This is a genomic window from uncultured Brachyspira sp. (genome assembly GCF_934747485.1).
Classification (GTDB): Bacteria; Spirochaetota; Brachyspiria; order Brachyspirales; family Brachyspiraceae; genus Brachyspira.
In genome coordinates, this window is record NZ_CAKVGN010000011.1 from 1 (window position 1) to 55,393 (window position 55,393).

Below are 55,393 nucleotides of genomic sequence, written 5' to 3' on the forward strand. Positions count from 1 at the left end.
GAAGAAGACACTGACAATTTAGATGAGTTAGACAGTGTATTAGATGATGACAACAAAGAAACTGATGCTAAAGAAGAAGACACTGACAATTTAGATGAGTTAGACAGTGTATTAGATGATGACAACAAAGAAACTGATGCTAAAGAAGATGATAATTTAATGGTTGGCAATGTTGCCGGAAATGTACGAATAGTTGAAGAAGAAAATACATTGCCTTCTCCTGATTCTGCTGATAATTTACCTGAATCAAAATATGAAGATGTTGATAAAAATATCAATGATGATGAAGTTATAGACAATATAAAAAGATTATCCCCTATTACAAGACATCATGTTTTAGATGCTATATTAAATGAAAAACTCTCTAGAAACTCTATGCAAAAGTTGCTAAAGGCTTTAGAGAAGGGTGAATCTAATGAATATATAACAGATTTCATTAATAATGAATTAGGTTTAAGCATTTCAGATTCTAGAGGCGGATTATTAGATATTATACCTATTCCTAACTCATTAAAAGAATATGCAAAAATAATAAGAATTGCAGCAATATTTTTAGTTTTATTTGTTGGAATAGTATTATTTTCATATCAATTCATATATAAGCCTGTTTTAGCTAATAGATATTTCAAAACTGGATTAGAAAATATTTATAGCAGCCAATTTGATGAAGCAGAGAGAAATTTTGCTAAGGGAGATAGATTAACTCCTAAAAAAGTAAAATGGTATAATAAGTATGCAAAGGAATATACAGACAGATTTGCATTCAGTTATGCTTTAAAAAAGTTAGAAACATCTGTAGACATTAACCCTAGAAATATTGATGCTAGACTTTTATTCGGCTACTATTATAGAACTAAGGGAGAAAAAGAATTATCAAAAGAAGATTATGACAGCGGAGAAGATTTATATAATAATTTAATGTCTTATACTGACAAGGAAAAAGATTTAAAAAGAATATATGATGACCTTGGTGTTCTTATGATAAGCAGAGCAAAAACTTTAGTAGAGCCTAATTATTATGATAATGCTTATGAAAATTATAGAGAAATGATAAATAGGTTTGGAGACAATGTTATACCAAGAAAGAGAGTAATGCTTATAAAAATATATCAAGACAATTATCAAGATGTTAAAGATTTGCAAAACCATATAAACAGATTAAAAAGCGGATATATAGATGATGAGGTTTATCCTAAATTAGCTAAATATTTATTAGATAAAGATGATTTTTATGGTGCTAGAAAATTATTTGAAAAATTGTTATCAAAATATACAAATAATTTAGAATCTATTGTTGGATATGCAGATTATGAGGCTCGATTAAAGCATTATGACAGAGCTAAAGAAATATTGATAAACTCAGCATTGCCTATATATAGTTCTAATCCTTATAATGTTGGAGAGGAATATGTATATAATATGCTTGGACAAATATATTATAATTTAAAAGAATATGGAAGTGCTATTAATAATTTTAAGTTGGCTTTAGAAAAAAACAGCTTATATCCTGATGCTAATTTAAATTTAGCTAACTTGTATTTCTATCAGGATAATGATTATAAAAAAGCAAAAGAGCATTATAAAATAGCATATGATAACTTGGCTCCAGATTTAAGAAGCGACCAATTGCTTTATAATTTATCTTGGATACATTATTTGGATGAAGAATATGATTTAGCTTTTCAGGGCTTTAATGATTTATTCTACAAGAACCCTGATAACAGTATTGTATCATATGCTTTAGGTAATTCTCTTCTTCATTTGGACAGAGCAAATTTGGCTAATGGTTTTTATAGAAATGCTTTGAATAAGGCTTTAGAAACTAGGAAAGACAAATTTGAAATGCGTACAGAGAAGGATTTTATGTTTATTAGCTATTTAGCTAGTTTACATAACAACATAGGAGTATCTTATGCTTATAATTCTGTTGTAAGCAACCAAATAGAAAATGAACAGATGGCTTTCAAAAACTTTGTAATTGCTAGTGAATATTTTGACCAGTTGAGAACATCTAATATAGATTTGGATATGGCTGAAAAAAGAACTGTTACTATAGATAATCAAAATATTGGTGCTTCAAAATATAATATGATGGCTATACAAAGCAAGAGAAATTTAAAAAACAATGTTATCATAGATGATTATATACCAAAGACTATGTTTAATTTAAACTAAAACTCTATAAAATAATAATAATAAAGCCTATGATATTTTTAGCTATCATAGGCTTTTATAATGCATTTTTTTATTTATATATTTAAATTATTTTCTATACTGTCTGCCCTACTTATAATGTAATATCATCAATTTTTTTAAGTTCTAAATCTGTTAAATTATTTTTATTTATTATTTTTAAATTTTCTATTATTTGACTAGGTTTTGAAGCTCCTATTAGAACGCTTGTAATATCTTCATCTTTTAATACCCATCTTAAAGCCATCTGTGCCAAAGTCTCTCCCCTCTCTTTAGCTAAATCATTAAGCTCTTTTATCTGTCTTAATCTATCTCTTGTAATAGCATCTTTTTTTAAATATCTTCCGTCTGCTGCTATTCTGCTGTCATTAGGTATACCGTCAATATATTTATCTGTAAGCAAACCCTGAGCAAGCGGACTATAAGCTATTATGCCTTTTGATAATTTTTGAGATTTTAATTTAAGTCCATTATTTTCTATAGTTCTGTCAAATATAGAATATCTGTTTTGATTAATTATAAAAGGTACATTAGCATAAGTTAATATTTTAGAAGCTCTTTCCATAGTAGCTCCATCATAATTAGAAAGCCCTACATATAAAGCTTTACCGCTCTTTACTATTCTAGTTAATGCCTCCATAGTCTCTTCAAGAGGAGTTTCACTGTCCATTCTATGATGATAAAATATATCTACATACTCAAGATTCAATCTTTTTAAGCTTTGATTTATACTCGCTATTAAATATTTTTTGCTTCCCCAATTTCCATAAGGTCCGTCCCACATATCATATCCGGCTTTAGTGCTTATAATAATTTCATCTCTATATTTATTAAAACCATCATTTAAAATTTTACCCATATTAATTTCAGCAGCACCATATGGAGGACCATAATTATTAGCCAAATCAAAATGTGTTATGCCATTATCAAAAGCGGTATTTATAATATCTTTCATATTATTATAATCACAATTCTCACCAAAATTATGCCATAAACCAAGAGATATTATAGGCAGCTTCAAACCGCTTCTTCCGCATCTGTTAAAAATCATATTATCATATCTATTCATAATTTAATAACTCCTCCTATATTATTTTAATATATTTTAAAAAATTGTAAATTAAAATTAATTAATAACATATTTTCACTATTTTACCGAAAATGTAAATGCTATCTTTTACAATAATAACTATTTTATGATTTATATATAATAATATTTGGAGGTTAGAAAAAATGTTCAAGAAGGCGATGATTTTTATTATTATTGTATTTGCTATTGGATGTAAAACCGTAGAAACTACAATAGATAATAATGCTGAAACTAAAAAAGAAGAAAATAAAAATATAGATGATAACGCAGAAGAAACAGCAAAAAAAAATGAATCTAAAATAGAAGTATTAGAATATGGGGCTGATTCTGAAATAAAAGCTATAGATATAAACGGCAAAAAATATTATGTATTAAATGCTGATGATATAGAAAATATGACAGAAGATGAAATAAAAAACTCATCATTAGTAGCACCTTTAAAAATCACAGAAGAAACTATAAAAGGCAATGACGGTATAGTAATAAAATATTATGATGTTCAAATATTTTTAGGAAAGAAAAATAGATTTGGAGCTACAAAGGTAGGACTATTTGAGCCTCAATATAGAGCTTGGACTGTAGGAGAAGATAAAAAAAGAAATAATGATATAGAATTAAAATTAAGTAATTCTACAGTAAGTATTACAATAAAAAGAGGAAGTATATCGCTTAGGTATTATTAATAGTTTTATAGAAATTCATTAATTATTATTTTTATGAAAATATTATAAAAGTAGGCAATTATACAACAATAGTTCATATTTTTATAACTTATTACCAAATATATTGACTATGAATAAAATACTTGCATAAAATCAATTTAATTAATATAATAAAAAAAATGTTTTTAATGTTTAGAGGTTAATGTGTTCAAGAAGTTATCGCAAATAGTAAATAATGCTTTCAGAGAAAATAGTTTAGTTTTTAAATTTTTAATCCCTTATATAACTTGTATTATACTAATATGTATAGGTATATATTTTATTTATGCTCCGCAATATAGAACTACATATATGACAAATAGCGAATATAATACAGAGCAATTAAAAAAAATATTAGAAAATAATGTAGAAAACTTAATAGTTGAAATCAATGTACTTTCTGCATATTTAGAAAGAGAAGATAATATTGATAAGGCATTGGAAGTATTTAAAAATGTATTAAAAAACAACAATTATTTAGTTAATATATTTTATTCTGATGTTATACCATATAACGAAGGCGGTTTTTTTATAAATGCTAATAATGAACCATTAGGAAATTATAACCCTACATCAGACCAATGGTTTAAAGATGTTATGACATATAATAAAATTATAACTGCTACACCATATATGAAAAATAATAAAATGTTAGCATCTTTTGCTAAGGCAGTGTATAAAAATAATAGAGTGTATGGTGTTTTATGGTTTGATATAGATTTTGAAAAGTTTATACAAGCTACAATAAATGAAAATAAAAAATATGGATATAATATTTCTATAATTAACGATGCAGGACTATTTTTATTCAATTCCAATAAAAATAACATATTAAAAAATAATATATTTTCAGACCCAAACTTTACAGAAAATAAAAACAACATATTAAATAATAATAATTTTACATTTATTAATAGAAAATTCACACATATATCATCAAAAATAAAAGATACAAATTGGATATTTGTGGCAGATATATCTAAAAGAGAATTGAATGCAATGTTTTATAAGCTTTACATATTGATTGCAGTAGTATTTATAATTCTTATAGGAATAGAAGCAGCACTCGTAATTGTAATAGCTAAACCGTTATCTACTACATTAAACAATACTGTAAAAATAATAGAAACTATGTCGGATTGTAACTTTAATATAGAATTCAATGAAAAAGAACTCAGTAAAAAAGATCAAGCTGGTGAATTAGTAAGGGCATTAAATAAAATGCAAAAAACTTTAGGCAAAATAATATATAATCTAACTAATTCTATAAATGAAATTAATAATTCAGTTAATTCTATAACAACTGCTAGTGTTAATTTATCTGACAGAGCTAATTCACAGGCAAGTGCCTTAGAAGAGTTAGCAAGCTCAATACAATCTGTATCAGATTCATTAAAAGAAACAGCCAACAATGCTAGTAATGCTAAAAGAATGAGTGAAGAGGTATTTGAGTCTACAAAAAGAGGTGTTGATGCTGTAGAAGATACTTCGCATAATATGGAAGATATAGCAGAATCTAGTAAAAAGGTTTCTGATATAACTAAAATAATAGAATCTATAGCTTTACAGACAAATATATTAGCTTTGAATGCCTCTGTAGAGGCTGCACGTGCCGGAGAACAAGGCAAGGGTTTTGCAGTTGTTGCTAATGAGGTTAGAAGCTTGGCTAATAATGTAGCTAATGCTGCTAAAGATATATCTGATATAATTAATGATACCGTAAGAAAGATTGAACTTGGAAGCACTTCGGTAAAAGCTTCATCGTATATATTAAACCAAATAGAAAAGTCTGTTAATGAGGTGTCAAATCTGCTTGTAGGTATATCTAATGCTATTACAAATGAAGAAGAAAGCATATCACAAATAAACTCTGCTGTTGCAGAGCTTAACAATATAACTCAAGAAACTTCGGCTATAGCTGAACAGGGAGCTATAAACAGCAGCAATGCTTTGGATAAGGCTCAAAATATTGTTGTAGAAGTTTCGCAATTTAAATTTTGATTTAAATTAAAATTTTATTAATTTAAATTGTAAAAGAGGAAATATGGTACTCACTTTGCTTTTTTCATTGGTAGGCGGTTTTGGGCTTTTTATGTATGGACTTAAAGTGTTTTCTGACGGTCTTCAGGAAAGCACTGAAAATACATTAAAAGAGATACTTCATAAAGTTACTCAAAACAAAATATTGGGAATAGCTCTTGGTTTTTCAATTACTGCTATAGTACAGTCAAGCAGTGCTGTTACTGTAATGGCTGTTAGTTTTGTTAATGCAAACATATTAACTTTATCTCAGGCTATAAATATTATATTAGGTGCTAATATTGGTACTACTGTTACTGGTTGGATAATTTCATTAGATATAGATATTTTAGCATTACCTTCTTTGGGTATAGGAGCTATCATAGTAATATTTGCAAGCCAAAGCAGAAAAATAAAATTCTTCGGCGAAATATTAATGGGCTTTGGTATGATATTCTATGGGCTTATTTTAATGAAAATGGCTTTTGAGGGTGTAAGAGATTCTGAGAATTTCAAAAACTTATTTTTAATGGCAAATGCATACACTCTTCAAGGAAGATTTTTCTGCGTAGTAATAGGTACTGTAGTAACTGCAATAATACAATCAAGCAGTGCTGCTTTAGGTGTTACAATATCGCTTGCTACTGTCGGCTTGATTGACTACCCTACTGCTGTAGCTTTAATACTTGGTCAGAATATTGGTACTACTATAACTGCTGTACTTGCTACAATAGGGGCTTCTATTAATGCTAAAAGAGCTGCTTTGGTGCATTGTTTATTTAATATATTCGGTGTAATTTATATGTTCTTCTTATTCCCATACTATCTTAAACTTGTTGAGTTTATAGTTGGTTTTATGATATCAGGAGGACCAGATTTAGTAGTTGATAATAATTATGTTAATATATCTTTCTATATTGCTGCAGCTCACACTATTTTTAATATAGTAAACGTTATAGTATTTTTCTTCCTTACTGATAAATTAGAATATATTGTATGCTTAATGATTAAAGATAAAGACGGAGAAAAACATATTAGCTTATTATCTGACAGACTTTTGCATATGCCTATTTCTGCTGAGATAGAAGTGAGAAAAGAAGTTGCCTACATGGGAGAAATTGCTCAAAAAATGCTATCAAGAATAGAGCAGTTATTTGACAGCCCAAGCGAAAAACTTCTTAATAAAATTCGCGACCATGAAAAGATGCTTGATAATACGGATAATGAAATACATACATTTTTGCTTAAACTTCTTGGAAAAAGCACACTCAACTCTGCAGATATAGCATCATTAATTAATATCAGTACATACTATGAAAATTTAGGCGACAACTTAAAAGATTTAGGTAAAGCTATTATTAAAGGGAATGAGAAAAAAACTTTATTTAATGAAATACAGAAAAAAGATATTCTTCAAATGCTTCATAACAATAAAGAGTTTATAGATTATTTATCAACTCTTATACTTAATAATTATTCTATAAACAGAGAAAAAACTTATGAAGAAGCTATGGAAAGATACCATAAAATAAAAGGGTTTTATTATGAAGCAAGACAAAGGCATTATGATAATGTTGATAAATCTTTAATACCAGCATTGAATGCCCATTTATATGGAGATGTGCTTGTTTATTTTAACCGCTCTATTTCAAACTTGGTTAATATAGTAGAGGCCATTACAGGAAAAGATAAGTAATATAATTTTTATTTAAAAGGGCAATCTATATAATGGTCATTAATAATACCTATAGCTTCTAAATAGCTGTATATTATAATGCTGCCTACAAACTTAAAGCCTCTTTTTATTAAATCTTTGCTTACAGTTTTTGAAAGTTCATTTTCTGAAGGAAGTGCATCATCATAATTTAATTTATTATATACAATTTCATTATTTGTAAAATGCCATATATATTTATCGAAGCTTCCAAACTCTTTTTGAACTTCCATAAATTTGTTTGCATTTATTATCATGGCATCTATTTTTCTTTTGTTTCTAATAATAGCTTTATTTTCTAAAAGCGATGCAATTTTTTTTTCATTGTAATTAGCTATTTTTTTATAATCAAAATTATCAAAAGCTTCTCTCATAGCCTCTCTTTTATTTAAAACGCATCTCCAACTTAAACCAGCCTGCATGTTCTCAAGTATAAGCATTTCAAATAATTTTTTCTCATCATGACAAACCTTACACCATTCATCATTATGATATTTTATTTCTATATCAGTTTTTGCCCATTTACATATTTTTTTCATTTTATAACCCAGTTTGTATAACACTAAAAATTTAATTTTTATCTTTTATTGATTTCGGGGACTAGTCCCCAACCCCCTACTTCTTTTGCGACCGAAGGAAGTCCTTCAGGGCGACCGAAGGAAGTGCCTACGGTATTGCCACAAAGAAGCAAAAAGGCTGCATTTTTTAACTAAAATTTTGGTATTATCTTATATTCAAAATATATTCTATTAACACATAATAAAATTTTTATATCAAAAAAATTATAATTTATTTATATTTATAAAAAACTAAAAATTATAAAAACCTACCTCTTTCACTTATTCTATATTTATATCACATTCATAATAATCTGTTTTTATATTATAATCACCATTATCTAACTTTAATTCATAACTATCTTTATCACCCCAAATATTAATTATCTCCTCTTTATTTTTATGTATTATGCAGTATTTTTTTATATCTCTAATATTTAAATAATATTCGTTTTCGTATTTACTTATCTCTATATTCTTATAAATATAACTTTTTTCAGCATTCTCCTCTCCCCTACTCAAAAGCGGAGTTAATACGGAAAAATAATTAAAGCTGTCAATTATTCCATTTTTTATTTTAATAGAAGCCTTATTAATAGATTTCTCAAACATATCAGAGTCTTCTATATTCTCCATTACAAATAAATCAAACCTCAAACTATTAACTCTATTTTGAATATTAATATCATTTTCAAGTAAAGATAAAAATTCTTTTGACACCTCTAAGCCGCTTACATATCTTATAATCTCTTCTTCATATTTTTGAACATTATCATTAATCATAACTTAAAACTCTCCTTTAATTGAGTTTTTATCTTCTTTATAATCTTTGTAACAGCATTAACAGTAATATCAAAAAGTTTAGATAAAAAGTCATAACTAACAGTAACTTTAATAGACTGCAATTTTTTTATTCTCTGTTGTTTTTTGCTAGCTAAATGTATAGTAAAAATTCCTTTCCTATTGTTTTCTGCTATCTGTAAATTGATGCTCGCTATAGAATCTTGAAGCTTTATTATATCATTATATTTATGTATGTAAGTAGCTCTTGCTTTTTCAATAATAGAATATGCCTCTTCATAAGAAATATTAAAATAATTCATTAATGGCTTTGATACAAGATTTATAAACAATTCTAAATTATGCATAAAAAATGTTAGAGAATCTCTCGCATTAAAAACACTCTCTATATAATTAAACATCTTCAAACTAATATTTTCTATATCATCAGTATTATCAACATAATCGCTTAGAGAATAACTTTTTGTGTCATATAACACATCATGCAAAGTATAAGCCTCTCTATTACAAAGCGGAGCATCTATAGAAACTTCTTCTATATTATTATGTTTTTCTTTTCTCTTTTTATAGTCCACATAATTTAAATAACTATTTCTTAATGTATAAGTAAACCAAGTGATAAACTTAACTTCAGTCTCATTATATTTTAGTATAATGTTTTCTATTCTCTCCATATAGTAGCAATAAAAATCTAAAGCACTTTCATGATTAATTCCAAATGCTTTTCTTGGATAATTATAAATATACCTCGATAAATGTTCATTAATCTCTTTTAAAGTAATTACACTCTTAGTAGCTTTATAAATAGATATACTCTTTTTTATATACTCATCATCAATAAGAAACATTTTTTTATTCAATCCTCAGCCTCAAGTAAAATATTATAAAACTTCTCTCTCATTTTTTCATCTTCTATATTAGATTCTTTTATAGTTTTATCAGCCCATTTTCTATGTTCTTCTGTTATATTTTTTTTTATATAGTTATTTTTAATATTATTATTTTCAAAACCATTATTAACATCATCTATTCTTGTAACAAGATTATAAACCACAATATTAGTTTCGTTTTTTATATTATTGAATATTTTTATTTTATTCATAATAATCTCATTAGCCCATACACTGTCTATAACATTAACAGTTAAAATACCATTTCTAAAAAAAGAAGGATAACATATCTTAGATAAAACATCACCCATAATTATATTCCACTTATTGGCAATTTTTAAATATGAATATAAATTAGTATTTCTTTTATTTGAATATTCATTTAATATATCTATAATCTCTTTCATAAATATTATTGATTTGTAGTATTTATTGTATTATTAGTATTATTAACTATATTAGTTGAATATGAATTATCAGCAGCTTGATTTGTATTTTCTATAGGCTCTATTGAGTTAACCTCTGTATCTTCATTATGATTGATTTCAACAGTATTTACAACTTTTATATCTTCGTTTGTATATCCTAAATAATTTTTAACTCTGTTTATAGATTCAGCCACATTTCTATAAGTTTTATCTATACTGTAAACATCTTCATAAATCTTTAAAGCAGATATATAATTTTTATCTCTTTCATAAGTAGCAGCCAAATTAATCATATATACAACATTATTTGTGCTATATATATTAGCCTTTAAGAAAGCAGCCTCAGCTAATTTATAATCTTCAGTATAAAGATATAATAGCCCTAAAAAATTATTCATATAAGCATCATCAGGATTTAATAAAAGAGAATGCCTTATAGGTTCAATAGCCTCATTAGTTTTACCCAATTTATATAAAGCATACCCCTTTTGAAAATAAAGCTTATGAGAAAATCTATTAACTATAATACCATCTCTCGCCACTCTAAGCATATTAGTATAATCTTTCATATACATATATGAATTGGCAAGCATCTCATAATATTCTATTTTTAGTATTGGCGTAGTTTTAATCTCTTCTTCTAATAACTCAGAAGCTTTTTTATAATTTTTAGCTTGATAGAATATATACGCATTATTAATATTAGAAGCATCATAGGTAAAACTTAAGCTAAAAAAAAGTAAAAAGAAAATAAATATTTTAATTTTCATCTTTTCTAAAACTTTGCAATCTAAAATCATTAATCATCGCAGAAGCATAAGCTATAGTAGCATTATAAATATCTTCTTTACTTTTTCCTTTAAAGAAAGAATATACCCTCGGAGATTGAGAACTAAGAGATTCAGGCAATATAATATTATTATCAAAACTATTTTTTAAAACCATCATTTTTATAGCATTCATTTTATCAATGAAAGAATGTAGTAAAAAACCAGCCTCTTTTAATATAAATTGTTCAAATCTGCTTGAGTTATCACCTTTATCTAAAGCATATACATAATCGCTAAACATTTCTGGAATGCGTCTTTCTCCTATAGGAGTAACAAATCTCTGAAATTTATTGTCATAATCTTTCAAAGCAGTCTCTACTATATAATCGCTAGCAGGACCGCTTGAAAAATATCTTACAACAGAAAAACATTCATATAATTCTCTAAAAGCACCATATAAATGCTGAAGTTCATAATCAGCCTTATCATGCAATTTAGCTTCCGGATATTTTTCTACGGCATTTCTAAATTTCTCTATCATGTTATCAACTTTTTTCATGAAAGAGTTTTCTTTTGCTTTTTCCTCTTCAGCTTTCTTTCTTTGAGCCTCTTCTTCTTTTTGCATCAAAGTTGTTTTAATATCTTCTAATATTTTAAGTTCTAATAATAAAAAACTAGATAAATCCTGTCTATTTTCTAAAGCCTCTCTATATCTATTATTAAAAGAATCAACATTATATATTCTAGAACCATACCTTTCAGCACCCTCAGCATAATCTTTTCTAATTTTTGCTAAAGTTGCATTAATTTCTTTATCGCTTAAACCAGGCATACCAAGTCCCCTAAAATTTAATTATGAATAACTCATATATTATACTATATTATAAAAAATAAATAAACAAAAAAAGAAATTATTTTTCTATCATAATATTGAGTATTTCAACATCAGTAGCTTTCATACCTTCTTTAGCCATTCTTCCTATGCTGTCAATAGTAGCTTCCACATCATCTTTTACAAGTCCGTCTCCAGACTTAAACACCTTTCCATCTCTCGCCATATTAAAAGCAAGGATTCCGCAATCAATAGCCTCAGCAATCTTGGAAGCACAAGAAGATTTAGCTCCATCACAAACCATTCCGCCTATAGTAGCTAAAGCATTGATTATAGTATCGGTTATTTCTTTGTATGTAGCATCATGCAAATAAGCTATTCCAGAAGCAGCACCAGTAGCAGCACATACAACCCCGCAGAATGCTGATAGTTTGCCTATATGTTTCTTCTGTAAAATCGCTATTAAGTTTGATAAAACTAAAGCCCTATATAATTTCTCTTCAGATACTTTTAAATGTGAAGCATATTCTATGACAGGAATAGAAGCCGTAATACCCTGATTGCCGCTTCCGGAATTTGTAACTACAGGCATAGCACATCCGCCCATACGAGCATCAGAGCCTGCAGAAGCATAAGCTTTTGCTTTGTTTCTTATATCATTTTCTCCATAATGCTTTAATAATGTCTTTCCAACAGAAGCACCATATTCATTTTTCATACCTTCTTTGGATATAGCTGTATTCATATTAATTTGTCTTGATATTATATCTTTTATGTCTTCTATTTTTACCTCATTAGCAAAAGTATATATATCTTTAACAGTGAGAGATTCTCTATCTGTATTAGAATCTGAAGAAGAATTATCATCAGATTTAAAAATTTCTTTACCATCTTTAATTATTTTTGTAATATTAGTGTGTCCGTTTCTTATTTCAACTATAGCATTAGATTTTTTATTTTTAGCTTCAATAATAATATATAAGTTTTCAACGTTCTCTATAAGCTCACATTTACAAAAATCTGTTTTAAGCAATATCTTTGTATTATCAATATCCTCTTGTTTAATACTGCTTAATACCTCAAGATTTTTACTAGCATCTCCTCCAACTATTCCTAAAACAGCCGCAACGTCTATTCCTTTTAATCCATTAGAATTAGGAACTGTAACTCCTTTAACATTCTTAATAATATTTCCGCTGCATTTCACTACAACCGATTCCGGCATATCTCCCAAAACCTCTCTAACCTTAGCCCCTGCAAATGCTATAGCTATAGGCTCAGTACATCCCAAAGCAGGAACCAACTCCTCTTTTAAAATATTAATATAATTCTCATATAGATTTTTATCCATTTTTTTTATTCCCCCATCTTTTATACAACTTAAAGTATATATACTTTTATATTAAAATCAATATGTTATTTATTTTATTAAATCATATCAATAATTACAAATTTAGCTAAATAATATTACTGTTTGTAGTTATTAATTACAAAAAATGTGATTTTGTATTTACTTGTTGTGATTTTTGTATATATTAGTAATTATAAGTATTTTTTAATATTTTAAGGAGTAAAAATGGAAAAAAAATTTAAACTTGGATTGGTGCCTAGGTTAATTATTGGAATTTTGCTTGGTATATTTTTTGGACAGCAATTTATGCCGGAAGCAATATCAAGAATTATAGTAACTGCATCTGGTATATTTAGCTCTTATTTAAAATTTGTAATACCTTTGATGATAGTTTCTTATGTATCTATGGGTATAGCTGATTTAAAAGAAGGGTCTGGCTTCTTACTGCTTATAACTTGTATATTAGCTTATGGCTCTACATTAATTGCTGGGTCTGCATCTTTTTTAGTAGCTTACAATTTATTTCCTAGCTTTATGAGTGCTGATGATATTCAAAGAATTGCTGATGCTGCTGGTAATTCTGTTACTCCTTACTTATCTATAACTGTAACACCTTTATTAGATACTTTAGCTGCTGTTTTATTTGCATTTATAATAGGTCTTGGAATATCCACTATGAGAGGCAAAGAAATAGGCGAATATTTATACAATGTATTTAAAGAATTATCTACTATTATTGATAAAGTATTAAGAGTATCTATAATTCCTTTACTTCCTCTTTATATTTGCGGTACTTTTGTTGATATGACAAGGTCTGGAAAAACTTTTGTAATATTAGGAATATTATGGAAAGTATTCTTAGTAGTTATTATTATGCATTTAATATATCTTCTAATAGCTTTTTTAGTATCAGGCTCTATAGGAAAGAAAAATCCTTTTATGCTTATGAAAAACCAAATTGCAGGATATGCAACTGCTTTGGGAACTCAATCATCTGCAGCTACTATACCTGTCAATTTACAATGTGCCGAAAAAGATGGAATATCTGAACAAATAAGAAATTTCGTAGTGCCTCTTTGTGCTAATATCCATATGGCAGGCTCTATGATAACAATTACAGCATGTGCTACAGCAGTATGTTTAATGAATCAGATTCCTATAACTTACAGCACAATACTTCCATTTATTGCTATGCTTGGTATTGCTATGATAGCTTCTCCAGGTGCTCCCGGAGGTTCTATCATGACAGCTTTACCATTCCTTTATATGGTTGGTCTTGGAGGTCCTGATAGTCCTTTAAGTGCTATAATGGTTGCTTTATACATCACTCAAGACTCATTCGGTACTGCTTGCAATGTATCTGGTGATAATGCTTTGGGTGTTATAGTTGATACAATATATAAAAAGAAAATTGTAAAAGCTTAAACTTAACAATTAAAAAATTATAGCCGTCTATTATTTTTAGGCGGCTTTTTTATTATCTTACTTAATTAATATATTTAATCTTCTTTAAAATCATATATAGAAGTTACTCCAAGAACCTTAGCCACCATATATGATATTATGGCCACTATCATAAGAGCAACAAAATTTGAAACAGAACTTGATATTTCTAATATTAATATGCATACCATTATAGGTGTTCTTGTAATACCAGACATCATTGAAGTAATACCCAACACTATAAACAAATCTCCATACATAGCATATTCCGGAAAATAATGCACCAAAAAAATATCATACAAAGAACCTATAGAAGAACCAAGTATAAAGGTAGGAAAGAATACCCCCCCAACAGCTCCAGATGTAGAACATACCGATGTATAAAAAAGCTTAACAAATATAAGTATAAATAACATATATATAGGAAACTTATCCATTACTATACTTCCTATAAGCAAATCTCCGCTTCCCAACACATAAGGAAAAAACATTATCATAATACCCGCAGTTATAAAAGCAGGCACAGGACGAAGTATATCATTTTTTATATTCTGGTAAAATTTGCTAAATGTATTCATGAGTATATTTTGAAAAGAAGCAAGAAGTCCGCATATTAACCCCAAAGGAAGCAATGATATATAATGTCTTACTTCAAGTATCCTCGGTAAGTTAAAATTAAGTATCATAGATTGCCCTAAAATATGCTCTATTACAAGTATAGAAAATATTGAAGAGAGTGCTATACAAACAAAAACTATATGATTTTTATTTTCTTTAAGCTCTTCAAAAGAGAAAGCAATTCCTGTAAATGGTGCACTAAAAGTGGCAGTCATACCTGCACAAGCACCAGCTATAATAAGATATCTTCTATATTTGGATATATGAGTGTAAAAATGTTTATGATAAAAAAGCCCAACAAGCGTTCCTATATGCATAGAAGGACCAGCTCTTCCGAGTGAAAGTCCGCTTGCAAAAGATATCATACTTCCAAAAAGTTTTAGTATTATTTCAACAACAATATTTTTAGGTTCATTAAGCGATAAGTAATAATTTATTTGAGGGACTCCCGCACCTCTTATTTGCGGATAATGTCTTAATATAAGCCCTATAAGAGAGCCGAGAGAAATTAAAACTATAAACATTATTATAGTATAATACCATTTACTAAGAATAAAATTTGAAACATAAAAAATATTAATACTTAGTCTGTATAATATCATTCTATAAAAAGACACTATAAACCCAACTGTAGCACCTATAAACGATGAGAGTACATATAGTTTTATATATTTCGATTCAAAATTCAGTTTCATTTTATTATTTTTTTGATATTTTTATTTCATATCTTATTTTTTATTTAGAATTAAACTTTTTTAAACTCTTATAGAAAGAAAATTAAACATTGAACCTAAAAGTTACAACATCTCCCTCTTGCATAAGATACTGTTTACCCTCAAGTCTAATAGCACCAGCCTCTTTAGCCTTAACAAAACTTCCAAGCTCCAAAAGTTTATCACAGTTAATAACCTCAGCACTAATGAATCCCCTCTCAAAATCGCTGTGTATAACTCCCGCAGCCTCTGGAGCATAAGCACCTTCTCTCACAGTCCAAGCTCTTGTTTCATCTTCTCCGGAAGTAAGGAATGTTAAAAGCTTTAACAATTTATGTCCTGCTTTAGTTAATCTCTCTACTCCAGACTCTTTAACTCCCAAATCTGCTAAATAGCTTAATCTCTCCTCTTCGTCCAAATCCTGTAAATCTGCCTCTATTTTGGCACTAAAAGGTATAAGCTCTATATTTCTCTCTTTGGCATAATTTTGAAGTGTTACATAATGAGAATTTTTTTCTGGGTTAGCTAATTCATTTTCTGATAAATTAGCCCCTATCATCATGCTCTTTGATGTTAATAAAAATAATGGTTTTAATATATCTTTTTCTGCATCGGTTAAATCTAAACTAAATATTGGTTTAAAATTGTTTAACTCTGGAAGTATTTTTTCAAGTAATGCAATCTCTTCTTCTACTGCTTTTGCTTTGCTTCCTTTAGCAACCTTTTTTTGTCTCTCCATTCTTGCATTAAGCGTTTCAATATCTGCAAGCATAAGCTCTGTTAATATTATGTCTAAATCTCTTAATGGATCAACTTCTCCTATATGAGTAATGTTTCCGTCTTCAAATACACGCACAACATGAAGAACTGCATTTACTTCTCTAATATGTGAAAGGAATTTGTTTCCAAGCCCCTCCCCTTTAGAAGCTCCCTTTACAAGTCCGGCAATATCTACAAATGTAGTAGTATTATAAACTTTCTTTTTTGATTTAAAAAGATTTGCTAATTTATCTACTCTTTCATCTTTTATTATAGCGGTAGCTTCGTTTTTATCTATAGTACAAAATGGATAATTAGCTGCCTCTGCATGAGCATTTGTTAGTGCATTAAAAAGTGTTGATTTTCCTACATTTGGAAGTCCTACTATTCCTATAGATAAAGCCATATTCTTATTTCCTTAAATTAATATTTAAATAAAATTAAAAAACTGAATTATTTTCTATAGTATTATATATTAAAAAATATTAATAACAAGCATATAAAAGATTATAATTGTAGTAATTTTATAAAATTTATATTGTTTATATTATATAAGATGTTTTATATATACTGAAAATTTTTAAATTTATTAAAATTATTTTTTGTCTATTTGCGGGGACTAGCCCCCGCACCCCCAGTTCTTTTGTAGCCACAAAGAACCAAAAAGGCTGCATTTTTTAAGCAAAATATAAGTATTATATTTATATATATCCTAAGATATGAAGTTAAATATTTGCACTTTTTGCAACTTTGACGAAGTCCGCAAAGCGAAGGCAGGAAAAAGTTGAATAAAACAAACATTAATATAAAAAAATTATTTGTTTAAATTAAAATATTTGCAGGGCTTTGCCCCGCACCCCACTTCTTTTATTGATATAAAAGAAGCAAAAGAACTATATTTTATGAAGTCCATGCAAAATGAATTATAAAAAGCTGATAATATATATATAAAATGTAGAAATTTATAAAACATAATTAATTTCAATATTTTACAAAACTTTTATATAATAAAAAATCAACGATACATCTATAATTTATTATAAAATTCATCTTATAAAATGTTTATTTATTAAAATAAAGGTATATAATTATGAAATGTTGATATTAAATTAAGGGCAAATATATGATATACAATATGTGGTATGGAGTGTTAGACTCTAAAGAAGTAAAGAAAAATAAACCTCTTTTCGCTAAAAGATTAAACAAAAATCTTGTATTTTGGAGAGATGAAAACAATAATATATGTTGTATAGAAGATAAATGCTGCCATAGGGGTGCTTCATTATCATCTGGAAAAGTATGCGGAAATAATGTAGCCTGCCCTTTTCATGGTTTTCAATTTAACAAAAACGGAAAAGTTGTAATGATTCCTGCTAATGGAAAAAACACCAAAGTTGACGAAAGATTTTTTGTTGAAAGCTATGAGGTAAGAGAGCTTTATGGTTTAATATGGTTATGGTATGGAGATAAAGATAAAATTAATGATAAAATAATGTTTCCAGATGATTTGAAAGATAAAAAATTTTCTTACTCCACAATAAGAGATGAGTGGCATAATCATTATACAAGATGCATAGAAAATCAGCTTGATGTAGTTCATGTAGCCTTTGTTCATTACAATACAATAGGCAAATGAAATAAAACTGTAGTTAATGGACCGTTAGTAGAATTAGATGAAGATAATAATATATTAAAGTTTTATGTAAATAATGTAATTGATAATGGACAAAAAGCTTTAAGTGCTTCTGAAATGAAAAAAGAATATTTTAAATATTTTTTATATTTTTATTTTCCTAACACTTGGCAAAATTATATATTTGAAAAGATGAGAGTATTTGCCTCATTTGCACCTGTTGATGATGAAAATACTGTTGTATATATTAGATTTTATCAAAAAGTTGTAAATATACCAATAATAAAAAATATAGTAAATTTTATAGGCAACAAATTCTCTGCCTATGTATTAAAACAAGATAAAGATGTAGTAAAAACTCAAAGCTCTAAAGAATCATATTTAGGCATGAAAGAAGAAAAACTAATAGCAGGCGATATGCCTATAATAATTTATAGAAGCCATAGAGATAAACTAAAAAAAGAAATATAACACTATTTATATTCACATAAAGAAAGGAGGGAATATCCCTCCTTTAATTTATCATTATATATGATATTTATTTATATTTAGGAAGCCAACTTCCATGCTCTTTTATAAGGTCATCGCATAATGCAACTATATCATCTATAGACAATTCAGAAGCTGTATGAGGGTCAAGCATAGCAGCATGATATATATGCTCTAATTTTTTAGTTACATGAGCTTCTATTGTAATAAGCTGAACGTTTATATTAGTCATATTCATAGCAGCTAACTGAACAGGCAGCTTACCAACATAAGTGGGCTGCACTCCATTGGCATCAACTAAACAAGGCACTTCTACGCAAGCATCTCTGTCTAAATTTTCTATAACTCCATTATTGATTATATTGCCTCCAATTTTATAAGGCTCATTAGTCAATATTGCATTCATTATAAAAGAACCATATTCTTTTGAACGTTTATGATTTAAAAACTCTCCGTCTAAAAGATTCTGACTGTCTCTCTTCCAATCTTCAATCTGTTTAATACATCTCCTTGGATATTCATCTAAAGGTATATTAAATCTATCAATCAACTCAGGATATTTGCTCTTTATAAAGAAAGGATTATATTCTGCATTATGTTCGCTTGATTCTGTACAGTAGTATCCAAGTTTTTTGATATACTCAAATCTCACCATATCCTTATGCTTTTCAGTTTTTTCAGCCACTCTTTTTTTAATTTCAGGATATAAGTCATTTCCGTTTTTATCTCTTATATCAAGCAGCCAAGCCATATGGTTTATTCCAGCAATAAAATCTTTTCTGCCTTCTAATTTATCTTCCATGCCAAGACCTTCCAATAAATCTTTTGAGCATACTTGAACACTATGGCATAAACCTACAGTTTTTACTCCAGTATACCTTAGCATAAAACCAGTAATCATAGCCATAGGATTAACATAGTTCAAAAGCCAAGCATTAGGAGCATATTCTTCTATATCTCTTGCTATATCTTCAAAAACAGGCAATGTTCTTAAAGTTCTAAATATTCCGCCTATTCCAAGAGTATCAGCAATAGTTTGTCTAAGACCATATTTTTTAGGTATTTCAAAATCGGTAATAGTACAAGGGTCATATCCTCCAACCTGTATAGCTGTAACTATAAAATCAGCATTCTTTATGGCATCTTTTCTTTTTTCAACTCCGCAGTATGAAGTAATTTTAGCCCTTCCATTATTTATTTTTTTGTTCATAGCATCAAGCATATCGCCTGATTCTTTTAATCTAACAGCATCTATGTCATACAAAGCTATTTCGCTATCCCATAAACTCTCTGTAAGCATACAGTCGCCTAAAACATTTTTTGCAAATATTGTACTTCCAGCACCAATAAATGTTATCTTTGCCATTTTAATTTTCCTTTAATAAAATATTTATTATATATTAAAAAATATCCAACAATTTATTAATTATTGAAAATAATAATATTATTGCTGTATATTCTATATTTTTATTTTATATTAATTTTCCTGTTGTACAACAGCTTGAGCTTCATAATCTTTCAACTGTTTATCTAAAGTATTAGCTGCTTCTTCAGGAGTAGCTCTTTCATATATAACGCTTTGTATAGCATCTATTATATAATTTTGAGGTATATCCCAGTTTATAAACTCTAATACTTTTCCTGTATCTAAATTGTCAGAGAAAGCTTGTCCGAATTCAGTTTCACTTTTGATGTCGCTTCTTATAGAAGGAGCAGAAGAATATTTAACTTCTAATTCTATAAAAGGCTTATCTACGAACATTTTTACAGCATTATAAACATTCTGCCTTTTCTCCTCAGCACTATATGGATTTATAACATAACCTTTAACTTCCATATAAGTACCGCTTGGCTGACCAGCAACAGGTACAGGTATAGGAGCAACGCCTAAATTAGATATAATAGTTCCTCTGGCAGGGTCTTCAGTCATATGTTCCCAAATCCAAGGACCGTCTGTAACCATAGCAACCTGTCCGCCTGTAATACCATAATCTACAGCTTTCCAGTCCTGACCTTTAGAGTTAGGGTCTATAGCAACAGCAAATAAATCTTTATATAATTGAAGAACCTTTGCAAAATTAGCTTTATCTGCAACATAAGTAGCTTTACCATCTTTTACTTCATAAATTTTATCAGCTAAAGTATAATAAAAACTCATAAACTCTTGGAAAGCTCTTACTTCTTTAGTTTGTGTAGTAAACATAAAACCGTTTATACCTTCTTTCTCTTTTATAGTTTTAGCTACATTAACTAAATCAGCCCAAGTAGCAGGAACTTGAAGATTATATTTTTCAAGCAAATCTTTTCTATAGATTAATAAACGTACATTAGCAACATTCGGGAAAGCATACATATGTCCGTCAATAGTGAAAGCATCTACAAGAGACTTAGCAAAAATATCTTTATCAGGGTCATTGTTAAACAAGTCTTCAATAGGTGCAGCCATTCCAGCTGCTATATAACTATAAACTTGTTCCAAAGTTCCTTCCAAAAAGTCAGGATAACCAGATTTTCCCTGAAGCAAATATCTCTGAGCCCTTTCTCTATACAAAGCAGGACCTGTATCTTGAGCAAAAGGCATAGGCATAGGATTGTTTTTAAGATATTCATCATACACTGGTTTTTTTAATTTGTACAATGGTATAGTAGGGTCTAAAAATTGAGACCACTGAACTATCTCATTGCTTGAAGCAGCCTCTTTTTTAGAGCAAGCAAATAATGCTAATACTGCTGTAAGTAAAATTAATAGTTTTAATACTTTTTTCATTTTTATTTCTCCTGTGAAATATTTATTATTTTGCCGAAGCATCTTTTTCATATTCTCTTAACTGCTTATCTAAAGTGTCAGCAGCTTCTTTAGGTGTAGCTTTTTCATATATAACACTTTGTATAGCATCAATTATATAATTTTGAGGTATATCCCAATTAATATACTCTAATACTTTTCCTGTATATAAATTGTTAGCAAAAGCCTGCCCAAATTCATTATCGCTTTTTACATCTTTTCTTATAGGAGTAGCAGCCTCATGTTCAACATAAACACTTGTTATTTCTTTTGAAACTAAAAGCTGCAAAGCTTCATATACAGCATCTCTCTTTTCTTCTGGAGTATAAGGGTTCATAACATATCCTTTAACTTCCATATACGTAGCACTAGGCTGACCAGCAACTGGTACAGGTATAGGAGCAACTCCTAAATTAGTCATTACTGCTGCTCTTGCAGGCTCTTCAGTAAGATGCGACCAAATCCAAGGTCCATCTGTAACCATAGCAACCTGTCCGCCTGTAATACCATAATCTACAGCTTTAAAATCCTGACCTCTAGAATTAGGGTCTATAGCAACAGTAAATAAATCTTTATATAATTGAAGAACCTTTTCAAAATTAGCTTTATCAGCAATATAAGCAGCTTTACCATCTTTTACTTCATAAATATTATCAGCTAAAGTAAAGTAAAAACTCATAAACTCCTGAAAGGCTCTTACTTCTTTAGATTGAGTAGTAAACATAAAGCCATTTATACCCTCTTTTTCTTTTAGGGTTTTAGCGACATTTACTAATTCGTCCCAAGTAGCAGGCACTTTAAGATTATATTTTTCTAATAAATCTCTTCTATAAATTAATAAACGTACATTAGCAGAATTCGGAAATGCATAAATATTTCCATCTATAGTAAGAGCTTCTATTAAAGCAGGTTCTATTAAATCTTTTTCTGGATCATTATTAAATAAATCATTAATAGGATATGCCATGCCAGAAGCCACATAACTATATATTTGTTCTAATGTACTATCTAATAAGTCAGGCACCCCGCTTTTTCCTTGAAGAAAATATCTTTGAGCTCTTTCTCTATATAAAGCAGGCCCCTTATCTGAAGAAAAAGGAAGTGTAAGAGGTTTATTTTTCAAATATTCATCATATACAACTTTCATTTGGGCATATATAGGTGTACTTGGTGACATAAATTCTGACCATTGTACAACCACATTATTTGTGTCAGATTCTTTTTTGCCGCATGACAACAAAACTAATGTAAAACAAGCAGCTAAAATTAATATTTTTTTCATTTTTATAACTCCTTAAATGTTTTTATTATATATATATATATATATATATTTTTTTATAAATTAATTAAAGACTATTGATATTTTTAGCCTTTTACAGCACCGCTTGTAAGACCTGATACAACCTGTCTTTGAAGCATAGCAAATATTACAACAGTAGGAAGTATACTTACTATAGTAGCAGCATTAATTAATCCCCACTTAATTTGCTGTGAAGAGAAGTATCTTGCCAAACCTAAAGGCAAAGTAGTAGAATGCAAACTTGTAGAAAGAACCAAAGAATACATATAATCTCCCCAAGAAGCCATAAAAGCATAGAAAGCAGCAACTGCTATACCGGGAGCAGCTAAAGGCAATATTATTCTAAATAATATACCAGAAGCACTAAGTCCATCTATCCTTCCAGATTCATCAAGCTCTACAGGAATAGCATCTATATAACTTTTCATCATCATCAAAGCAAAAGGTATTCCCCCTATGGCATGTCCTAAAGCTATGGCAAATATAGAGTCTGTTAAATTTAATTTATAAAAGAATGAAAATAATGATAATAATACCAATACTCCCGGAAACATCTGTGATGACATTAATGTAAGCATTAAAGCATTTTTATATTTCATTCTATATCTTGAAAGTACATAAGCACCAGTAAGCCCTACAAAAACAACTACTAATACAGCTATAAATGCTATTTTAAAAGAGTTGAATGTGTATATGGGGAAATTTGATCCTGCATCTGCACCGGGAAATAATACATCTTTATAATGCTTTAAAGTAAGCCCTCCGTCATTTTGAAATATTTTTCCTGAAAATAATGCAGTGTCTAATCTAAAAGAAGAATAAAACACCCATAATACTGGTATAAAAAATATTAAATAATAAAGTATTAAGGCAGCATATTCTGATACTAAAATTACTTTTTTCTTGTTGTTCATAAATAAACACTCCGTTTTTAATTATTCTTTATTTGAAGAACGTAAAGATATTAAAGTTACAGGTATAAGTATTATAAACATAATTACAGCTGAAGCAGTACCTACACCAAATCTGTATTGATTCCAAATTAAATTATAAGTATTAACAGCCATTACATTTGTTATACCAACCGGACCGCCGCCTGTAGCTAATAATATTATATCTGTGTTATTAAATGTGAATAATATATGCAAAAGTATAACAACGATAGATTGCTTTTTTATTAGAGGAAGTATTATTCTCTGAAAAAATTGCCATTTTGAAGCACCATCTAAATCTGCTGCCTCATACAAATCTTTAGGTATACCTTTCAAACCTGCATATAAAACAAGTCCGTAAAAAGGAACGTTTCTCCATACGTGTATTATAACTACAGCAGGAAATGCTAAATTAATATCTCCAAACCAATATTTAACCAATTCAGGCTTTCCTATGGCTCTTAAAAATATATTTAAAAGGCCGTAATCTGCTTGGAATATCCAGTTAAACGATAAAACTGCTGCTGTCATAGGCAATACCCAAGGAAGCATGGCAAAATTTCTAAGCCAAACTGTGCCCGGAAGCTCTAATGAAAGTAAAAGAGCAAATGCTAACCCTAACACATACTGTATAGCTACTGTTATAGCTACAAACACAATAGTTCTTATCAAAATCACAAAAAAATCAGGACTTGATAACAACTCTTTGAAATTGTCTAAAAATACAAAGCGAGGATTGTTATTATATATACTAAAGTCTGTAAATGCATTAATCATACCGTTAATAACTGGGTAGAAAATAAACAATACATATATGATTAATACAGGGCTTAAAAGTATATAAGCTAACATTTTCTCTTTGTTCTTATAAGACATTTGATTTAAAGAAAGTTTAGTTTTTGCTGACATTTTTACACCCAATTAAAAAATATATATTAAAAGTATAGTAAATTTTTCATAATCACTCAATATACTATTAAATTATTAAATTATATTGTTTTATGATTTGGGCTATAATGCATATTTTTATAAAAATAGTCATACATTTAAAACATTTTTGCATGTTTTTTATATATTTTTTATTGTTATCGATACCATTTTTTTATTTATATTTTATTTTGGCATACTTATTTTGTTAACTATTCTCTCAATCTATAAAGATATTAACTTGATAATTTAATAACATAATAATAAAAATTAAAAAATATTACATTTAATTCAAAACTAAGAAATTTTGCATATAAAGAATTAGATTTTCTAATATAAGCTTTTGCTTTATTCAACTTTTATACAAGCTATGCACCTAAATATACCTGCTAAGATTGCAGTTAATAAAAGTTTTAGATTTATACTACAAAATTACAACTGCTTTATATGTTTGAATATGTATAATAATAGACTTATTATGTATAGCTTTTTTCAAAATCTATACTAAAGATATATGTTATTGATGATTATAAAGCAACTGGGTTTTTGCATAAAGATTCATGCGTATACAAAAACCCAGATAAAAATAAAAATATAAATTTATTTCTTGATAAAATATAATTATTTAATCCATTACTTTCCTAAATAAGAATAATGAAATCTGTATTTGCCTAAAGGGTCTAATTTGTAATCCTTAAGCTGTTTAGATACCATTAAAGCATTAGACCTATAATGTATCGGTATTATAGGCATATCATACATAAGTATAGCTTCAGCATCATGAAGAACTTTCATTCTCTCTTTAGGATCAACTATTAATTTAGAGCTTTCAATGAGTTTGTCATATTGAGGATTATTGTATCCCGGATTACTTGGAGCATAACTCAAATACAATTCAAGCATAGTCATAGGGTCATTATAATCTCCTGTCCAGCCACTTAAAACCATCTGATAGCTTAAATCTCTAAAGCTCTGAAGTATAACAGACCATTCTCTCGGCACTATAACACTATCTACCCCTATATTTTTCCACATCTGCTGTATAGCTTCAACCATAACAACATTTCCATCATTAGCCACCAAAACTTCTATTACAGGATAATTTTCTCCATTAGGATATCCTGCTTCAGCCATTAATCTTTTAGCTTCTTCTATATTTTTTTGATAATCATCACTTTTTACGCTTATATAATCTCCGCCTTTCTCTCTGAACTCTCCTTCATAATCGCTTATTAAAGGAGGAACAAAAGCTCCTGCAGGTAATTGTCCGGACTTGTTAATAGAATCAACTATATAATTTCTATCAATAGCCAATGCCAATGCTCTTCTTACCCTTGAATCAGTAAAAGCTTTATTTGTTAAATTAATTTCAAAGAATGTTGTTCCATAAGCCTGATTTATCACTATTAAATCTTCACTTTTTAGATTATCTATTTCCTGTGCAGGCACTAAAGTAGAAAAATGCACTTGACCGTTTTTTAAAGCAGCCAATGCAGTGTTTTTATCAGCCATCATTGAAACAGTAATTTGTTTTGCAACCAATTTATCTTTATCATAATAGTTGGTATTAATCTCCATAACTATTTTATCATCTCTAATCCTTTCAATCATTTTATAAGGACCATTTCCTATATAACTCTCTGGGCTTCCTACCCAAGTATCTCCATATTCTTCTATAATATCTTTTCTCACAGGTAAAAACATATCAGCAAGTTCTAAAAAATATGCAGTAGGATTTTCTAATGTTATTTCTATAGTGTAGTCATCTATTTTTTTAATACCTAATTCCTCTGGAGACATTTCTCCTCTAAATATTTTTAATGCATTTTTTATTGGAGCCATAAGAGAAGCATAAGGAGCAGCTGTTTTAGGATCAATAAATCTTCTATAACTGTAAACAAAGTCTTCTGCTGTAACAGGCTTTCCATCTGACCATTTGGCATTGGTTCTTAAATAAAATGTATAAGTAAGTCCGTCTTCGCTCATTTTATAGTTTTCAGCAACGCCTCCTACAAGATTTCCGTCTTTATCTTTTTTCATAAGACCCTCAAAAAAATGTCTTATATATACCGTTCCGGCACTTGCTGTATTAAGATGCGGATCTATTGTTGAAACTTCTCCTCCAAGCGATATAACTATACTGCCGCTTTCTTCAGACGATTTAGATGAACATGAGAACATAAAAAATGACAGTACAATTATTAGAAATATGATTCTTTTCATCATAATGCCTCTCCTTAATTTGTTATGTGTTTTATATTGTAGTACAAATCTGTAAAAACTACAAATTCATATTACAATTATTAAATATGATTTTTTATGCATTAGTAAAAAAATAGACAAATAATTAATATAAGGTTTAATAATATATACTAAAAAATGTGCAATATGTATGGCTCCTAAACAAAATTAATTCTAATATTATATTGACAAATAATAAAGCTATAATATATAATTATTCAGATTAAAATATAAATTTCTTGAGTATAATAAAAATGGGTAATAATTTTTTAAACAAAAACAGATTATTTGGAAATTTTGACTTTTATAAATTATGTATTTCTATAGCAGTGCCAGTAATGCTTCAACAGCTTATAATGGGAATGGTTTCATTAATAGATAATTTTATGGTTGCAGAGTTGGGCGATATAAAAATGGCTGCTGTAAATGTATCTAATCAGCTTAATTTTATATATTTAGTAATGCTAAACACTTGTTATGGTGCAGGCGGAATATATATGGCACAAAATGCAGGGGCTGACAATAAAGAAGGTATGCAGCAGGCCTTTAGATTTAAAGTAATACTTCCTTTTACTATATCTGCTATATACATGATATTAATGCTTATAAACCCTGAAATATTCATGCGTTTAATGACAAATGGAAACAATTCTCAAGAGGCAATATTAGCTTCAAGCACAAAATACATGAGTATAATTGCTTTTACTTTTATACCAATATCTATTTCCGGAGCAATAGGAACTTCTTACAGAGAAATAGGTAAACCGCATATACCGCTTATAATATCGGTGATAGCTACATTTTGTAATACTATTGGAAACTATATTCTAATATACGGAAACTTTGGAGCTCCAAGACTCGAAGAAACAGGGGCTGCTATTGCCACTCTAATCGCAAGAATAATAGAAATGATTTTATTTATAGTATACATAAAATTGCATAAAGAAAAGTTTTATGTAAGAACGAGAGAAATTTTAAAAGTAAAACTTATTGTATTTTATTCTATGCTTAGAAAATCAAGTTTAATATTTTTAAGCGAAATAAGCTGGGGGCTTAGTGAAATGTTTATGACAGCACTCTACAACAGCAGAGGAGGTGCTGAAACTGTTGCTGGTATGGCTTCAGGATTTACTATAGCTAATATATTTTATTTAGTATTTCAAGGAATATTTGTATCTACCATGGTTGTGGTTGGAGGAACACTTGGAAGGGGTGAACTTGAGGATGCAAAAAATAAAGCAAGGTGGATACTAAATGGTTCTGTTATAGCGGGAGCTGTAGTTGGACTTGTACAAATGTCTTCTACTCTATTAATACCTCTTATATTCTCAAAGCTCACTCCAGATGCTCAGGGTATAACAAGAAGTTTGGTAATATTAATAGCTTCATATATGCCTATTTGGACTTATATTAATGCTCAGTTCGCTGTTTCAAGGGCTGGAGGAGACACGGTGTTTGGTTTTGCTGTGGATGTTCCTGTGTCTTTGCTTATATTTGCCCCTTTAGCTCTAATACTTGCGAAATTCACTACTATTGGTCCTGTTGCTATGTTTGGTATAGCTAAACTATCAGACTTCGCCAAAATTACTATCGGATATATAATGCTTAAAAAAGAAAGATGGGTAAGAAAGTTAACAGAATAAGATTTATTTAGAAAAAACATATTTTGTCAATTTTTAGTTTTTTTAATCAATACCCAAAGGCACTTCCTTCGGTCGTCCTGAAAGACTCCATTTGGTCGTAAAAGCACTGAAGGGTACACAAATAATAAACTTAAAAACTTTCAGCATATTTATACAAAATTATTCATATAATTATTAGTATTAAATATATTGTATATATACATTAAAACTTTTGAACTATATATAATATAACCATACTCTGTCATGTTCAATATAAAATATGATACAATAGAAATTATAAGAGAAACTATAAAAAGAAGCACTATAGCCCCAAGAACTCTATCCACCCAAGATAAAAATATCATCTTCAAAACTTTTTTTATGCTATCTGCCGCCTTTGAAAGTATTATCCTTATAACAGAATAACTTATAAAAAATGATACTATTTTTAATATAATAGAATGGTCAAAATATTTAGAAGCATGATTATATATAATAGGTGCTATAATAAAAGTAGCTACTATTGCTATTACAGGTATTGTGATAGATATAATGCCTCTATAAAAACCATAAATAAATATAAATACTAAAAATATTATTATAACTATATCAATATTATTAAACATATACTATTTTTTTAACAAATTTATTATAGGTTTAAAAGCCATACTGCTCTTGCCTCTATGAGTGCTTATTATATTTGAAAGTGTTTCTATATATGTATGAGAAAGCGATGAATAATTACCTATTTTCTTAATAACATCATTAAGCTCATCTTTTACTTCTATAATTCTGCTGAAATTACCAAAAATTTTAATTATATCAGCACCTTGAGAATCTATCTTTAAGTTTAAGCTATTTTGAATGTCGAGCATAGCTACAATATTTTCTCTCACAGAAGCTACTATCTCACTTTGCTCTTCTACAATATTATGCATAGCATCATTATACTTTTCTAATAATTTAAAATTATCAAACTCTGTAGAAATTTTACTTATACTCTCTTCTATACTTTTACTATAAGCGTCAATCTTCTCGAGAATTTTTTTAGTTTCATCTTCTATATTCTTACAATGCTCATCTATATAAAAAGAGGAGTTTTCTATCAAAACAACCCCGCTGAATATGTCAGTTAACATATTCTCTATAGATGCCGTACCCTTTGAAATCTCAAAAGATAATACCCCTATCTCTTTAGATACAACAGAAAAACTCTTACCTAAAATACCTGCCTTAGATGCCTGTATACCAGCATTAATAGAAAGTAAATTAGTCTTATTAGTCATGTTTTTTATATATTCTATTGTATCATATATATCTTCTGTTATCTTATTTACATCTTTAAAACTTTCAAAATGCTTTTTTATATTAACTATTGTGTTATTAGAGCTTTCTTCAATACTATTTCTAATCTCTTTTAAATCACTGTTTAGAGAAGAAATCTGCTCATAAGATAAATTAGAAACATTCATGTTAGACATAGTCTGAGATAAAGCTCTAAAATGCTCTTGCATTTGATTTTTATACTTATCAAAAAAAGTAAATATAGTATTAGTAAACTTTATACCATCTCTAATAAGATGTTTCTTACTCTCTTTTGTATCTCCTAATGCATTTTTTGAATCTATAACCGTATTTATTTTAGTTTCTATGATATTTAGAGCATCTTTATTTTCTTTATCTACCTCTAAAACAAACATAGAAGAATCCATAAAATTTCTATCTACACAATTTAATTTCTCTGATATATCATTTATATTTGTAATAATATTTAAATTCGATTTTAATCTATTATTTAATATACTATCCCTTCTTATAGATTCTAAAGCATTTCTTGTAAAAGAAGAAAATACAGCAACAGAACTAATCAAATAAGACAATATAACCGCTAAATCCAATTTATCAAAATAAATGTCCTTTCTTATATTAAAAATCTCAATATTAGTAATTACAAGAACAAAAGAAAGAAGATTAGAAATTATAATAACACTATTTCCAACTATACTATTTCCCAAAAATATATCAATTACCATAGGCACAAAAGCCATAGCATATATAATTAAACTTAAATAAGTAAGATAAACAAAAAAATTGCCGTTACCCAAAACAGTAAAAGCCTTATCTGGATAAGTTCTCAATGTTGTAGTAAAGAATGTATTTTTTTTGATTATGCTAAAAATTACAAAAGAAACTACAATTAAAATACTAAGAAATATAATTAAATTGCTAATATTTTTAACAAATTTTTCATTCTTTAAGAAAAATCTATTGTTAATCGGAAGTAATACAATAATAAGCAAAAATATAATATGATTCACTACATATAAATTGGAAGCTAATACAACATCATTTCCGGATATGCCTAAAAATATTATAATAAAAGATATGATGTTATATAATAGCAAAAATAAAAGTGCTGAAGCTACTATAATATAAGTTGGCTTTTTAGTTTTTATAACCAAAATAGTATAAAGCATAATAAATATAAAAACCATAGAAGTACCAATAATAGGCACCAACAGCTCTATAATAGAAACATTATATCCCGGTATAAAATTAGTTAATATATCCATATATTCTTATGCCCTTATATTACTTTAGAATATTCATTAACAACATGTTGTAGATTATCTGAATATTCTAATAGTTTTTTAGTTTCATCATCAAGTTTATTTGTTATATCCTCAAAATCCTCACTTGTAGCAAGTAATTTATTCATATCCCTCATAATATTCTTGATATCGATATTTTGATTATTAGCCTTATGAGATATATCCGATATATAGTCATTAAACTCTTCTATTTTTGTTTTGATATTCATAAAATCATTTTCTTCATTAACAATAATAGCACTCATATCAGATATAGAATTATACATTTTATCTGTACTCTTTATAATATTAATATTATAATCATTTTGTCTTTCCATAGTATTATTAAATTTTACTAATTTGTTATAATTAGAAGAAAATTCACGAAGCAGCTCCATAGTGCCGGCTTTTATACTATTACTTGCATAATTATATCTCTTAAAAATCTCCTCTATTTGAAATAAAAGTTCCTGCATATTTTTAGTTATATTACCCGTTTCTACAACTAACTCAGAAACCTCTTTAGAAACAACATTAAAGTTATGATACCACTCTCCGGATTTAGAAGCCTGTATACTAGAATTAATAGAAAGAGTTTTTACTTTGTCTTGCATATTCGTCATAAATGATAATATTTTATTTATCTGAAAAGACAGCTGATTAAATATTAAAGTCTTATCTAATATTTTTATTATATTATTTCTTTCTTTTTCTATATTAGATTGAAACTCTTCAAAGCTTTTTAATATATCAACACTCTCTGATTGAAGTATATAAACCTCTTTTACAGATTCTTGCAGCACATTAATATATTCTTCAAGCATATTTTTTTGCATTTCAGAACTAACTTGTAAATTAGGATAAGTTTCTATAAGCTGTTCTATTTTTTCTATATTTGTATTTCCGTCATTCACTTGGAAATTTTCTATAGTGATAAACTCATTAGTATTATCTATTATTTTAGCTATTTCTGTTTTCAAGTTATTAACAGATAGATTTGTATTTTTAACTTTTTCCACCAAAATATCTATAAGGCTATAAAAATTTTCTTTTAATTCAAGCAATTTTGATGAAGTATTAATAGCTGTGTTAATAATAACTGTATCTTGTGCCTTAATTGATTCCAAATCATAGTATTTAGTATCTGATTTTTTATAAACCGTATTAATAAAATTAATAATATAACCGTAAACAGAAAAAACATTAAAAATCATATAAATCAAAGAGAATCGAGAAAAAGAAAACTGCGGTAATAACAAATAATTACTATAATAATTTGAATAACTTGAAATACCATTAAAATCATCAAAAAAAGCAAGTGTTATCATAGAGAACAATACTAATGTACCTATATTAACTTTATAGATTTTATTAACAAATATTTCATAAAAGAGCATACATATTATTATTATACTGTAAACAGAAAATAGAAAATCTCTAAAAATATATATAGGTCCTATAGCACCTCTAACTTTAACACTATTAATTGCAGAGTTGTTTAATGTAGAAAGCACTTCTGTTGTAGATACAAACAATTGAGAATATATTAAAGCGATGACTAATATTAGCATAAAGAGAAATATTGCCACACTTCCTGCCTTATCCAAAAAATAGTGCAATCTATCATTCAATTTTAACGTTGTTTTTACATATTTAATCCATGGTAAAATGGTTAATGACACTGCTATTTGTTCTATTTTATACATTGTAAGAGAAAATTGAGTATCCTGTATTGAAAGGGAAACTATAATATTTATTGTTTCTGCGGCTGTAAAAATAAAACAAAGTATAGAGAGAAACAAAGCTGTAAGCTGGGTTTCCTGATACAATTTGAAAAATATATAAAAATGCACTATTATAGCAACAAAAGCTATAACAGCTGCTGTTGTAGATACACCCAATTCTATAATTACGCTATAAAAAATATAATTCATAATTTATTAAACCTTATTACTTTATTATATACTATAAACAAATATATTAAAACTATACAAAATTATATGATAAAGTATCCTTTACATTTTCGGCATTATAACATAAACTATTTATTAAAGTAAATTATTTTTTAATGATAATCAATTTAGATAATACTCGTAAATTATAATTTAACAATTTATGCAAGCTATATTTTATTCTTTCTTTTTAGCCCACATAATAGTATATCTATCAAATGATTTACTTTTGTCAGCGAGCCATAATGTTTCTTTTTTTACTTTAGCTTCTATAGTTATTGTCTGACCATCATATTTTGCATATTCATTAAAAAATTTCTTATCAAAATAATAATCTATATTCTCCGTAGATAAAACTATTTCCGGAAATATTGCAGTACCTACAATTCTAATATTTCCTGTAATCTTTTCTTTCTTAGCAAAAAGCAAAAAGAAAAAAATAAAAATGAAAATATACGAATATTTTACAGTGTTATGATAAACATTTTTCATCAAACTTCCTTATAAATTTCATTTAAGAGACAACAATCAATATTTTTTAATTTCGCCGTCTTTGTCAAACAATATATGCCTATATTTAGGTATATAAGGTTTATCATCTGCTGTTTTGTAAGTTTTTGATGCTTGTACAGACGACGAAGTAGGAATTTTTATATTTATATAATTAGGGTTATTTCCAATATATGTATCTTTGTTTAAAGCCAACTCTATTCCTCCGCCTAAATTTGCTGTTACTAAATTAGCATCAGTTTGAGTTAAAGTTCCGCTGTAAGCAACTAAAGCACCCGGAAATAACGATATTGATGTGCCAGCATTTTGTATTTTTAATTCTGCTCCTGATACTTCTTTATTATTTATTCCTTCGAGCCATTTAAATAATAAGTCGTCCCAACTAGATGCACTTGTAAAACTATTCACATTATTAAAAACTCTTTGATAATCATTAGCCGATGAATCTTTTGCTATACTTTGAAATACACTAGAGTTTCTGCTATTTTTCTCATAAAGCCAGTTCATAAATACAGATGCAGAAGGATAATTTGCAAATACATTTAAAGGAAGGTCCCAAGTGTAAAAACAATAATATCCGCTTGTTGAAAGATTAAACTCATTTATTCTGGAATTAACCGTATATGGGCTAAATAATACAGAAGTAGATTCTGATAATGCCTCATTAAGCCAAGTTGACATTTCTTTGTTACTTTCTATGTAATTAACATTAAAATTAATTAAATGCTGGAACTCATGCTGTATAGTTCCTGCCATATATTGAGGATCCTCATTTACTAATTTTATATCCATATATAATATTTCAGCATTATTATGATAACCCAATATTAAATCGCCGCTGTAAAAATACCCTGTAACTACAGAACCTTCATAGTTAGAATTAATTTCAAACAACAAAATAATAATTTTTCCATTTTTATCAACATCAGTATGATTTCCGTATATCCTCACCTCTTCAGCATAATTATCATTAAAAACTTTAGCTATATAGTCCAAGCTTTCTTTTTTATATCCAGAACCTTCTTTATATACAATTAATTTATCATATTCTTGAACTTTATAAAATGTATAGGTTTTTTCTAATTGAGCTCCGGAACTGCTGAATGATATTGTTTTAAAATTCTTACTTTCATCACTTGAATCTGCATAAGTTAATCCATCATAAGTTATACCTACAATATCTGCTAATTGCTGACAAGACAATAAAGGCATCAATAATATAATACTAATAAAAAAGATTCTTTTCATAATTCTAATTATACTCCTATAAAACATATAATTAGCATATCACACTTATTAATAATCTAATACAATATACACAAAAAGTCAATATAATAATATGCATCTTTAAGAATTGTAATTTTGAAGCTTTTATATTATTGCTGATTATATATAGTTTAAACATCAGCCAACAATTAAACTGCTATAATTATCTTTTTTACTTATTAACCATTTTATATTAACTATTCGATTTAAAAAATTTTTATTATGACTTACTATAAGTAAAGCACAATTAAAAGAAATTAAAGCCTCCTCCAAACGTTCTATAGAATCTATATCAAGATGATTTGTAGGTTCATCTAATATTATAATATACGGATTTTTAAGCACCGCCATGCCAAGCATTATTTTACGCATCTCGCCCGGACTATGATTAGCAGAATTAATTACAGTCTTCGCATTGCTTCCAAGCCTATTAACAAAACTCATCAAAAAACCTAATGCTTCATAATCTAAAGACTTTATATTATTAAAAGTTTTATTCCAATATTCTCTCTCTATATCCTGAGGAATATATACAATCTTTTCTTTGTTAATAGAATTATTATACATTGTCTCTATTATATAATTTAATAAAGTAGTTTTACCAGAACCATTTACCCCTTCAATTCCTATTTTGCTGTTAGAGTTTATTATAAGCTCAGAATGCTTAAGAATTATATTATTTATCTTAGTTTCTCCGTATTCCAAAAAAAATAAAAATTTACCTTTATATCTTTCTCCCACAAACTTCATATCCATAACTTCTCTTTTTCTTATATATAGAGATTCAGTTTCTAATATTCCTTTATTGTATAAAACTTTCGCTTGTTTAGCTTTTGTTGCAAGTCTTTTATCTTTTCCTGTGAGTCTCGCCGCATCAACTTTACCTTTAGCATCATGGTCTTTTTTATCTATATTTCTTTTACTTCCGCATTTGCTTTTTTTAGCATCTGATTCATTTTGAAGTTTCTTATACCTATTTTCTAATACTTTAACTTTCTTTTTACTCTCTTCATACAAACTAAAATTATAATCTTCTTCATTTTTTTCGTATTCTCTGCATTGAGTATAATTGCCTGTTCTTATTTTGCATTTAGAATTTCTTATAAATATGCATTTGTTTACTAACTCATCAAGAAAATCAACATCATGACTAATTATTATAACAATGCATTCAAGTCTTTTTATAAGATTAATAAGTATGTCTTTGCATTCATTATCAATATGATTTGTAGGTTCATCTAATACCAATATATCAGGGTTAGTATAAAGTGCTGATGCTATTTGAAGCCTTTTCCTCTCTCCAAAACTAAGAGTGTTAAATCTGTACAAATAACTGTAATCTATTTTTAAAATTGATGTTAAATATCCGGAATATGAACTTTCATCATAAAATAAACTTTCAGCATTATCTGGTAAATCAGCACATTCTTGATTACAGTAAGCAGCTATAATATTTTTATTTGAATATTCTATGCTTCCAGAATTAGGTTTTAATATACCCGTTATAAGCTTAGCAAGCGTAGTTTTACCGCATCCATTTTCACCCACTATTGCCGTGCAGGTATTATCTATATGAAAAGAAACATCATTTAATATATTATCAGAGCTGTCATAAGAAAAAGAAACTTTATTGAACTTTACAAACATATATTAACCCCTTATAAAAAATAATTAATTTAAGCAAAAAAGCTTTTTTATTTTTGGTTAATATATTTTTATTACATATAAATATTGTATAACTTATTATAAAAAATTCAATAAAAAAAGAGAGACTTAAAAGAAAGCCTCTCTTTAATAATTTAATAAATCATTATTCTTTTACAGCACCGCCTGTTAAACCAGATATAAAATATTTTTGTAATGCTAAGAACACTGCCATTATAGGAACAACAGCAAATATAGCACCAACCATTATCTGTCCATAATCTATTCTCGTGTCTGCTTTTAACTGAGCCAATGCTACAGGCAAAGTAAACTTATCAGGAGAGTTTAATATTATCAAAGGCCAAGTAAAGTTAGTCCACTGAGCAACAAACATGTATATTCCCAATGCTGTTAAAGCAGGAATCATTAAAGGCATAACTATTTTCAAAAATATAGTCCATTCATTTGCCCCATCTATTCTTGCAGCCTCTATAAGAGTGTCTGGAACAGAATGGAAGTTCTGCCTCATCAAAAATATACCAAAAGCTCCGGCTATATCAGGAAGTATTATAGCTAAGTGAGTATTTTGTATATTTAATGTTGTCATCATTCTATATAAAGGAACTAATTTAGCATGTGCAGGAAGCATCATAGTAAGCATTATTATAACAAATACTATATTTCTTCCTTTGTAGTTAAATTTAGAAATAGAATATGCTGCCATAGAACAAACTAATAAATTTATCACTGTATAAAGAATAGCAATTTTAAATGAATTAAATAAAGCATTCCATATAGGTATTCTCTCTTGAAGATTTTTTAAATTTTCAAAGAAATTATCCCCAAAAGTTATAGGAGGCGGAAACAAGAAAATATCTCCAGACACCCTTGTAGATGCTATTAACATAAAGAACAAAGGATAAACACAAGCTATCATACCTATTGTAAGGACTATATAAAGAATTATTCTCGTAATTTTTTGCTGTTTTGAATTTTTCATTTTTTATCCCCTCCAACTTTTAATTGCAATCTAGAAAGAAGTCCAACTATTATAAGTATAGCTACCGAAATAGTTGCTGCATAAGTTAGGTTTATAGATTGGAAAGCTTGTCTATATATATATAATCCTAAACTTATAGTAGAATTATTAGGACCTCCATTTGTTAAAAGATAAGGTTCTGTAAATAAATTTAGAGTACCTATTGTAGAAAGTATTGTTGAAAATAATATAACAGGTTTAAGCATAGGTATTGTTATATGTATAAACTGCTGCACGGCATTAGCTCCGTCAATTGTTGCAGCCTCATAATAGTCCTCAGATATTCCCTGAAGCCCTGCTAATATTATTATCATATTATAACCAGTCCATCTCCAAGTCATTATAAGCATTATTACTATTCTCGCAGGCCAAGTTTGTGTAAGCCACATAACAGGACCCAAATTAAATAGAGATAGCAAAAAATTTACAACGCCTCTCTCTTGAAACAATAATACAAACATTAAACTATATGCAACAGATTCAACTATAAAAGGTATAAAAAATACTGTTCTATATAAACCTTTTAATTTAGTAATACCTCTATGCAATGCTAAAGATAATAATATAGCTAACATTGTCATTATTGGTACTTGTATAATTAAATATATTAATGAGTTTTTTAAAGATACATAGAAATACTGATCTGATAAAAGCCTTTTAAAATTATTAATTCCATTAAAAACTAACTGCCCTCTGCTTTGCGTCATAAAGCTTAAAACTATTGTTTCTATAAGCGGGTATATACTAAAACAAACTATGAATATCAAAGCGGGAGCAATAAAGAGCCAAGGCGTGATGTTTTTTTTTGTTCTCATAATGCTTATTTCCTTGTTGTTTATATTGAGTAAAGTTAATTTCTGCATATGATAGATAAAATAACTATCATATGCAGAAACTATATCATTATTTTTATTATTTTACAATCTTTCTTCCAGTTATACTATTTGCCTGTTCAGCAGCAGCATCTAAAGTTGCCTGTATATCTGAATTATTGTTTACTATCTCTTCATAAGCACTAACAGCTACATTTCTTAAATCGGAATAATCATCTGAATTATAAATAGCAGGAGGTATATTTTTTGTAACATTACCTAATATTTCATTATAATTTTGATTACCAAAATAAGGATCTGGCTGTTTAAATCTTTCATCTTCATAAGCAGGAAGATAAGAAGGGAACAAACCGAATTTTTCATACATCAAAAGCTGACTGTCTACATTAAGTAAAGAATGCTCTACAAAAGCCCAAGCAACAGCTTGTTTAATAGGGTCAGTAGCTGTTACTGTTAAAGTAGAACCGCCCAAAGAAGAAGCTCTTACTCCGCCTTCTGTATAAGCAGGCATTTCCATAGCTCTCCATTTTCCTTTCATTTCAGGCATTTGGTCTTTCATAGTGCCGCCCCACCAGCCTCCATTAAAGCTTATAGCTATCTCTCCGTTTTTATGTGCCCTTATTCCAGCATCCCAGCTAGTTGTATTTAATACCAAACCTTCATCTATAAGTCTTTTCACTAACTGCATACTTTCTACAGCTTTAGAAGATGATAAAGTAATATTTCCATTTGTATCAAGATAATAAACATTATTTTGAACCATTAAAGTTCTCCATATACCATCATCTTGAGTAAATCCAAAACATGTTAATTTTACATTAGGCATTTTTGCTTGTAAATCTTTACCAGCCTGTATTAAATCATCATAAGTTTTAATAGCAGCAGGGTCTATACCAGCTTGTCTGAATAGGTCTTCTCTATAATAAACTACAACAGGACCTGAATCCCAAGGTATTGAAGTTAATCTTCCCTCTGAGTCATAACTTGTAGGCACTTTTGAAGGGTCTACTTTAGAATCTAAATCAGCCGGAGCCAAAGTTTTCATATCTAAAAATCTTTGAGGATAAGTCTCTACATAAGTTTGAATGAAATCGCTTTCAATTTGCATTACATCTGGTATTCCCTGTCCAGAAGATAATACAACACCAGCTTTTTCATATAATTGAGGCGGACCACCAAATTCTTGTACATTAATTTTAATTTTAGGGTATTTTTCATTGAATGTTTTTGCTGTCTCAATTAAAGCCTTAGCAGCAACATTCCATCCCCACACTGTTATTTCTGTTTCTGTGTTTGCATCTATTGTTGGAAGTTCAACTACAGTTTGCTCGGCAGGTTTGTTTCCTGAACAAGCCATCATCATAATTGTAACCGATACCAAACAGATGCATACAAAAAGCTTCCTAATCATAATGATTCTCCTATTACTTAATATAAATATATTATAATAACATTTTACATAAAAATCAATTTCAAAAATGTAAAAAAAAAACCAGTATATTTTTTATTATTCAACAGTATTATTTTATATAACTATACTTCACAAAAATATATTAATTTCATATAACAAAAAAACACTGCCGTAAATTATAATCAATCATATTGCTAAAATAACAACAATACTAAATAAAATCATTTTTTATTATAGAAATTCATTTAATATCATATATACTATATAAATGCAAATTATGTAAACTCATATTCAGGAGGAACTTATTAAAAAATATAAACCGCAAACAAAAGAAGAATTAGAAAAATTAGTATATGCTGATGGAATAAAACTCTATGATGTAGATACAAGCCTTATCACAGATATGAGTGAGCTTTTTTATAAAAGCAGCAGAAAAGATTTTGAAGGCATAGAGGATTGGGACGTTTCTAATGTTGAGGATATGTCATATATGTTTGGATATATGAGTTATGATAGTTTTGAAAGCCGTTCTAAAGCTAAGTTTAACCGCAATCTTAATAATTGGAATGTATCTAAGGTTAAGCATATGAGTTTCATGTTTTATTATTGTCAGGATTTTAATCAGCCTTTAGATAAATGGGATGTTTCTAATGTTGAGGATATGTTTAGAATGTTTGATAATTGTAAAAAATTCAATCAGCCTTTAAATAGCTGGAATGTATCTAATGTAACAAATATGAGCGGTATGTTTCAGGTAGCTGAAAGTTTTAATCAGCCTTTAGACAAGTGGGACGTTTCTAAGGTTACGACTATGAGGGCTATGTTTAATTATGTTAAAGCATTTAATCAAGATATAAGTAATTGGAATGTTAGTAAAGTTGAAGATATGGGTTATATGTTTAGTATATGCGTTAATTTTAATCAGCCGCTTAATGATTGGGACGTATCTAAAGTAAAAACTATGGAAGGTATGTTTAGAAGTGCTTTTGTATTCAATCAGCCTCTAGATAAATGGAATACTTCAAAGGTTGAAAATATGAATGAGATGTTTAGCCAATGTAACAACTTTAATCAGCCTTTAAATAGCTGGAATGTATCCAATGTAAAAACTATGGAATCTATGTTTTATTCTGCTGAAAGTTTTAATCAGCCGCTTGACAAATGGGATACAAAAAAATTAAAGAAAATGTACTCAATGTTTAAATATACTTACAACTATGATTGTTATGATTCATTAGCAAATTGGGATTTAAATAAAGTATCGGATATAAGTGATTTATGTTCTAACTATGAAAAAGTATATGAAAAATTACCTTTAAGACTTAAAGTATATATGCAGGCATTTTATGGTTCTCACAATACTTATGTAGCTATGAAAGATGGTGATGATGAAGAAGATTATGATTTAGTATCAAGAGATTATATAACTATCACAAAAGAAAATGTTAAAGAAGTATATAACGCAATATCAAAAGATACAAATAAAAAAGTTGTTGCATTAAAAAAGAGATTAGAAAGTGAGTTTAGTGAAGAGCTTTCATCAGTTACAGATAATTATAATTTCAAAACTATAAAAGAAGCGGAAAAGTATGTTGAAGATAATTATAATAAAAAAGATGATAAGAAAGTAAGCTTTATAAATGATTGTAAGGTTTTAATAAAAGACAAATCAAGAGAAGTTGAAAATAAAGTTTTAAAATATATATATTTGGAATATTTGCTTCTCAAAAGAGATGTTAAAAGATTAACACAAATTGACAATATAGTTAATTTTCTTGATAAAGAATCATTCATAGAGTTTATTAAAAACATTTATGATAAAACCAATAAAGAAACAGCCGCTTTTATTTATGGAATATATGGAGGTGATGATGCTCTGTATAATATATATAAAAAAGAACAAGATACAAAACTTTCTCTTTTAATAATTAAACTAAATAGTGAAAGTAAGTATGCACTTAGGTTATTGTATAAAATATATACAAGCACAAAAAAATCTGAAGTTCGTTATGAAGCTGATAAATTGATTGACGAAGTGATGAAAAAAATGGATATTGACTATAATGAATTCCAATTAAGATTTTCTTCAAATTTATTATTTAATTCTGAAGGAGAGATGCTTTTAAATAAGGATTATAAATTAATTTTAAACAGTGATTATTCTTTAAGCTTGTTTGATATAAAAAATAATAAAGAATTAAAAAAGATTCCTCAAAACTTTGATGAAAATTTAAAAGAAGAAATAAAAAGTTTAAGAAAAGAAGTTGCTGACTTTATAAAAAATACTTCTCATCTTTTAAGTGTTCTACTAATAGAAGGTAGAACATACAGTTATGATTTTTATAAAGATGTTTTTGTTGATAATACAATGATGAATAAGTTTGCTTCAACATTAATATGGAATCTATATGACAAAGATTATAAGTTTTTAACAACTTTTAGATATTCAGGCGATGGAAGCTATTCAAACTGTGATGATGAAGAAATAAAAATTGATGATAATAGTTTTGTGGGTTTAGCAAGTCCTGTAGAAATGGACAATGAAACTATAGCTAAATGGAGAAAACAGCTTGAAGATTATGAATTATCGCAGCCATTAGAACAATTATCACTTATCAAATTAGATAAAAATAATTTGCAAAAAGAAATAGATAAACTTCAAAATGCGGAAATAAGCTATATTACTTTTAAGAATTTTGGAAGCAGATATGATATGGATGCAGATTTTTTAGGATATAAAGTTATTAAGTCATATTCATTTGAGTCAGACGATGGAGATAGTTTTTTGATAACTGCGAATGTTAATGCTGATACAAGCTATAGCGATAAAGTAAAAATTAATATTTATTTTGAAAATGGAGAAGAGACAAGTAAAAGATTTATTTATAGTTTGTTAATATTAATGATTCATGATTTTAGATTGACAGATTTATTTTAATAATTATTTTAAAATTGTTTATAAAACATAATTTTTTTTATTGTTCTTTTTCTTGCAGCTATACTCTGCGGAGTTGGTAAAAGAACTAAAAAGTGCAAATGCTTTAGCTTTATATCTTTGGTATATATAAAATAATATATATATATTTTATATATACATAAAAAGCTATACTTTATTAAATGCAGTCTTTTTGGTTCTTTTGGCCACAAAAAGAACTGGGGTGCGGGGCAAAGCCCTGCAAATATTTTAAATTAAAAAATTATTTTGACAAAATATATTTGTTTAGGTATATAGTAAGTATTATTATTTGTAGTTAATTGAGTGCTACTATTTACATATATTAAAATTTATAATGAGGATATGAGATTATGAAAAAATATAAACCGACAACAAAAGAAGAATTAAAAAGATTAGTATTCACCAACAACGGTATAAAACTTAGTTGTATTGATACAAGTCTTATCACAGATATGAGCGACCTTTTTAATAAAAGTGAAAGAAAAGATTTTGATGGCATAGAAGAGTGGGATACTTCTAATGTTGAGAATATGTCTTATATGTTTGCATATATGGACTACAATGTTTTGGGAAAATACTCAAATACAAAGTTTAATTCTAATTTAAATAATTGGAATGTATCAAAAGTGAAAAACATGATTTATATGTTTGCTTATTGTACATATTTTAATCAGCCTTTAAATAATTGGAATGTATCTAAAGTGAAAGATATGAGCGATATGTTTCATAGCTGTGAAGCATTTAATAGACCTTTGGACAAATGGGATGTTTCTAATGTTAAAGATATGTCTAATATGTTTAATGTAGCTTTGAAATTTAATCAGAATATAAATAATTGGAATGTATCTAATGTTGAAGATTTATCAAAGACGTTTCGTTATTGTAAAGCTTTTGATCAGCCTCTTAATGATTGGGACGTATCTAATGTGAAAAATATGAAATGTATATTTGAGGACTGTGAAATTTTTAATCAGCCTTTAGATAAATGGGATACTTCTAATGTTGAAAGTATGGAATTTGCATTTAGAGCATGCGGTAAATTTAATCAGCCTTTAAATAGCTGGAATATGTCTAAAGTAACAAATATAGAGCATATGTTTGCTTTTACAGAAGAATTTAATCAGCCTCTTGATAAATGGGATACAAGAAATGTCATTAGTGTAATGTTGTTGTTTGCCTATGCACGCAAGTTTGAGCATTATGAATCTTTAGCAAATTGGAATTTAGACAGTTTACAAGCTATAAGCATAATTTGTGATGATACGGATAAATTACCTAAAAGAATTCAAGTATATAGGCAGGCATTTTTTCCTAAGGACGATATTATAAGTATAACAAAATTTAATGTTAAAGAAATATATGAGCTTATTGCAAAAGATAAAAATAAAAAAGTTGTAAGGTTAAGAAAGAGACTTGAAACTGATTTTTCATCAGAGCTTTCATTTGTTACAAATGATTATAATTTCAAAACTATAGAAAAAGCAGAAAAATATGCTGAAAGAAATTACAATGCTAAAAAATATGATAAGAAACTTACATTCATAAAAAATTGTCATGTATTAATAAAAGATAAATCAAGAGAAGTTAATATCAATCTTATAAAGTATATATATTCAGAATATTTGTCTTTAAAGAAAACTATTAAAAAATTAGAAAAAATTGATAATATGGTTAATTTGCTTGATAAAGAATCATTTGTAAATTTTACTAAAGAGATTTATTTAAAAAATCAAGATGAAGATATTACTGCTTTTGTTTATGCTATGTATGGAGGAGATAAAGCGTTAAAGAAAATAGAAGAATTAATTTATACTATTGAATCAAAAAATCTCCTTACAATGATAAGCTTCAATATAGAAAGCAGATATGCTCAGAGTTTATTATATAAAATATATATAAATTCAACTAAAAGTGTAATTCGTAAAGAAGCAGCAAAAATGATTAATGAAATACTTGAAAAAATGAATATCGGCTATACTGAATTTAGATTAAGATGTACTCCTAATTTTGGATTTAACTCTAAAGGTGAAAAAATATTAAATGAAGATTATAAATTAATTGTCAATAATGATTATTCTTTAAGTTTATTTGATATAAAAAATAATAAGGAATTAAAAAAGGTTCCTCAAAGTATTGATAAAAAATTAAAAGAAGAAATAAAAGAATTAGAAAAAGAAGTAGATAAGTTTATTAATCATAGTTCGCATATTTTAAATATTATGTTAATAGACGGTGATATATTGAGTTATGACTTGTTTAAAGAAGTTTTTATTGACAATTATTTAATGAATAGATTGGCATCTTCTTTAGTGTGGAATCTATATGACAAAGATAAGAACTTTATAACAACTTTCATGTATTCAAATGATGGCAACTATTTAGACTGTAAAAATAAAAAACTAAAAATTAATACTGATAATTTTATAAGTTTAGCAAGCCCTATAGAAATGGACGATGAAACTATAGATAAATTGAAAAAACTGTTCGAAGATTCTCAATTATCACAGCCTATAAATCAATTTACAGCTATAAAATTAGATAAAGATAATCTAAAAAAAGAAATAAAGAAAATAAAAAATATAGATGCAAGTTATGGAGCTTTTAAGGCATTTGCTAAAAAATATGAAATGCATACTAATGATGCAGATAATGATACTATAACCTATACATTTACAGCAAATGACGGAGATGTTTTTACAATGTCTGCAAAAGTTGATGAAGATGTTGAATATGATGATTTGGTAAATATTGCTATTGATTTTAAAAAAGCTAAAAAAGAAATAAGCAAAAGATTTGTTTATACTTTTTTAGTATTTATAATTTTGGATTTCAGACTAACAGATTTATTTTAATAATTATTTTAAAATTTTTGATAAAACGTAAAATTTTTAATATATGATAAAATTATCCAAACAATGTTTAGGAGAATTTATGAAAAAATATAAACCAACAACAAAAACAGAATTAAAAAAATTAGTATTTACTGATGGTATAAAACTTAATTATGTTGATACAAGTCTTATTAAAGATATGAGTAATCTTTTTTATAAAAGTAAAAGAAAAGATTTTGAAGGCATAGAAGATTGGGACGTTTCTAATGTTACAAATATGGAGATGATGTTTGGATATATGGACTATCATCTTATGGGAAGATACTCGATGACAGATTTTAATCCTAATTTAAATAATTGGAATGTATCTAAAGTAAAAAGTATGAATAATATGTTTGCTTATTGTTCTAATTTTGATCAGCCTTTAGATAATTGGGACGTTTCTAATGTTGAAGATATGTCTAATATGTTTATTAGGGCAAAAAGATTTAATAAGCCTTTAAATACTTGGAATATAAATAAAGTTAAAGATTTGTCAAGTATGTTTGCATATTGTGATGCTTTTAATCAGAATATTAATGATTGGGACGTTTCTAATGTTACAAATATGGATTCTTTGTTTAGGCAATGCGAAAAATTAAATCAGCCTTTTGATAAATGGAACACTTCTAATGTTGTAAATATGGAAAAGACATTTTTCTCATGCATGAAATTTAATAAACCTTTAAATAGTTGGAATGTATCTAATGTAGAAAATATGGATATGATGTTTTATATGGCACAAAGCTTTAATCAGCCTCTTGATAAATGGGATACACAAAAATTAATAACTGCAGCAGGATTGTTTAGATTTGCTTATAAGTATGATTGTTATGAGTCTTTAGAACATTGGAATTTAGATAATCTGCAGGAAGTTGGCACTTTTTGCGATGATGAGGATAAATTACATACGAGGCTTAAAGTATATATGCAAGTTTTTTATCCTAAAGAAAATTATATAACTATAACAAATAATAATGCAAAAGAAATATATAATTTAATACTTAAAGATAAAAATAAAAAAATTGTAAGATTAAGAAAAAAAATTGAAAGTGATTTTAGAGAAGAGCTTTCAATCTCTGAAGATAATTTTAACACTATAGAGGATGCAGAAAATTATATAAAAAATAATTATAAGGAAGATAAAAGAGTTAAGTTTATAAAGAAAAGCAATGTTTTAATAAAAGATAAATCAAGAGAAGTTAATATTAAAGTATTAAAGTATATATATTCAGAGTATTTATCTTTAAGCAATATCATAAGGTTAAAAAGAATTGATGATATAGTGAACTTGCTTGATATGGAATCGTTTATAAAAAAAATTAAAAATCTTTATTTAGATAACAAAGGAGATGCTGCTTGTTTGATTTATGGTATATACGGCGGAGATGAAGCTTTAAAAGATATATACGAATTAAAATTTGATTCAAGTTTTTTGCTTTCACTAATAAAACTTAACATAGAAAGCAAATATGCTCTCAAATTATTATATGAAATATATACAACTACAAAGAAAAGTGATGTTAAAAAAGAAGCTGATAAAATAATTGATGAAGTGCTTGAAAAAATGAATATCAGCTATAGCGAGTTTAAATTAAAGTGCTTGCCGAATTTTGAATTTAATTCTAAAGGAGAAAGAGAGTTAAATGAAGATTATAAATTAATTTTAAATAATGATTATTCTTTAAGTTTATTTGATATAAAAAATAATAAAACATTAAAAAGCATACCTGAAAAAATTAATGAAGATTTGAAAGAAGAAATAAAATATTTAGAGAAAGAAATACATAAGTTTATGAGGGCAAATTCTTATCTTTTAAGCATTATATTGATAGACGGTGAAATATATACTTATGATTTGTTTAGAGAATATTTTATTGACAATGTTTTAATGAATAGATTTGCCTCAACTTTAATATGGAATCTGTATAATAAAGACAAAAAAATTATAACAACTTTCAGATATTTAGGAGATGATAAATATTTAGATTCTATAAATAAAGAAATAAAAATTGATGATGATAGTTTTATTGGATTAGCAAGTCCTGTAGAAATGAGCGATGAAACTATAAACAATTGGATAAAACATTTTAAAGATTATGAATTATCACAGCCTCTTGAACAATTAAAAGTGATAAAATTAGATAAGAAAAACTTGAAAAAAGAAATAAAAAAATTATCAACTATAGAAGGAAGTTATGGAGCTTTTAGAGATTTTGCAAAAAGATATGATATGTATACTCGCGATAAGTTTGGAGATACTATAACATATATATTTCAATCAAATGATGATGATATACTTCCAATGTCTGCAGATATTGATGAAGATACAGAATATGATGATATAATAAAAATTAAGCTTAGTTTTGAAAACAAAAATTACAAAGAAATTAAAAGCAGGTTTATTTATAGTTTCTTAATATTTATAATTTGCAGTTTTAAACTTAAAGATTTATTACAATAATATTTTATATAACAAAGCCTTAAAAGCATATAAAATATCATATACTTTTAAGGCTATTTTTTCTGAATAAAATATAATAAACTATAAAAATTATTTAGCTATAGTTCTTCCTGTAGCAGAGCTTATTTGATTTGCAGCGTCTTGTAATGAAGAAGCTATATCCTTATTATTATTTATAACATCTTCGTAAACACTTACAACTGTATTTCTCACTTCAGCAAAGTCATCAGAATTATATATAACATTAGGTATTTGCTTAGTTACATCAGCCAATGTTTTATTAAAATTGTCTCCGAAATATTCATCGCTTTTCAAGAATCTTTCATCATCATAAGCAGGGAGATAAGAAGGGAACAAACTAAATTTTTCATACATCATAATCTGATTATCCACATTCATTAAACTCTCTTTTATAAACTCTAAAGCAGCCGCCTGTTTTATAGGGTCAGTAGCAGTTATAGAAAGTCCTGCACCGCCAGATGAAGAAGCTCTAACAGCATCTTGACTAACTGTCGGTATAGGCATAATACCCCATTTACCTTTCATTTCAGGCATTTGGTCTTTTATAGTACCGCCCCACCAGCCGCCAATAATATATGAAGCAACTTCACCATTTTTATTAGCAACAATAGAACCGTCCCAGTTAACCACATTTTTAGCTACACCTTCATCAATAAGTCTTTTTATCATAGAAAGAGTTTCTATTGCTTTTGCAGAAGCAACTGTTATCTCTCCTTTATCATTTAGATAATATGATTTATTAGCTATTAATAATGATCTGAATAAATTTTCATCTTGAGTAAAAGGTAAACCTGTCATATACACATTAGGGAATTTTTCCTGAAGTTTCTTGCCTGCTGCAATATAATCTTCAAAAGTTACAATAGAGTTAGGGTCAATTCCTGCCTCTTTAAACAAATCTACTCTATAAAACATTACCACAGGACCAGAATCCCAAGGTATAGATACTAATTTACCAGTGCTATCATAGCTTGAAGCAATTTTAGAAGGGTCTACTACCCCATCAATAGTTATATACTCCTTCATATCAAAAAAATATTGCGGATAAGTTTCAGAAAAAGTTTGTATATAATCGCTTTCTATCTGAATTACATCAGGAACCCCATTTCCAGAAGACAATATTACGCCATATCTTTCGTATACATTTTGAGCTAATCCAAATTCTTGTACATTTACTTTTATTTTTGGATACTTCTCATTAAACACCTTTGCTGTTTCCATTAAAGCCTTAGCAGCAACATTCCAAGCCCATACTGTTATTTCAGTTTCTGTATTAGCATCTATTGTTGGAAGTTTAGAAGTTGTTTGGTCTGTTCCTTTATTGCCAGAACAAGCTGCCATAAAAACCACAACCAATACTAACAAAAAACTATAAAAAAAGTTTTTAGTCATAGCGATTCTCCTAATATTTTATTTAAGTATTTTTATTATAATCAACTTTTATATAAAAAGCAATTTAAAAATAAAATTACTTAATAATTATTTTACTGCCATAAAACATAAATTGTTTATGGCAGCATAAAATACAAAATAAATATACAGCAAATTATAATATATTATTATTTAGCTATTTTTCTTCCTGTAGAACTGCTTATTTGATTTGCAGCATTTTCTAATGCCTGTTTTACATCAGCATTATTATTTAATACCTCTTCATATGTGCTCATAGAAATATTTCTAATTTCTGCATAATCTTTTGTAGTATATATTACCTGAGGTATTTCTTTTGTAACATTTGCTAAAATATTATTATAATCATCGCCAAAATACTCATCAGATTTCAAAAATCTTGGGTCATCATAAGCAGGCAAATATGATGGGAATAAACCATATTTTTCATACATTATAATTTGATTATCAACATTCATTAATGTTTGTTTAAGGAATTCTATTGCAGCAGCTTGTTTAACAGGATCAGTAGCAGTAATACTTAAATCAGAACCGCCCAAAGAAGAAGCTCTAACTCCCCCTTCAGTATATGCAGGCATAGGCATAATTTTCCATTTACCTTTCATCTCAGGCATCTGGTCTTTTATAGTGCCGCCCCACCAGCCGCCTATTATATATGAAGCTATATCTCCGTTTTTATTTGCCATTATAGAACTGTCCCAATTCACTGTATTCATTGCTATACCTTCATCTATAAATCTTTTTAACATAGATATGCTTTCTACTGCTTTATCAGATGAAATAGTAATTTCTCCTTGAGCATTTAAAAAATATACTTCGTTTTGAACCAATAAACATCTCCACAAATTATCATCTCTGCTGTATGGGAAACCTGTCATTTTAACATTTGGGAATTTTTCTTGTAATTGTTTTCCTGCTTTAATAAAATCATCATAAGTAACTATAGAGTTAGGATCTATTCCTGCTTCTTTAAGCATATCTTCTCTATAAAACATTACAACAGGACCAGAATCCCAAGGTATGGAAACCAATCTTCCTTCACTGTCATAACTTGTAGAAAGTTTTGAAGGGTCTACTTTACCTTCTATATCTATATAATTTTTTAAATCCAAAAATCTTTGAGGATATGTTTCAGTATATGTCTGAACATAATCACTTTCTATTTGCATTATATCTGGTATTTCTTTTCCTGATGCTAATACAACTCCATATTTTTCATATGCCTGTACCCCTCCAAATTCTTGAACAGTTACTTTTATCTTTGGATATTTTTGCATAAATATATCTGCCATTTCTGTTAGTGCACGAGCAGCGACATTCCACCCCCAAATTTCTAATTCTGTTTCAGTATTTTCATCTATTACAGGAAGCTCTGCTGACGAAGCAGTTTCAGTTTTATTATTACATGATATTGCCATAATGGCTGTAATAATAACAAGTATAAATATTTTTTTAAGCATAATGCTCTCCTCTTTTTTATATATGTTTATTAGTATAACAAGTTTTTTATAATAATTCAAATAATTACATAGTATGTTTTAATTTTTATATGTATATTTTTTTTAATTTTATAATATTAATTCTATATTTAATTATTTTATATTTTAAATACAATGATATATATACTGAATATTGTATACTACAAATATATGTGCCTATAGAAAATCTACTAACATTTTTTATTTTAATGAGCAAAAAATATGCATAAAATATAGAATCATTATATAATGCATATAATTTTTTCATTAAGAACTTAAACTCAATATAAAATAAAAGATTAGAATAAATATTTATTATTAGCTTGAAAATGATAGCTCTTTTATCAATGCACTTGGTGTGTATATAGATGAATGATGATAGTCTGTATCATTTGCAAGCATTTCTATATTGTTTAGAAAATCTAATATATTTCCTGATACTATAAACGGATTTGCTGTATGTGATAATTTACCGTTTTCTATTTTTATTCCTTCTGCTTGAAGAGAGAAATCTCCGCTTATAGAGTTTACGCCTGCATGAGTACCTGTGAGAGAGTTTACTAATATACCGTCTTTTATTTGTGATATTAGTTCTTCTTGAGTATTATTTCCATTTTCTAAGATTAGATTGTGGCATGATATACCTATAGAAGTTTTAAATCCTCTTGATGCATGCGATGTTGTTTTTCTGTTTTCTTTTCTTGCTGTATAATTATTGTATAGATAGCTATTTAAAATGCCGTTTGTGATGATATTTAAATCTTTTGTAGCAGAGCCTTCTCCGTCAAAATTAGTGTTGGCTAGTCCATTATCAAACATTGGAATATCTTTTATGTTTATAATTTCGCTTGCTATTTTTTGGTTTAATTTACCTTGAAGTAGGGATAACTGTTTTTGTACTGCTTCAGAAGAAAATAATGATAAATAAGCTCCAAGCATTGTTCTCATAGCTTTGCTTGTAAAAACTGTTTTATATTTTCCGCTTTTAATCTCTTTAGCTTCTAACTTGCTTACAACATTATCAACTATATTTTTGCAAAAACTATAAACATCAAACTTAGTGTCTTTTGAAGAATAAACATCAAAAAAAGTTTTTACCGCATTAGAATCTTTTGCTATTACTTCAGCATAATATGATATACTGTTTTTTTTCTCTTCCTTGCATATTCCATTGCTGTTTATAATGTGTTTAGAGAAATCATATCTTGCCAAACCGCATGAAGGCACATTTACAATTCTTTTATCTAATGAATATATTTTATCTTCTATTGAAAGTGATATTTTTTTTAGTTCATCATTTGTTAAATTAGTTATGTTGCTATTAATTAAATTATATGACTTCTCTTCGCTTTCTTCTATAAGAGTGTTAAACTCTGGTTCTGATGCTGCATATTTAAGAGAGTTTTTTGCATTGTTAATTAAATTGTTTATGTTTTCATCATTAAAGTCAATTTTTTCAGTAAAGCTTACACCCACTTGTCCATTTTTTATTAACCTTAAACCAATTCCTCCTGATTCTGCAAAAGTGTATTTATCTAAATCTCTCTCTCTAACAGTAAACTCTTCTTCACCGCTATTAGACATATAAATTTCTATTTCATAATCATTATCTAATTTATTTTTTATTATATTAAATATCTCTTTTATTTTTTCGCTTTTCTCCATTTTTATCTTCCTCCAACTGTAAGCTCTTTTACTCTAATAGCAGGCTGCCCAACTGTAGTAGGCACACTCCCAGAAATACTTCCGCATATTCCGTCAGCCAATTCTAAATTTGATGATACTGCTTCTATATTCATAAGAGTTTCATCGCCTCTTCCTATAAGCGTAGCACCTCTTACAGGCTTAGTGATTTTACCATTTTCTATTAAATAACCTTCAGATACAGCAAAGTTATAATCTGTAGTAGCAGGGTCCACAGAACCGCCTCCCATCTTTTTAGCATAAAGTCCGTACTCTATACCGGAAATAAGCTCTTCAAAAGTGGAGCTGCCTTTATCAATAAATGTGTTTCTCATTCTTGAAGTAGGGGCATATTTATAACTTTCTCTTCTTGCACTTCCTGTAACTTTTTGATTCATCTTTATAGAACCAAGCTCATCAACCAAATAGCTTTTAAGTATTCCATTTTCTATTAAAACGGTTCTCTGTGCATCATTGCCTTCATCATCAATATTATAACTTCCCCAAGCATTTTTTATAGTGCCGTCATCTATAGCAGTAACAACATCGGAAGCTATTTTTTCACCTAATTTATTACAGAAAACGCTCGCATTATCAGCAACAGAAGTAGCTTCAAGAGCATGCCCGCAAGCTTCATGAAATATAACGCCTCCAAAAGCATTATCTATTACAACAGGATATTTTCCAGATTTTGGATATTTTGAATCAAGCATTTTTATTGCAGAATTAGCAGTCTCTATAGCCATATTCTCTAAATTAATATCTCTTATCACCTGAAAGCCGTCTAATGCTCCTTTTGTCCTGCTTGAAGTTTGTGTGTTAGTGCCGTCTGAAGCCATAGACATCATTACTAATCTTATATAAGTTTGAGAGTCTTCTTTTAATATGCCGTTGCTTGTACATACTAAAATATTTCTCTCTTTTTCCATATATCTTGCACTTACCTGTTTTATTTTGTCCGATACTTTTCTTGCTGTTTTATCCAAATATGCAAGCGTTTCTATTTTCTCATCAAAATTAACATCAAAAGGATTAATATGAACAGGGTGATTATCTTTTTCTGCCGACTTTATAAAATCTTTTACTATATGTTTTTTATTTTTTACAATAGAAGAAACACTTCTTGCTAAATTAATTAAACTGTCATTAGAAGTGTCATTAGAATATAAATATATTGTTTTTTTATCAACTATTACCCTAAGCCCAACACCATAATTATTGCCAAGGCTCATATCATCAACTTTTTTATCTAAATAACTTATATTATTAATCTTAGTATCTTCAAAAAATAAATCAGCATATTCGCCGCCATTTCTCAAAGCCTCTTCTAAAACACTATGCAAAAAACTGCTGTCAAATTGAAAATATTTCATTTTTAGCTCTCCTTAATTTTTGTAGTTGCTATTTTTTTAGATAAAAAGTCATCAGGTTTATTATGTTTACCCTTAGCAAATAAGTCTATAAGATATTTATTTATATAGAGTTTTTCTTTTTTTATTTTTAATTCAAAAAACAATCCTTCATGTTTTAGTCTTAATAATAACCTTGCCGCCTTATCTCTTTTCCATTTAAATAATTCCATTAAATCTACTATCTTTATATATGGCGTCATAAAGATTATAAAAAATGACTTTGTTTTTAATATGCTTTTAAATTTTTTGTCTTTATCTAATCTGTTTTTTAATATATTTAAATTATGATATACAAAATTAATAGTTTCCATACCATATAAACAAATATCTCTCAGAAATTTTAAATATATTATAACAGATTCATGATTAAAATGTTCTACCATGTTGATTTGAAAAAAAGCATCTGGATATAATATTGGATTGTCTAATAGTTTTATTCTCTTAGAGTATAAATTAAATATTATTTTAAATATATTTACACAATTTTTATAATCTTTTAAATACTCATACGATATTCTCTGAAATACAAGCAGCTTTAATATAGGGTCTAAATCTAAATTATCTAAATATTCAATATCTTTATTATAGTCTTCTGTTATATATATTTCCTCTCCTTCTATAGAACTTACTATCTCTGATAAAACTTTATTATCATAATCTCTATTTATATATTTGTTTATAAGATAAAAATCTGCATGTTTAGAGTTATATTCTTTTATCATATTGTTTGATAAAGCTTCTACATTTTTATAACTGTAATTTTTATCTACTATAGAGGATAGTATGCTAAGTAAATATTCAGAATTTTTTAAAGATACACAGCATATTCTAAAATGTAAAAACACATTCCAAGTTTTAGCAAGTTCTTTTAAAATGTTTATATTATCAAAAATTTCTATATTAAAGTTTCTATTCATAGCAATATATTTTAACATAAAAAAATATTAAATCAATTTTTATTAATAATTTTATGTGTTTAGGAGCCATACATATTGCACGTTTTTTAGTTTAAAAAAAGCAGGTATTCCTTATAATTTAATTAACT

The 55,393-nt window shown here is 27.7% G+C and carries 39 protein-coding genes and 1 pseudogene; 10 read left to right on the forward strand and 30 right to left on the reverse strand.

Annotation, left to right across the window (positions count from 1 at the left end; genetic code table 11):
* A partial coding sequence (locus Q0H31_RS03335) for a tetratricopeptide repeat protein (protein ID WP_295295768.1) occupies nt 1–2,175 on the forward strand: 2,175 nt, incomplete at its 5' end.
* A gap of 112 nt (nt 2,176–2,287) precedes the next feature.
* Here the strand turns inward: Q0H31_RS03335 and Q0H31_RS03340 are convergent.
* The gene (locus Q0H31_RS03340; protein WP_295295769.1) at nt 2,288–3,262 is read right to left on the reverse strand and encodes an aldo/keto reductase; all 975 of its coding nucleotides are present in this window, start codon (nt 3,260–3,262) and stop codon (nt 2,288–2,290) included.
* Nucleotides 3,263–3,426: 164 nt separating this feature from the next.
* On the opposite strand from Q0H31_RS03340, the gene Q0H31_RS03345 reads away from it, so the two are divergent.
* The 3 genes from Q0H31_RS03345 to Q0H31_RS03355 all read left to right on the forward strand — a co-directional run bounded on the left by Q0H31_RS03345 (nt 3,427) and on the right by Q0H31_RS03355 (nt 7,699).
* The gene (locus Q0H31_RS03345; RefSeq protein WP_295295770.1) at nt 3,427–3,966 is read left to right on the forward strand and encodes a hypothetical protein; all 540 of its coding nucleotides are present in this window, start codon (nt 3,427–3,429) and stop codon (nt 3,964–3,966) included.
* A 183-nt stretch (nt 3,967–4,149) separates the two neighbouring features.
* Nucleotides 4,150–5,985 carry a methyl-accepting chemotaxis protein gene (locus Q0H31_RS03350; RefSeq protein ID WP_295295771.1) on the forward strand — a complete coding sequence of 612 codons (1,836 nt, stop codon included), beginning with the start codon at nt 4,150–4,152 and terminating at the stop codon, nt 5,983–5,985.
* A 43-nt stretch (nt 5,986–6,028) separates the two neighbouring features.
* Nucleotides 6,029–7,699, forward strand: coding sequence for a Na/Pi cotransporter family protein (locus tag Q0H31_RS03355; protein ID WP_295295772.1), 1,671 nt, complete (start codon nt 6,029–6,031; stop codon nt 7,697–7,699).
* An 8-nt stretch (nt 7,700–7,707) separates the two neighbouring features.
* On the opposite strand, the gene Q0H31_RS03360 is transcribed toward Q0H31_RS03355, so the two are convergent.
* From Q0H31_RS03360 to Q0H31_RS03390, 7 genes are all read right to left on the reverse strand, one after another.
* Nucleotides 7,708–8,256, reverse strand: coding sequence for a DNA-3-methyladenine glycosylase I (locus tag Q0H31_RS03360; protein ID WP_295295773.1), 549 nt, complete (start codon nt 8,254–8,256; stop codon nt 7,708–7,710).
* Between the two features lie 300 nt (nt 8,257–8,556).
* A complete protein-coding gene (locus tag Q0H31_RS03365; protein ID WP_295295774.1) occupies nt 8,557–9,057 on the reverse strand; it encodes a hypothetical protein in 501 nt (166 codons plus the stop codon).
* Nucleotides 9,054–9,923 (reverse strand): RNA polymerase subunit sigma, encoded by an 870-nt coding sequence (locus Q0H31_RS03370; protein WP_295295775.1) that lies wholly within the window; start codon nt 9,921–9,923, stop codon nt 9,054–9,056. The genes Q0H31_RS03365 and Q0H31_RS03370 overlap by 4 nt, the downstream gene beginning before the upstream one ends.
* Before the next feature lie 8 nt (nt 9,924–9,931).
* The gene (locus Q0H31_RS03375; protein WP_295295776.1) at nt 9,932–10,372 is read right to left on the reverse strand and encodes a DUF721 domain-containing protein; all 441 of its coding nucleotides are present in this window, start codon (nt 10,370–10,372) and stop codon (nt 9,932–9,934) included.
* Nucleotides 10,373–10,377: 5 nt separating this feature from the next.
* Nucleotides 10,378–11,193 carry a hypothetical protein gene (locus Q0H31_RS03380; protein ID WP_295295777.1) on the reverse strand — a complete coding sequence of 272 codons (816 nt, stop codon included), beginning with the start codon at nt 11,191–11,193 and terminating at the stop codon, nt 10,378–10,380.
* Nucleotides 11,153–11,995 (reverse strand): hypothetical protein, encoded by an 843-nt coding sequence (locus Q0H31_RS03385; RefSeq protein ID WP_295295778.1) that lies wholly within the window; start codon nt 11,993–11,995, stop codon nt 11,153–11,155. Before Q0H31_RS03385 ends, Q0H31_RS03380 begins: the two co-directional genes overlap by 41 nt.
* 79 nt (nt 11,996–12,074) lie before the next feature.
* On the reverse strand, nt 12,075–13,346 hold the full coding sequence (locus Q0H31_RS03390) for a serine dehydratase subunit alpha family protein (protein WP_295295779.1): 1,272 nt from the start codon (nt 13,344–13,346) through the stop codon (nt 12,075–12,077).
* 225 nt (nt 13,347–13,571) lie between these two features.
* Between Q0H31_RS03390 and Q0H31_RS03395 the strand changes: the two genes are divergently transcribed.
* A complete protein-coding gene (locus Q0H31_RS03395) occupies nt 13,572–14,771 on the forward strand; it encodes a dicarboxylate/amino acid:cation symporter (protein WP_295295780.1) in 1,200 nt (399 codons plus the stop codon).
* A gap of 74 nt (nt 14,772–14,845) precedes the next feature.
* Here Q0H31_RS03395 and Q0H31_RS03400 read toward each other — a convergent pair whose 3' ends face one another.
* Nucleotides 14,846–16,102 carry a chloride channel protein gene (locus tag Q0H31_RS03400; RefSeq protein ID WP_295295781.1) on the reverse strand — a complete coding sequence of 419 codons (1,257 nt, stop codon included), beginning with the start codon at nt 16,100–16,102 and terminating at the stop codon, nt 14,846–14,848.
* A gap of 82 nt (nt 16,103–16,184) precedes the next feature.
* Nucleotides 16,185–17,285: a redox-regulated ATPase YchF gene (gene ychF, locus Q0H31_RS03405; protein WP_013244792.1), complete on the reverse strand. Its 1,101-nt coding sequence runs from the start codon at nt 17,283–17,285 to the stop codon at nt 16,185–16,187.
* A gap of 717 nt (nt 17,286–18,002) precedes the next feature.
* On the opposite strand from ychF, the pseudogene Q0H31_RS13210 reads away from it, so the two are divergent.
* Nucleotides 18,003–18,983, forward strand: a pseudogene (locus Q0H31_RS13210) (Rieske 2Fe-2S domain-containing protein).
* A gap of 67 nt (nt 18,984–19,050) precedes the next feature.
* On the opposite strand, the gene Q0H31_RS03420 reads toward Q0H31_RS13210, so the two are convergent.
* From Q0H31_RS03420 to Q0H31_RS03445, 6 genes are all read right to left on the reverse strand, one after another.
* Nucleotides 19,051–20,367 carry an alpha-glucosidase/alpha-galactosidase gene (locus Q0H31_RS03420; RefSeq protein ID WP_295295784.1) on the reverse strand — a complete coding sequence of 439 codons (1,317 nt, stop codon included), beginning with the start codon at nt 20,365–20,367 and terminating at the stop codon, nt 19,051–19,053.
* Nucleotides 20,368–20,478: 111 nt separating this feature from the next.
* Nucleotides 20,479–21,768 carry an extracellular solute-binding protein gene (locus tag Q0H31_RS03425; RefSeq protein ID WP_295295785.1) on the reverse strand — a complete coding sequence of 430 codons (1,290 nt, stop codon included), beginning with the start codon at nt 21,766–21,768 and terminating at the stop codon, nt 20,479–20,481.
* A 25-nt stretch (nt 21,769–21,793) separates the two neighbouring features.
* A complete protein-coding gene (locus tag Q0H31_RS03430; RefSeq protein ID WP_295295786.1) occupies nt 21,794–23,068 on the reverse strand; it encodes an ABC transporter substrate-binding protein in 1,275 nt (424 codons plus the stop codon).
* 83 nt (nt 23,069–23,151) lie between these two features.
* A complete protein-coding gene (locus Q0H31_RS03435) occupies nt 23,152–24,000 on the reverse strand; it encodes a carbohydrate ABC transporter permease (RefSeq protein ID WP_295295787.1) in 849 nt (282 codons plus the stop codon).
* Nucleotides 24,001–24,021: 21 nt separating this feature from the next.
* On the reverse strand, nt 24,022–24,927 hold the full coding sequence (locus Q0H31_RS03440) for a carbohydrate ABC transporter permease (protein ID WP_295295788.1): 906 nt from the start codon (nt 24,925–24,927) through the stop codon (nt 24,022–24,024).
* 651 nt (nt 24,928–25,578) lie between these two features.
* Nucleotides 25,579–27,168, reverse strand: coding sequence for a peptide ABC transporter substrate-binding protein (locus tag Q0H31_RS03445; RefSeq protein WP_295295807.1), 1,590 nt, complete (start codon nt 27,166–27,168; stop codon nt 25,579–25,581).
* Between the two features lie 272 nt (nt 27,169–27,440).
* Here Q0H31_RS03445 and Q0H31_RS03450 point away from each other — a divergent pair, with 272 nt between their 5' ends.
* A complete protein-coding gene (locus Q0H31_RS03450; protein WP_295295789.1) occupies nt 27,441–28,829 on the forward strand; it encodes an MATE family efflux transporter in 1,389 nt (462 codons plus the stop codon).
* A gap of 149 nt (nt 28,830–28,978) precedes the next feature.
* Here Q0H31_RS03450 and Q0H31_RS03455 read toward each other — a convergent pair whose 3' ends face one another.
* The 9 genes from Q0H31_RS03455 to Q0H31_RS03495 all read right to left on the reverse strand — a co-directional run bounded on the left by Q0H31_RS03455 (nt 28,979) and on the right by Q0H31_RS03495 (nt 40,054).
* Entirely contained in the window at nt 28,979–29,434 is a 456-nt protein-coding gene (locus tag Q0H31_RS03455) for a CvpA family protein (protein WP_295295790.1), read from the reverse strand.
* Nucleotides 29,435–29,437: 3 nt separating this feature from the next.
* Nucleotides 29,438–31,381, reverse strand: a complete 1,944-nt coding sequence (locus tag Q0H31_RS03460) for a methyl-accepting chemotaxis protein (RefSeq protein ID WP_295295791.1) — start codon at nt 31,379–31,381, stop codon at nt 29,438–29,440.
* Between the two features lie 14 nt (nt 31,382–31,395).
* On the reverse strand, nt 31,396–33,333 hold the full coding sequence (locus Q0H31_RS03465; protein WP_295295792.1) for a methyl-accepting chemotaxis protein: 1,938 nt from the start codon (nt 33,331–33,333) through the stop codon (nt 31,396–31,398).
* Nucleotides 33,334–33,528: 195 nt separating this feature from the next.
* Nucleotides 33,529–33,843, reverse strand: coding sequence for a hypothetical protein (locus tag Q0H31_RS03470; protein ID WP_295295793.1), 315 nt, complete (start codon nt 33,841–33,843; stop codon nt 33,529–33,531).
* A gap of 36 nt (nt 33,844–33,879) precedes the next feature.
* Nucleotides 33,880–35,109 carry a peptidase M30 gene (locus Q0H31_RS03475; RefSeq protein ID WP_295295794.1) on the reverse strand — a complete coding sequence of 410 codons (1,230 nt, stop codon included), beginning with the start codon at nt 35,107–35,109 and terminating at the stop codon, nt 33,880–33,882.
* Between the two features lie 156 nt (nt 35,110–35,265).
* Nucleotides 35,266–36,774 carry a ribosomal protection-like ABC-F family protein gene (abc-f, locus tag Q0H31_RS03480; protein ID WP_295295795.1) on the reverse strand — a complete coding sequence of 503 codons (1,509 nt, stop codon included), beginning with the start codon at nt 36,772–36,774 and terminating at the stop codon, nt 35,266–35,268.
* A gap of 163 nt (nt 36,775–36,937) precedes the next feature.
* Nucleotides 36,938–37,771 (reverse strand): carbohydrate ABC transporter permease, encoded by an 834-nt coding sequence (locus tag Q0H31_RS03485; RefSeq protein WP_295295796.1) that lies wholly within the window; start codon nt 37,769–37,771, stop codon nt 36,938–36,940.
* Nucleotides 37,768–38,625, reverse strand: a complete 858-nt coding sequence (locus tag Q0H31_RS03490; protein WP_295295797.1) for a carbohydrate ABC transporter permease — start codon at nt 38,623–38,625, stop codon at nt 37,768–37,770. The genes Q0H31_RS03485 and Q0H31_RS03490 overlap by 4 nt, the downstream gene beginning before the upstream one ends.
* Nucleotides 38,626–38,722: 97 nt before the next feature.
* The gene (locus Q0H31_RS03495; RefSeq protein ID WP_295295798.1) at nt 38,723–40,054 is read right to left on the reverse strand and encodes an ABC transporter substrate-binding protein; all 1,332 of its coding nucleotides are present in this window, start codon (nt 40,052–40,054) and stop codon (nt 38,723–38,725) included.
* Nucleotides 40,055–40,358: 304 nt separating this feature from the next.
* Between Q0H31_RS03495 and Q0H31_RS03500 the strand changes: the two genes are divergently transcribed.
* The 3 genes from Q0H31_RS03500 (at nt 40,359) to Q0H31_RS03510 (ending at nt 48,344) form a co-directional block, all read left to right on the forward strand.
* On the forward strand, nt 40,359–42,992 hold the full coding sequence (locus Q0H31_RS03500; RefSeq protein WP_295295809.1) for a BspA family leucine-rich repeat surface protein: 2,634 nt from the start codon (nt 40,359–40,361) through the stop codon (nt 42,990–42,992).
* 368 nt (nt 42,993–43,360) lie between these two features.
* Complete coding sequence (locus Q0H31_RS03505; protein WP_295295800.1) at nt 43,361–45,862, forward strand: BspA family leucine-rich repeat surface protein; 2,502 nt, start codon at nt 43,361–43,363, stop codon at nt 45,860–45,862.
* 79 nt (nt 45,863–45,941) lie between these two features.
* Nucleotides 45,942–48,344, forward strand: a complete 2,403-nt coding sequence (locus Q0H31_RS03510; RefSeq protein WP_295295801.1) for a BspA family leucine-rich repeat surface protein — start codon at nt 45,942–45,944, stop codon at nt 48,342–48,344.
* Between the two features lie 90 nt (nt 48,345–48,434).
* On the opposite strand, the gene Q0H31_RS03515 is transcribed toward Q0H31_RS03510, so the two are convergent.
* The 5 genes from Q0H31_RS03515 to Q0H31_RS03535 all read right to left on the reverse strand — a co-directional run bounded on the left by Q0H31_RS03515 (nt 48,435) and on the right by Q0H31_RS03535 (nt 55,283).
* Nucleotides 48,435–49,757 carry an extracellular solute-binding protein gene (locus tag Q0H31_RS03515; RefSeq protein WP_295295802.1) on the reverse strand — a complete coding sequence of 441 codons (1,323 nt, stop codon included), beginning with the start codon at nt 49,755–49,757 and terminating at the stop codon, nt 48,435–48,437.
* 167 nt (nt 49,758–49,924) lie between these two features.
* A complete protein-coding gene (locus Q0H31_RS03520) occupies nt 49,925–51,235 on the reverse strand; it encodes an ABC transporter substrate-binding protein (RefSeq protein ID WP_295295803.1) in 1,311 nt (436 codons plus the stop codon).
* A gap of 336 nt (nt 51,236–51,571) precedes the next feature.
* Nucleotides 51,572–52,918: a metallopeptidase TldD-related protein gene (locus Q0H31_RS03525; protein ID WP_295295804.1), complete on the reverse strand. Its 1,347-nt coding sequence runs from the start codon at nt 52,916–52,918 to the stop codon at nt 51,572–51,574.
* Between the two features lie 2 nt (nt 52,919–52,920).
* Complete coding sequence (locus tag Q0H31_RS03530; protein ID WP_295295805.1) at nt 52,921–54,309, reverse strand: TldD/PmbA family protein; 1,389 nt, start codon at nt 54,307–54,309, stop codon at nt 52,921–52,923.
* Between the two features lie 2 nt (nt 54,310–54,311).
* Nucleotides 54,312–55,283, reverse strand: coding sequence for a hypothetical protein (locus tag Q0H31_RS03535; RefSeq protein ID WP_295295806.1), 972 nt, complete (start codon nt 55,281–55,283; stop codon nt 54,312–54,314).
* Nucleotides 55,284–55,393 lie beyond the last annotated feature (110 nt).

Coding starts and splice junctions, on each gene's coding strand:
- Q0H31_RS03340 (WP_295295769.1), bottom strand. CDS start 3,262: ATGAATAGATATGATAATATGATTTTTAACAGATGCGGAAGAAGCGGT.
- Q0H31_RS03345 (WP_295295770.1), top strand. CDS start 3,427: ATGTTCAAGAAGGCGATGATTTTTATTATTATTGTATTTGCTATTGGA.
- Q0H31_RS03355 (WP_295295772.1), top strand. CDS start 6,029: ATGGTACTCACTTTGCTTTTTTCATTGGTAGGCGGTTTTGGGCTTTTT.
- Q0H31_RS03360 (WP_295295773.1), bottom strand. CDS start 8,256: ATGAAAAAAATATGTAAATGGGCAAAAACTGATATAGAAATAAAATAT.
- Q0H31_RS03365 (WP_295295774.1), bottom strand. CDS start 9,057: ATGATTAATGATAATGTTCAAAAATATGAAGAAGAGATTATAAGATAT.
- Q0H31_RS03370 (WP_295295775.1), bottom strand. CDS start 9,923: ATGTTTCTTATTGATGATGAGTATATAAAAAAGAGTATATCTATTTAT.
- Q0H31_RS03375 (WP_295295776.1), bottom strand. CDS start 10,372: ATGAAAGAGATTATAGATATATTAAATGAATATTCAAATAAAAGAAAT.
- Q0H31_RS03380 (WP_295295777.1), bottom strand. CDS start 11,193: ATGATTTTAGATTGCAAAGTTTTAGAAAAGATGAAAATTAAAATATTT.
- Q0H31_RS03385 (WP_295295778.1), bottom strand. CDS start 11,995: ATGCCTGGTTTAAGCGATAAAGAAATTAATGCAACTTTAGCAAAAATT.
- Q0H31_RS03390 (WP_295295779.1), bottom strand. CDS start 13,346: ATGGATAAAAATCTATATGAGAATTATATTAATATTTTAAAAGAGGAG.
- Q0H31_RS03395 (WP_295295780.1), top strand. CDS start 13,572: ATGGAAAAAAAATTTAAACTTGGATTGGTGCCTAGGTTAATTATTGGA.
- Q0H31_RS03400 (WP_295295781.1), bottom strand. CDS start 16,102: ATGAAACTGAATTTTGAATCGAAATATATAAAACTATATGTACTCTCA.
- ychF (WP_013244792.1), bottom strand. CDS start 17,285: ATGGCTTTATCTATAGGAATAGTAGGACTTCCAAATGTAGGAAAATCA.
- Q0H31_RS03420 (WP_295295784.1), bottom strand. CDS start 20,367: ATGGCAAAGATAACATTTATTGGTGCTGGAAGTACAATATTTGCAAAA.
- Q0H31_RS03425 (WP_295295785.1), bottom strand. CDS start 21,768: ATGAAAAAAGTATTAAAACTATTAATTTTACTTACAGCAGTATTAGCA.
- Q0H31_RS03430 (WP_295295786.1), bottom strand. CDS start 23,068: ATGAAAAAAATATTAATTTTAGCTGCTTGTTTTACATTAGTTTTGTTG.
- Q0H31_RS03435 (WP_295295787.1), bottom strand. CDS start 24,000: ATGAACAACAAGAAAAAAGTAATTTTAGTATCAGAATATGCTGCCTTA.
- Q0H31_RS03440 (WP_295295788.1), bottom strand. CDS start 24,927: ATGTCAGCAAAAACTAAACTTTCTTTAAATCAAATGTCTTATAAGAAC.
- Q0H31_RS03445 (WP_295295807.1), bottom strand. CDS start 27,168: ATGAAAAGAATCATATTTCTAATAATTGTACTGTCATTTTTTATGTTC.
- Q0H31_RS03450 (WP_295295789.1), top strand. CDS start 27,441: ATGGGTAATAATTTTTTAAACAAAAACAGATTATTTGGAAATTTTGAC.
- Q0H31_RS03455 (WP_295295790.1), bottom strand. CDS start 29,434: ATGTTTAATAATATTGATATAGTTATAATAATATTTTTAGTATTTATA.
- Q0H31_RS03460 (WP_295295791.1), bottom strand. CDS start 31,381: ATGGATATATTAACTAATTTTATACCGGGATATAATGTTTCTATTATA.
- Q0H31_RS03465 (WP_295295792.1), bottom strand. CDS start 33,333: ATGAATTATATTTTTTATAGCGTAATTATAGAATTGGGTGTATCTACA.
- Q0H31_RS03470 (WP_295295793.1), bottom strand. CDS start 33,843: ATGAAAAATGTTTATCATAACACTGTAAAATATTCGTATATTTTCATT.
- Q0H31_RS03475 (WP_295295794.1), bottom strand. CDS start 35,109: ATGAAAAGAATCTTTTTTATTAGTATTATATTATTGATGCCTTTATTG.
- abc-f (WP_295295795.1), bottom strand. CDS start 36,774: ATGTTTGTAAAGTTCAATAAAGTTTCTTTTTCTTATGACAGCTCTGAT.
- Q0H31_RS03485 (WP_295295796.1), bottom strand. CDS start 37,771: ATGAAAAATTCAAAACAGCAAAAAATTACGAGAATAATTCTTTATATA.
- Q0H31_RS03490 (WP_295295797.1), bottom strand. CDS start 38,625: ATGAGAACAAAAAAAAACATCACGCCTTGGCTCTTTATTGCTCCCGCT.
- Q0H31_RS03495 (WP_295295798.1), bottom strand. CDS start 40,054: ATGATTAGGAAGCTTTTTGTATGCATCTGTTTGGTATCGGTTACAATT.
- Q0H31_RS03505 (WP_295295800.1), top strand. CDS start 43,361: ATGAAAAAATATAAACCGACAACAAAAGAAGAATTAAAAAGATTAGTA.
- Q0H31_RS03510 (WP_295295801.1), top strand. CDS start 45,942: ATGAAAAAATATAAACCAACAACAAAAACAGAATTAAAAAAATTAGTA.
- Q0H31_RS03515 (WP_295295802.1), bottom strand. CDS start 49,757: ATGACTAAAAACTTTTTTTATAGTTTTTTGTTAGTATTGGTTGTGGTT.
- Q0H31_RS03520 (WP_295295803.1), bottom strand. CDS start 51,235: ATGCTTAAAAAAATATTTATACTTGTTATTATTACAGCCATTATGGCA.
- Q0H31_RS03525 (WP_295295804.1), bottom strand. CDS start 52,918: ATGGAGAAAAGCGAAAAAATAAAAGAGATATTTAATATAATAAAAAAT.
- Q0H31_RS03530 (WP_295295805.1), bottom strand. CDS start 54,309: ATGAAATATTTTCAATTTGACAGCAGTTTTTTGCATAGTGTTTTAGAA.
- Q0H31_RS03535 (WP_295295806.1), bottom strand. CDS start 55,283: ATGTTAAAATATATTGCTATGAATAGAAACTTTAATATAGAAATTTTT.